The 48,718-nt window shown below is 58.6% G+C and carries 35 protein-coding genes and 6 pseudogenes; 8 read left to right on the plus strand and 33 right to left on the minus strand.

Translation table 11 applies throughout. From position 1 onward, the window contains the following. From AC244_RS35945 to AC244_RS32005, 10 genes are all read right to left on the minus strand, one after another. A partial coding sequence (locus AC244_RS35945; RefSeq protein ID WP_152976122.1) for a transposase occupies positions 1-178 on the minus strand: 178 nt, incomplete at its 3' end. Positions 179-265: 87 nt separating this feature from the next. Continuing rightward, positions 266-442 (minus strand): hypothetical protein, encoded by a 177-nt coding sequence (locus AC244_RS37325; RefSeq protein ID WP_161807927.1) that lies wholly within the window; start codon positions 440-442, stop codon positions 266-268. Positions 443-446: 4 nt separating this feature from the next. Continuing rightward, positions 447-1,172 (minus strand): arsenical resistance protein ArsH, encoded by a 726-nt coding sequence (gene arsH, locus AC244_RS31970; protein ID WP_053252859.1) that lies wholly within the window; start codon positions 1,170-1,172, stop codon positions 447-449. Continuing rightward, the gene (gene arsC / locus AC244_RS31975; protein WP_053252860.1) at positions 1,147-1,572 is read right to left on the minus strand and encodes an arsenate reductase (glutaredoxin); all 426 of its coding nucleotides are present in this window, start codon (positions 1,570-1,572) and stop codon (positions 1,147-1,149) included. The genes arsH and arsC overlap by 26 nt, the downstream gene beginning before the upstream one ends. 1 nt (position 1,573) lies before the next feature. Continuing rightward, positions 1,574-2,272, minus strand: a complete 699-nt coding sequence (locus tag AC244_RS31980) for an aquaporin (protein WP_053252861.1) — start codon at positions 2,270-2,272, stop codon at positions 1,574-1,576. A gap of 3 nt (positions 2,273-2,275) precedes the next feature. Continuing rightward, positions 2,276-2,785, minus strand: coding sequence for an arsenate reductase ArsC (locus AC244_RS31985; RefSeq protein WP_053252862.1), 510 nt, complete (start codon positions 2,783-2,785; stop codon positions 2,276-2,278). 18 nt (positions 2,786-2,803) lie between these two features. Beyond that, positions 2,804-3,163 (minus strand): ArsR/SmtB family transcription factor, encoded by a 360-nt coding sequence (locus AC244_RS31990; RefSeq protein WP_053252863.1) that lies wholly within the window; start codon positions 3,161-3,163, stop codon positions 2,804-2,806. A 114-nt stretch (positions 3,164-3,277) separates the two neighbouring features. Beyond that, positions 3,278-4,318, minus strand: a complete 1,041-nt coding sequence (locus tag AC244_RS31995; RefSeq protein WP_053252864.1) for a TniQ family protein — start codon at positions 4,316-4,318, stop codon at positions 3,278-3,280. After that, complete coding sequence (locus AC244_RS32000; protein WP_053252865.1) at positions 4,315-5,190, minus strand: TniB family NTP-binding protein; 876 nt, start codon at positions 5,188-5,190, stop codon at positions 4,315-4,317. The genes AC244_RS31995 and AC244_RS32000 overlap by 4 nt, the downstream gene beginning before the upstream one ends. A gap of 6 nt (positions 5,191-5,196) precedes the next feature. Beyond that, positions 5,197-6,846, minus strand: coding sequence for a Mu transposase C-terminal domain-containing protein (locus AC244_RS32005; protein ID WP_053252866.1), 1,650 nt, complete (start codon positions 6,844-6,846; stop codon positions 5,197-5,199). 69 nt (positions 6,847-6,915) lie between these two features. Here AC244_RS32005 and AC244_RS32010 point away from each other — a divergent pair, with 69 nt between their 5' ends. Continuing rightward, complete coding sequence (locus tag AC244_RS32010) at positions 6,916-8,046, plus strand: RHE_PE00001 family protein (protein ID WP_053252867.1); 1,131 nt, start codon at positions 6,916-6,918, stop codon at positions 8,044-8,046. 45 nt (positions 8,047-8,091) lie between these two features. On the opposite strand, the gene AC244_RS32015 is transcribed toward AC244_RS32010, so the two are convergent. The 6 genes from AC244_RS32015 to AC244_RS32040 form a co-directional block, all read right to left on the minus strand. Continuing rightward, positions 8,092-14,106 carry a hypothetical protein gene (locus AC244_RS32015; RefSeq protein WP_053252868.1) on the minus strand — a complete coding sequence of 2,005 codons (6,015 nt, stop codon included), beginning with the start codon at positions 14,104-14,106 and terminating at the stop codon, positions 8,092-8,094. Positions 14,107-14,143: 37 nt separating this feature from the next. Then, on the minus strand, positions 14,144-19,081 hold the full coding sequence (locus tag AC244_RS32020; protein WP_053252869.1) for a DEAD/DEAH box helicase: 4,938 nt from the start codon (positions 19,079-19,081) through the stop codon (positions 14,144-14,146). Then, a complete protein-coding gene (locus AC244_RS32025; RefSeq protein ID WP_152976198.1) occupies positions 19,078-22,176 on the minus strand; it encodes a hypothetical protein in 3,099 nt (1,032 codons plus the stop codon). The genes AC244_RS32020 and AC244_RS32025 overlap by 4 nt, the downstream gene beginning before the upstream one ends. A gap of 329 nt (positions 22,177-22,505) precedes the next feature. Next, on the minus strand, positions 22,506-23,291 hold the full coding sequence (locus tag AC244_RS32030; RefSeq protein WP_053252871.1) for a hypothetical protein: 786 nt from the start codon (positions 23,289-23,291) through the stop codon (positions 22,506-22,508). After that, positions 23,288-25,576: a hypothetical protein gene (locus AC244_RS32035; RefSeq protein ID WP_161807928.1), complete on the minus strand. Its 2,289-nt coding sequence runs from the start codon at positions 25,574-25,576 to the stop codon at positions 23,288-23,290. The genes AC244_RS32030 and AC244_RS32035 overlap by 4 nt, the downstream gene beginning before the upstream one ends. 5 nt (positions 25,577-25,581) lie before the next feature. Then, positions 25,582-26,727, minus strand: a complete 1,146-nt coding sequence (locus AC244_RS32040) for a metallohydrolase (protein ID WP_234717093.1) — start codon at positions 26,725-26,727, stop codon at positions 25,582-25,584. A 240-nt stretch (positions 26,728-26,967) separates the two neighbouring features. Here AC244_RS32040 and AC244_RS32045 point away from each other — a divergent pair, with 240 nt between their 5' ends. After that, positions 26,968-27,885 carry a WYL domain-containing protein gene (locus AC244_RS32045; RefSeq protein WP_053252874.1) on the plus strand — a complete coding sequence of 306 codons (918 nt, stop codon included), beginning with the start codon at positions 26,968-26,970 and terminating at the stop codon, positions 27,883-27,885. Between the two features lie 49 nt (positions 27,886-27,934). After that, positions 27,935-28,606 (plus strand): nucleotidyltransferase domain-containing protein, encoded by a 672-nt coding sequence (locus tag AC244_RS32050; RefSeq protein ID WP_268750797.1) that lies wholly within the window; start codon positions 27,935-27,937, stop codon positions 28,604-28,606. A 266-nt stretch (positions 28,607-28,872) separates the two neighbouring features. Here the strand turns inward: AC244_RS32050 and AC244_RS32055 are convergent, their stop codons facing one another. The 4 genes from AC244_RS32055 to AC244_RS32070 form a co-directional block, all read right to left on the minus strand. Then, positions 28,873-29,262, minus strand: a complete 390-nt coding sequence (locus tag AC244_RS32055) for a DUF1330 domain-containing protein (protein WP_053252876.1) — start codon at positions 29,260-29,262, stop codon at positions 28,873-28,875. Between the two features lie 115 nt (positions 29,263-29,377). Next, positions 29,378-30,226 carry an SDR family oxidoreductase gene (locus tag AC244_RS32060; RefSeq protein ID WP_053252877.1) on the minus strand — a complete coding sequence of 283 codons (849 nt, stop codon included), beginning with the start codon at positions 30,224-30,226 and terminating at the stop codon, positions 29,378-29,380. Positions 30,227-30,308: 82 nt separating this feature from the next. Then, a complete protein-coding gene (locus tag AC244_RS32065; RefSeq protein WP_053252878.1) occupies positions 30,309-31,034 on the minus strand; it encodes an SDR family oxidoreductase in 726 nt (241 codons plus the stop codon). A gap of 134 nt (positions 31,035-31,168) precedes the next feature. Then, positions 31,169-32,380 (minus strand): aldo/keto reductase, encoded by a 1,212-nt coding sequence (locus tag AC244_RS32070; protein ID WP_082367299.1) that lies wholly within the window; start codon positions 32,378-32,380, stop codon positions 31,169-31,171. A gap of 145 nt (positions 32,381-32,525) precedes the next feature. Here AC244_RS32070 and AC244_RS32075 point away from each other — a divergent pair, with 145 nt between their 5' ends. Beyond that, positions 32,526-33,428: a LysR family transcriptional regulator gene (locus AC244_RS32075; protein ID WP_053252879.1), complete on the plus strand. Its 903-nt coding sequence runs from the start codon at positions 32,526-32,528 to the stop codon at positions 33,426-33,428. A 72-nt stretch (positions 33,429-33,500) separates the two neighbouring features. Here AC244_RS32075 and AC244_RS32080 read toward each other — a convergent pair whose 3' ends face one another. Next, positions 33,501-34,124: a plasmid pRiA4b ORF-3 family protein gene (locus tag AC244_RS32080; RefSeq protein ID WP_053252880.1), complete on the minus strand. Its 624-nt coding sequence runs from the start codon at positions 34,122-34,124 to the stop codon at positions 33,501-33,503. 313 nt (positions 34,125-34,437) lie between these two features. Between AC244_RS32080 and AC244_RS32085 the strand changes: the two genes are divergently transcribed. Then, positions 34,438-34,764, plus strand: a complete 327-nt coding sequence (locus tag AC244_RS32085) for a hypothetical protein (protein WP_053252881.1) — start codon at positions 34,438-34,440, stop codon at positions 34,762-34,764. Between the two features lie 295 nt (positions 34,765-35,059). Here AC244_RS32085 and AC244_RS32090 read toward each other — a convergent pair whose 3' ends face one another. The 3 genes and pseudogenes from AC244_RS32090 to AC244_RS39000 all read right to left on the minus strand — a co-directional run. Further along, positions 35,060-35,755: an SOS response-associated peptidase family protein gene (locus tag AC244_RS32090; protein WP_234717094.1), complete on the minus strand. Its 696-nt coding sequence runs from the start codon at positions 35,753-35,755 to the stop codon at positions 35,060-35,062. A 138-nt stretch (positions 35,756-35,893) separates the two neighbouring features. Beyond that, a complete protein-coding gene (locus AC244_RS38995; protein ID WP_414735982.1) occupies positions 35,894-36,268 on the minus strand; it encodes a hypothetical protein in 375 nt (124 codons plus the stop codon). Positions 36,269-36,316: 48 nt separating this feature from the next. Continuing rightward, positions 36,317-36,836 (minus strand): annotated as a pseudogene (locus tag AC244_RS39000) (ATP-dependent DNA ligase); the annotation flags it as partial. A 183-nt stretch (positions 36,837-37,019) separates the two neighbouring features. Between AC244_RS39000 and AC244_RS32100 the strand changes: the two are divergent. Further along, positions 37,020-38,645 carry an ISL3 family transposase gene (locus tag AC244_RS32100; RefSeq protein ID WP_152976202.1) on the plus strand — a complete coding sequence of 542 codons (1,626 nt, stop codon included), beginning with the start codon at positions 37,020-37,022 and terminating at the stop codon, positions 38,643-38,645. Between the two features lie 60 nt (positions 38,646-38,705). Here the strand turns inward: AC244_RS32100 and AC244_RS32105 are convergent. The 6 genes and pseudogenes from AC244_RS32105 to AC244_RS32125 form a co-directional block, all read right to left on the minus strand. Beyond that, positions 38,706-40,045, minus strand: a pseudogene (locus AC244_RS32105) (ISKra4 family transposase). Positions 40,046-40,265: 220 nt separating this feature from the next. Then, positions 40,266-41,189, minus strand: a complete 924-nt coding sequence (locus AC244_RS32115; protein ID WP_053252885.1) for an AraC family transcriptional regulator — start codon at positions 41,187-41,189, stop codon at positions 40,266-40,268. 402 nt (positions 41,190-41,591) lie between these two features. Then, positions 41,592-41,732: a hypothetical protein gene (locus AC244_RS39005; RefSeq protein WP_414735983.1), complete on the minus strand. Its 141-nt coding sequence runs from the start codon at positions 41,730-41,732 to the stop codon at positions 41,592-41,594. Positions 41,733-41,887: 155 nt separating this feature from the next. Next, positions 41,888-42,001 (minus strand): annotated as a pseudogene (locus AC244_RS39010) (IS110 family transposase); the annotation flags it as partial. Between the two features lie 24 nt (positions 42,002-42,025). After that, positions 42,026-43,195: pseudogene (locus AC244_RS32120) on the minus strand (IS256 family transposase); the annotation flags it as partial. A gap of 110 nt (positions 43,196-43,305) precedes the next feature. Further along, positions 43,306-44,286, minus strand: a complete 981-nt coding sequence (locus AC244_RS32125; RefSeq protein ID WP_152976200.1) for an oxidoreductase — start codon at positions 44,284-44,286, stop codon at positions 43,306-43,308. Positions 44,287-44,723: 437 nt separating this feature from the next. Between AC244_RS32125 and AC244_RS36955 the strand changes: the two are divergent. Next, positions 44,724-45,351: pseudogene (locus AC244_RS36955) on the plus strand (transposase); the annotation flags it as partial. Between the two features lie 87 nt (positions 45,352-45,438). Here the strand turns inward: AC244_RS36955 and AC244_RS32135 are convergent. From AC244_RS32135 to AC244_RS39015, 3 genes are all read right to left on the minus strand, one after another. Next, on the minus strand, positions 45,439-47,502 hold the full coding sequence (locus tag AC244_RS32135; protein ID WP_053252887.1) for a recombinase family protein: 2,064 nt from the start codon (positions 47,500-47,502) through the stop codon (positions 45,439-45,441). Further along, entirely contained in the window at positions 47,492-47,689 is a 198-nt protein-coding gene (locus AC244_RS32140) for a hypothetical protein (RefSeq protein ID WP_028004722.1), read from the minus strand. The genes AC244_RS32135 and AC244_RS32140 overlap by 11 nt, the downstream gene beginning before the upstream one ends. Positions 47,690-48,000: 311 nt before the next feature. Further along, positions 48,001-48,363, minus strand: a complete 363-nt coding sequence (locus tag AC244_RS39015) for an HNH endonuclease family protein (RefSeq protein ID WP_202596146.1) — start codon at positions 48,361-48,363, stop codon at positions 48,001-48,003. Positions 48,364-48,504: 141 nt separating this feature from the next. On the opposite strand from AC244_RS39015, the pseudogene AC244_RS37770 reads away from it, so the two are divergent. Further along, positions 48,505-48,718: pseudogene (locus tag AC244_RS37770) on the plus strand (IS110 family transposase); the annotation flags it as partial.

A 48,718-nucleotide genomic window follows, 5' to 3' on the forward strand; every position in this document is an offset into this window, starting at 1 on the left:
CGTTCAACTGCCAGCGCGTGATCCCGTGACGTTGCGCCGTGGCCGTGACCTGCCGCGGGCCATTAAAACTCTCCGCCACAATCGCCAGCTTCGCTTCATCCGTGAAACGCCGGCGACGGCCGCTATCTATAATCTCCATCCGGCTGAAACGCCCTGAGAGATCGTTTGTGATGTCCATTGAAGCACCGTCTATATTGCCGTCTATATAGACAGAGAATCCACAGTCTCACTCACATCCGCAATGCGGCCCTGCTCGGATGCGTACTTATCTGTAAGCGAAATACACAACAATGCTGCCGATCACCTGGGCGAGTCCGAGCACGACGCAGGCGCCGATCAGGACCGGCTTCCACCAGGGTTTAGTCCAGTTGGTTTTTGGCTGCTGCATTGGATAGGTCACCTCGCTCACTGCTTGGCAATTGCCGTCCTTGCCGTCAAGCATGCGGTCAGATCGACTTGAGCTTGACCCGCTGTTCCAGCTTCTCTGCGTCTTCCTTGCGTTCGCTGTAGCGGTCGACGAGATAGGAAGATGCGTCGCGGGTCAGCAATGTGAACTTCACCAGTTCCTCGCAGACATCGACGACGCGGTCGTAATAGGACGACGGCTTCATCCGACCGTTTCCGTCGAACTCCTGGTATGCCTTGGCGACCGAGGACTGGTTGGGAATGGTGATCATGCGCATCCAACGGCCGAGCAGACGGAGCGTGTTGACGGCGTTAAAGGACTGCGAGCCGCCCGAGACCTGCATGACGGCAAGTGTCTTTCCCTGGGTTGGACGGATCGATCCGATCGACAGTGGTATCCAGTCGATCTGTGCCTTCATGATCCCGGTGATCGCGCCATGGCGTTCGGGGCTCACCCAGACCTGGCCTTCCGACCATGCAGAAAGGTCCCGCAGTTCCTGAACCTTCGGATGGCTGACGGGCGCATCGTCAGGCAGCGGCAGGCCGGAAGGATCGAAAAAGCGCACCTCTGCGCCGAACCGCTCCAGCAACCGTCCGGCCTCCTGAGCAAGGAGCCGGGAGTAGGAGACCTGGCGGACCGAGCCGTAGAGGATCAGGATGCGCGGCGGGTGGCTCGAATACGGCGGCCGCAGCGCGTCCATGTCCGGCTTGCGGAGATGGCGCGGATCGGCGGCAGGAAGATCAGACAATGCGGCGACCCTCGTCATCGAGAACCTTCTCGCCGTCTTCCTTGACGAACGCGGACGTAAAGGCGTCGGCAGGCAGGATATCGAGCACGGCCTCCGATGGCCGCGCCAGTCGCGTGCCCAGCGGCGTGACGACGAGCGGACGGTTGATGAGGATCGGATGCTCAAGCATCGCCGTCAGGAGCTGGTCGTCCGAGAGCGTCGGGTCATCGAGGCCGAGATCGGCATAGGGCGTCCCCTTTTCGCGGATTGCCTCGCGAACCGAAAGTCCGGCGTCGCGGATCATCTGGGCAAGCTGCTCCCGGCTCGGCGGTGTCTTCAGATATTCGACGACGGTCGGCTCGATGCCGGCGTGGCGGATCAGCGCCAGCGTGTTGCGCGAGGTCCCACAGGCAGGGTTGTGGTAGATGGTGACGTCCATGTTATTCGGTTCCCCTGGCCATGATTGCCGCTGTTGAGGTGTTTCGTTCGGTGAGAATCCAGCCGACGACGACCGTGGCGATCAGTGCGCCGAGCAGCTCGGCGCCGATAAAGGCTGGCACGTCCGCCGGACGGATGCCCGCGAAGGTGTTGGAAAAAGCGCGGGCGATGGCCACCGCGGGGTTCGCGAACGACGTCGAGGCCGTGAACCAATAGGCGGCCGTGATGTAGAGGCCGACGAGCCACGGGATCGCGTCACCACGGAAGCGCAGTCCCGCCAGGATGGTGAGCACGAGCCCGAACGTGGCGACCGTTTCGGCGATCCACTGGCCTGAACCCGTGCGGACGGTTTCCGACAGCTGCAACAGCGGCAGGTCGAACATCGCATGGGCGATCACCGTCGCGGCAATGCCACCGGCGATTTGCGCAAGGATGTAGAGCGCCGCAGCAGGCGCCTCGATCTCTCTCCGTGCCGCAAACACCATAGTGACCGCAGGATTGAAGTGCGCACCGGAGATCGGGCCGAGGATGCTGATCAGCACGACGAGGATCGCACCCGTTGGTATGGTGTTGCCGAGCAGCGAGACGGCGACATCGTCAGAGAGACGATCGGCCATGATTCCGGAGCCGACGACGGTAGCAACCAGAATGGCCGTGCCGAGGACTTCCGCGGCAAGGCGCCGCTTGAGATCGAATGCCATGTGTCAGCCGGCCTTCGGGATGTTGCGGCCGATCTCGTCGAGCCTTTTCTGCAGGGCGAGCTTGTCGAGGCTCGGCATTGGCAGGCTGACGAAGATCGAGATGCGGTTGTTGAGCATGCGGTAGGTTTCGGCGAAAGCGAAGTGCCGCTCGGCTTCGCTGCCCTCGGCAGCGGCCGGATCGGGCACGCCCCAATGCGCCGTCATCGGCTGCCCCGGCCAGACGGGACAGGCTTCGGCCGCGGCGTTGTCGCAGACGGTGAAGACGAAATCCATTTGCGGTGCGCCGGCGGCGGCGAACTCGTCCCAGGCCTTCGAACGGGCGAAGGAGGTGTCGTAGTTCAGTCCCTTGAGGAGCTGCAGCGCAAACGGATGCACCTCACCCTTCGGCTGCGATCCGGCGGAATAGGCCTTGAACTTGCCCACGCCGAGCCTGTTGAGGATGGCCTCGGCGATAATCGAGCGGGCCGAGTTGCCCGTGCACAGAAAAAGGACGTTGTAGACTTTGTCGCTCATGGCGCTCTCCACTTGGGCTCAACAGGCCTGCGTCTCCTCCCCAGGAGGGCAGCAGGGGGTCAGGTCGGAAATCAATGGCGCGCAGAGACTGGGGTTGCCGCCGCAGCAGTCCTGCAGCAGGTAGACCATGACGGCGCGGAACCGATCGAGGTCGACGTGGTAGAAGATCGAGCGGCTTTGCCGCTCGCCACGGACCAACCCTGCCTGCGACAGTGTTGCCAGGTGCGCCGACATGGTGTTCTGCGGCACGTCGACGAGCCTGGCCAGTTCCCCCGCCGGAACGCCTTCAGGTTCGCGTTCGACCAGCAGGCGGAACGTGCGTAGGCGCGTTGGTTGGGCAAGGGCGGCAAGTGCTGCGATTGTCTGATGGTCATCCATATATCCAGAATAATGGATGCATATGACAGTTCCATGACAGTGATTGAATGCTCGCATCAAGCCGGGGCGGCGTCAGCCACAATTCTCGCCATCGCTGGCAGCGGTCTCAGCACTTCATTTATCGCCGACAGGACCGCGGTTTCGACGGGGCGACGCAGGAGCTGCCTCCCTGATGCGTAAGTAGGCGCCCAGAACGGCTGGAAGCTCCGCAGCCGGTGGAGGCCGGCTCGTCGGGAGGTGGCGTTGCGCTCGCCGCTCCAGCGTTGTGACGATATGGGCGATCAAGGGGGCATGCCCACCTGCCGCCAGAATCAAACGCCGCCGATGGGCGACGACAGCGTCGTCTTCAGTCGTCAGCCAATTGACCGGCTGCTCGGCCAGGCGTTCCATGCACCGAATACGCGCCGCTGTGGACAGGCCGACCAGGTTCAATGTGGGATAGACGCCGGCGCTGGCCGGCATGTCCAGCAAGCGCTGAACGAGGCTACTTGTGGTCAAAGATCCGGTAATCGCTTCCAGGCGGCAGATATCATTGATGCAACGGTCGAGCCGCCTTGCCGGAGCACGGACAGCGACATTCGATGCACGCCGCAAATCGAAGCCACAGATATCGCAGAAATGTTGCGGGACGAGCTCGTCCTGATCGAAGGCCGCGATGCGATTGGCGCACGAAGGGCATCGGTCACGCAGTCCGCACCCGTGGATCAGACATGAAACCTGGGTCGCAAACCGCCAGCGCCGCCGAAAATACGGCTGAGCGTCATCGGCAAGGCATCGCGGGCAGAACTGCAGCCAGGTCGAACTGCCTCGGCGTCCGTCGCTGCGAAGCGGAAGCAAGAGCGGCTTCAGCGGCGACGATGTCATTGGCATCGCCGAGAGCTTTCGCAGAGAAAGGCCCGTATGTGCGTGGAGCAGGCGGGCGACGTCGGCGGGAAGTCTAAGGTCCACGGATGCCGCCCGCATCCCCGGGTCTAAACCGAGCACACGGGCGAACGCACGCGGCGCAACACCGTTGGCATAGGCAAGCCGGCGCAGCCAGCTCGACAGCAATTCGTCATGCTGCGGGGCGACGATGGCGGGCCACCTGTCCGAGACAACGTCGCGGTATCGCACGCCGATCCCGATTGCTATGCCTGGCCCGTCGACTATCGTCATAGCAGGCTCTCGCGCAGCGCCGAATTGCGCCGGTGCGAGATCGGAACATGGTGCAACTCGTCAATGCCCGCCTTCGTGATCCGCTCCGCACCGGATCCGATCGCGGCGACTGCCGCCTTGGTGACGATGGTGATGATCTCGCCGATCAATCCCTCCGAAAGGTTGAATATCTGCCGCGCCAGCCGTTCGTCCGACAGATCCGAGACGCGAGCCAGCGGCAAAGCTGCCTCGAGGCTGTCGAGAAGCGTGAGATAATCCTCGTCATAGTGCCACCGCGGGACTGAGAGCAGATCGAGCCGGCTTGCCATCTCGCTGGTGGCGTTGACGAAGTCGTAGACGGCCACCTCCCCGATCAGCACCGGTGCCACATCGTACTGGCGGCCGATCCGTCGCAGAAACGCAAAGATCGCCTCGATGTCACGCGTCCGGCCGCGTAGCGTATTGTGGAACTCGTCGAAGATCAGCACCCTCGGCTTGAGACTGGCCAACAAGTGATCGACTTGCTCAGCCTTTCGACCCACGCTGCGGTCGCCGATCGGCGCCCGCAATGCCTGAAGAATGCTTGCATAGAAATGACCGAGGCCAGCGCCTTCGCGGGTCTGGACGATCCACACCTTCTGTTTCGATGCGGTTCGCAGATGTTCAACGGCAAAGCGTTCGGCGATCATCGTCTTGCCGTTGGCATAGGGCCCAACCAGCATCAGGCCCTGCGTCCGCAACGACGCTGGTCGCGACAGCAAATCCGCCAGCCGTCGATGGGTGTCCTTGGCAACCTGGTGCCCGATCCATCGCGGGGCGCGGACATAGGCAACGCGCTCGTCGGGATCACGGTCGAGATACGACCGGACATGATCAAGCAAATGATCGGACATGCGGGGCTACCAATCCTCTACCGGCAACCGGCGCTTCTGGCGCACCGGGTGTTGCGCGGGATCAGACACTGGGGGCCGCATGGCCTGATAGGGTTTTGCAGCGGCGGTGGCGTGCGCGCTACGCACGGCATCGCGCAACTGGCGCTTGGACGGTTTCGCCGCTTCGACAATGGCGGCGATTTCACGGCGGATCGCCACTTTCTCGTTGCTTGAGCGGTGGTTTGCGGCACGCTGGCCGGCCCGCTCAGCCTCGTGCTCCCACAGCGTCAGTGACGTCAACTGGCCATCGCGCCGCTCGACGGGACGAAACTGCCGGGTTTCCGGGTCGCGGACGTAGACATGGCTGATGTCCCGCGGGTCGTATCGCACTTCCAGCTTTCCGAGCCGGTCGCGCTGCGGAATGAGGCTACCAAGCCAAGGCGCGTAATAGTGCAAGGCGAACATGTTGATCCCTTGCGGCGACAAATGCCGTTCCGTTCCCGGCAGAAACGATAGCAGTACCTGTTGCGGATCATCGTCGAAGCGGGGCAGAGCCGCGCTGTTGCGCTGCCATTCCGTGATCGGCACCTTCAGCGTCCTGGCGTTTTCCTGAAGATTGTGATCGATGACCGCAAGCGCGATGCATCGCTCCAGCTCCGCGAAGCTCAGACGGGCACGCCGCTCGGACGGATATTCGTCACGGTCTGCCACCGAGCGCCCCGAAGAACCGGGGTATGCGGCGAGTATAGCATTGAGCTTGCCCAGCAGGCGCTCGACCACGCCGCCTTGATGCACGCGGCCGCGATCGCGATAGCGGATACGAATGCCATAGTCATCGCAACCGCGTTGGAACGCATGCCCCTTGAATTCCTTCGCCGAGTCCGTGACGAGCAGCTTTGGCCGGCCGAACATCGACCAGGCATGATCGAGGTTGCGGGCCGCAAGCCATGCCTGTTTCGGGCACAGGGCCTGGGCAAGACAAAGTGCAACAGACAGGACCGAAGGCTTTTCCAGTGCGAGGCAGAACCCGAGAATGCACCGGGTCGCAACGTCGGTGACGATCGTCAGGTAAGGACGGCCAACGAACAGTCCGCCTCCGTCGACCACCTCCACGAAATTGATATCGGTCGGCGTATGGTCGATTTGACAGACGTCGAGCGGGTGCGCTGCGTGGATATAGCCTGGACGCGCTTTCAACCGCAGCAGGTGCTTTGGATTGGCCGAGCGCTTTCTGGCGATCTCTTCGGGCGAAAACAGCGCCGGGATGCGCCGGGCAACGGTGACATAGGACGGCAGGGCAAGGCCGGCCTCTTCACAGCGCGCACGGATTTCGGCGACGACGGGCGCGAGCGGAGGCGCCTCCAGCGTCAGCCATTGCTCGCGTAGTGTCGTGCCGATGATTGCCTCGATCCCTTCCGGCAGCCGCTTGCGCCGGGTTTCGGCGGCCCGCGGCAGCAAAGCCGTGACCGTCCGGTCGCTGCGGTATCGGGCAAGCAGATTGTAAACTTGCCGCACGGACAGGCGTAGCTCGGCCGCAGCCCGCTCAACGGCGGCGTGTGTTGGACCGGAACCATCGACAATCTTGTCCAGCTCACGGGCCACACGACGCGCTGTCGACCATTGCTCGTCCAAAATCGCGCGAGGCGTCAAGGTTCGGTTGTGCAATCGCTTTGGCAAAGTCAGAGTTTCACTGAAATCGTTAGCGGAAAATGAGACCGCAATTTACCGGCTAAAGCTAACGGACATATGACATTTCACCGTTTGAAATCGCAAACTAAAATCCACACGGGCACCGCGCTGGCGCGTCTCGACGAGCGCATTGCCCGTTCGCCGGTCGGGCCGGGCTGGATTGAACGCGCGCATTTCGCCGACGCCTGCGCTTCGCTGTGGATCGACGGCGAACTCGTGCATCTCGAGGACCTGATTTTACACGACGCCGGCGCCGATGTTCGCGCGCCGACCCATGAGCTGACCATCGCCCGCGACGTCCTGCGTACGCGTCGGCGGATCGCATCGCAGCCGCCGGGTTGGGCGCTCAGCGCCGATGGTCTGCGCAGCCTGCGCGGCCAGGCTCTCATCGTCGCCGACGGCGGCGCCAGGGAAGCAATCGCTATCGGAGGCGCTGTGGAAGCCAGTGGCGAGCTGAGACCTTCTGACGAGGCGGAAAACGCAGAAGGGGAGGGGACTGATGTTCCTGATCCACTCGCGGCAGAGCTTGCAGCGATCGACGCCGTGCTCGCTCGCTCCGAGGTCGCGCTCGCAGAGGCGCGGGCGCCCGGCCGCGCCGGCGGCCGCGAAAAGGATCCGTTCGTCTATGATCTCGATTGGGACGAGGACGAACGGCTCGGCGAATGGCGGGCGGTCCTGCGCGAGTTGGACAGTTTTCCACCCGTGCTGCAGGCGATTGTCGCCCTCGATGCCTGGAATACGCTAGAAGTTTTGCAGCATGCGCCCTGGCTCGGCCGGCTTCTGGCGGCGTCCATGCTGCGCCAGGCGGGCCTCACCACCGCGGCGCATCTGGCGGCCGTCAATCTTGGGCTCAAATCCGTACCGGTCGATCGGCGTCGGCATCGCGATCGCGAAGCCCGGTTGCAGGCAATTCTCTCCGGCATCATCGCCGCCGCCGAGATTGGCCTCAAGGAGCACGACCGGCTGACCCTTGCCCGCCAGGCGATGGAGCGGAGGCTCATCGGCCGGCGCACATCATCAAAACTGCCGGAGCTGATCGAACTGGTGATGTTGCGGCCGCTTGTTTCCACCGGCATGGTGGCCAAGGCGATCGACGCCACGCCGCAGGCGGCGGTGCGGATCGTCGGCGAGCTGGGCTTGAGGGAGATGACGGGGAGGGGGAGGTTTCGGGCGTGGGGAGTCCTTTGACTCTAACATCAGCGTCGTCCACCTCTACTATCATCGTCGACGCACCTACGATCTAGGCGCTCTTGCGACGAGTTCGCCGAGGGCAGAGCGCCGTATGCTGCGCGCCTTGTGGTTCCATCCGGCGATGAGCCCAGTCGCAAGCAGGTCAGGGCCAATCGATACTATGTCGGCGCCTGTCATGTCGCGAATGAGGTCATTGATTGCATCGTAGTCACCAGGATTGGTCACTTCTTCAATGGCTGATAGGGCGCGCCCAAGCGTCCCGGAAGTCAAGCGATCCGCGAATCGGGACGAAGGAGTCCATTTTCGAACTACTGCGTCGGGATCGTCAGAGAATTCCATCTGATTCACGAGCTTTATTGTGTCAGTAGGAATTCCGCCTGTCGCAGAAAGGATAGCGGCGCGCTGAGCTGGTGTGTCGAACGAGGTAAGGTCGAAGTTGTGCAGATGAATGCGAAGCATCTCGGCTCCCCAAGCTTGGAGGAACTCAGTAGTCTCGGGTCGTCCAGTCGCGATGCCACGCATCTTCTCGTTCGAGGCGTCGAGAAGAATGATCGGGCGGACGTCTCCGTCGATTACCTTGGACTGACGTTCGATCCAGCCAATCTCAGTTTCGGCGTCGCGCGAATTGTCTGGCATGCGTATCACGACGGTGAGGCGCGACATGTTGCCTTTGTTCTTTTCAACAGCGTTTCGTAGCTCGCCTATCGTATTGGCAATGGTGACCACTATGTCTGGGCGCAAAGCTCCCGGCAACTGCGCTGTTTCGGACATACGTTTGAGCGCTGTTCCAACCTTGCCTAGTCCGAGGGTGTCGAGTCCGCAGACGATACGCAGTCCACCCTCTTTGCTGAGTAGACGCTCGATCTGCAGATCGGTTAGCGGCGAGTAGGGCCAATCACGCTGGTTGCTCGTCACTGCTTGTGGATCATAGGGACGCCGGTGAATACTCCGGTCGTAAGAGATGCTCGGATCCTTCTCGCCAAGCTCAAGGAGCGATTGTTCGATGTCTTCCGTAGACCCTAGCATCGCTGCGACTTGGCGTGTTCGAAGGCAGTAAGCGAACCGCTGAGTACCAGGGACGACCACCTTGCCCAGAACGCCGAGATCGAACATCTCGTCGAGCAGAGCCTCGAACGCGGCTTGGGACGGTTGCTCGGCCGTTCGCGGCCAGAAGCTCATAGCTTGTTCCAGCAACTCGGCTGGTCGGAAACCGGTGACCAGCGCCTGATGTTCGTTCCCATTCGTATTTAGCCATGCGAGCGTGTACGCGACTAGCGCGTAACGCGGGTCCAGCTCCAGAGTGAGATGGAACTTCTCACGGATACGCGCCTCTATCTGTCCGAACCCCTGGTGTTCGAAGATATCGGCATGGTGGATCGTCCAGAGCGGCCCCCCCGCGGCCAAGCGGTAGTCTTTTCCACTTCCTGCGCCGTGCAGCGTGGAAAGGAGACCCTTGGCATATTCCTGCACGAGGCTCGGGTAATAGTTCGCCCAAGCGAGGATTTCCTCGACCGCCTCGCTCGATTCAAAGCGGAAGCCTGCCGCGCGCATCGGTGCGACCACGAGATCATGGGCTGCACGCTTGTCGTCCTGGGTCCGGTTTAGTGGCCCAATGCAGATTGGTCGCCCGAGATGAGCGAGGGGCGAGTTCGGTTGCCTGTAGATGCGCTGGACGTTGTGAAGGCCAGCGAAAACAACTTTGAAGGCTCGACCGGTGTCCTCCATTAGTTCCTTGAGACGACTGAGCTCGGGATAGTCAGCTTTGGTTTCTGCCGCCATGAAATGATCAGTCTCGTCGAAGAGGCAGACAATCTGTCCCGACGGCCGGGTCATGAGCCAAGCTCGGATGTCCCGGCTAACGTTCTCGGAATCGCGGCTGTTCTCGCGAACAGCGCCGAATTGCGAGAGCATCGAGTTCAAATGCTGCCAAATCGTTTTTGCTGGTTCGGAATTGCCGAGCGGCTTGACTTCGCGGCGGACAACAATGCGATCCTCTTGGGGCGCGTGGTAAATTCGAGACACGTGGTTCAGCAATGCGGACTTGCCGAGTTGGCGTCCACCATAAACCAGGCACCCATCAGCGGTCTTCGACATAATCTCGCGGATTTCCGCCGCGCGACCGAAGAACATTTCGGGTGGGATTTGTCCTGCATCGGTGGTGTAGGGCTCGACGCGGCCATAAGGTAAACCGCATTCAAATATTGTCCGCGCACGCGTCTCACGGCGAGTAGCAACAAAGGCGACAAGGGCCTCGTCGATCAGGATGGCGGGGATGGAGCTAGCGCGGAGCCGTTCCGCGAACTCCTGGCGGCGTGCCAGATCTGCGGTCCCAGCGATGAACAAAATTGTTGGGACCTTTGGGTCAAGGGCGGTCTGAATAGTCTCGGGCAAGGTGTCGGTGCCGAGCAGGAAAAGCGCGTAGTTTCCATTGGATTTAGAGCCAAAGATCGGCGGAAGGAACCAACCATCTGACTGGATTTGTGCGGAAAGGTTCATCTGCCAGCTATTCATCCGAGCGATGCGCCGCTGGTTGCTGACATGAACGTTCTTGAAGCCGATTTCCTCGAAGAAGGCTTTGAGAGTCGATCCTAAGGGCTTTGGGGTAGATATGGAAGCCGCTGCTTCTCGGTAGAGGCTGACGAGTTCGAGTGCGGCTCGGCGACGGTCTTCCTCTGTCAAGAGAAGACCAGAGGTAGCGAATGCCCGCTCGTAGCCGCTGAGACGGCGTGGCCAACTCTCTGTCGCGGCCGCGGAAACGAACTCGGGCAGAAAGCATGCAACGAGGGACTCATTGTCACTGTCAAAGTTAGCCGCTGAGCGGCCGTCGCGCAGCTGGGCGATGCGATCCTCTACTGCCTCCGGCGTCAGGGTATTCAGGCCGACGAGGATTGCGTCGGCCTCGTCAGCGTTCTTCTCAGTTCGGTGTGAACGAATTCGAGTAGCTTGATCCTGGCGGATATTGCTCTCAATCATCTCGGCGATTTCGTCGAGCTCGTCTAGATAGGCCGGGATGTCTGAAAGGTCGTCGATCTCGCTACCGTCGCTGATGGAACGAAGGCGGGATCGAGCAATTTCGCACCAGTTAAGGCCTCGGCCGATTTCACCCTGGTGTTTATAATCTACCTTGAAGAGCATCTTCAATCGCCGATCACGTCGTTGGATTTCCTTGATCCAGACACTGGCGTAAGCTGCCATAGCGGCGGCGAGCGTTTCGTTCGAATCCATCTGGAACCGAGTGGCAATACGGGATGCTGTTTCGAACGCGCCCTCACGGATTGCATTGTCAAAGGCGGCTAAGGGCTGTGGCACGCCCGGTCCGTTGAGCAGCTCCATCATTGGGGCGAGGCGCATCGCGGGCTCTTCCGCAAATTGCCGCACGATGCTTGGCAATAGGTCGCGCTCTGCAGTTAGTGCCTCGTCTATGCTGGCGAAACTCTCAGTGTCGGCACCCTCAAGCGCGGAAATCGCATCGTCACAGCGACGCGCAATCCAGTCGGCAACGGCAGCCTTCAGGCCCTCTCCTATTTCACGCTGCGCGTCAGCCTCCTGGCGCAACTGACGACTGGCTTTCTCAAGGCGGGAATGGAGGTTCCCGAGTGTCGTGCGCATCTGGTTTTCGCCGTGTTGTGAGCCACCGCGTTCGCGTTCGACTACCTTTACCCAGTCCTCGATATGGCCCAACGCCTCGGCGAACTGTCGGTCGAGATATTCGACGCCGCGAGCATGCAGATGGACACTCGTCCGTCCGAGCGAGGCACTATACTCCTCAGAGTGCGCCTCAATCGCGGAGGTGCCACGCAGGAGCTGTATCGCCTTCCGGCAGATGGCTACAGCTTTCGAGTCACCAGCATCGATTGCTGCGCGTGCCTTGCCGATCGGGCCTTCCTCGGAGGCTACGTGGCGCATAAACCCGGTGGCGAAGCGCCAGCGGGAATTTTTCTGAGAGATTGTATCGCACCAGACCCCAAGCCTTTCGGCGATGCGGGTTTTTTGCGGCACACGAGTGGCGCCAGAGAGGCGCGCAAGCTCATCCGCGCTCGGTGGGAAATGAAATTCTAAGTTGGAGACTGCTTCAGAAACCTCCCGCAGATACTGACCGAGCAAGCCGCGGGCCAGTTCAGGAAGCCCTGCACGAAAAGTGGTCGACTTGTGAAGTAGGGCGGGACGCAACAAAGCACCCAGCAGTAGCACAGCGTTGAGATCGCTGGTTTCCGCGGAACGAGCCTGCTCTGCGATTGCGGTGAGGCGATCCGTGTCATGACCGTAATCGCGCAGAGGGCCGCGGGCGGCGGCGGCGGCGCGCAGGACGGAGGAGTCCAGCGGCCAGGGAGCGTGCGCGGCCTCGATCGACTCCGCGGCATCTGCCGCGACACCAATGAGATCGCGGTCGATCAGAATCGCCAGGATCGAACTATCAATCGCTTCGCTCTCAGGATCGTGATCTTGATCGATTGATGTTTCGTCCAACGTGCACAGATCTAGCGCTAAATTTTCTTGGTGAGAGGATTCAATCAGATTGGGACCGGTTGGGACCTCATTCGACCCGGAGATCACCGCTGGCGGATCCATATGCGTCTCGTCCGCATCAGCGACACTTGCGAGCAGGTTCCCGGGCTCAATGACGTCTTCATCACGAGCTGGGGAGGCCTCGGGCAGAGGTGTCGGACTACCGCCGAACTCGTGGGCTGTTATCTCATTGGATTGGGCTTCGGAGGGAGCGCCGGAACTCGAAAGAGTTTGCTGGTCCACAGTAAGCACAGCGTCGGTGGCTTCGTCGCGACCAATCACGTCCCCTGTTGTCACGTCCGCCGCAAAAGAAGCTGTTTGATCGAGAAGCTGTGTAAGCTCTCCGATGAGGAGGTTTCGGCGCGCCGAAAGCCTTTGCTGATGCTCGTGCATCTCTTCTGCCTTGGCGGCGAGGGCGGGCACATCGGCGAAGCGGCGCTCAGCACTCGCCGTGGTGAGTGCGCTGGCAGCAGCTTCGGCATTCGCTTCGGCGTCGGGAAGATCGGCCAGAATATTCTCGACCTCAACAAGTTTGTCGAGCGTCGCCTGGCTCGCAATCTTTAGGACGACTTCAGCCGAAAGCTTATCGTCGGAAGGAGGTTTGATGCCAAGTACGGCGAGTCGGTGAAGTGCATCCGAGGCTTCGGGTGCAGGCGGTAGGTTCGCGAAGCGCGCGGCTAGATGGCAAAGCCGAGCGAGAATCTCGAAGGCTGATTGGTTGCTAAGCTCGTCGAGTTCGGACGCCAACTGCGTGATCGTTTTGACTAAGTCGTAGCGCTGCTTGGTGGTTGGGCGATCGATCTCGGAGAGTGCCTGAAGTATATTGTGTCCGAGAGTGCCGTGTTCGTCGGGAAGGACTTCCAACTTGGCGGCTTCATCTAAGGCATTCGGGGCCTCCTCGCAGGCAGTCTTGGTAGTGTTGTCCCTGTAGTCGTCTAACGTTTTACTTACCAGATCGCCAAAGCCATCGCCATCTTGTTCCTCGTAAAGACGGCGGTAGTGATGGATCGCATATTCGCAGAAGGAAGCGACGGCGAGATCTGGCGCAACGGCACCGGGAATGACGATTTCACGGATACGGTCCGCAATATCCTCGTTGCTGTCAAGGCAGAGCTGGGCAAGGGGAAGTTTGCTGATGATCCGCGCCAGCTTGTCCGGGTGACTCCCGGAGACCTTACCGCTCTTGATGCCGAGCCGGGCGTTTGCAACGAGGACTTCGAGGTGCGGGGCCAGCCAGGGGTGATCTTCGAGGATTCCGAGATAGGCGTCGTAAAAGCCGGCTGTGTCGCGGGCATCGATGTCAAGTTCGAGGAAATTGCACAGATGTTTAATGTCCCGAACGCTCATGCGATTCACTTGAACAAGATAATCGACAGCACCGGGGGAAATTTCACGTAGCGGAAAGCGTGTGCAATCGGACGGGTCAGCCCATTCGTCTTTGTTCCATCCAGCCATCTTCGCACGGCAGTAGGCTGCGTTGTTGCTTTCCGCGAGCGTTTCCGTCGCAGAGGGCTTTTCGACGAGATACTTGAATTCGTTGTCGTCTGACATGCGCTTTGCGTCCCCCCAAAAGCTGCAAAAGTGTGCTCTACTTCGGATCTATTTGAGCACCCGCAGCGAGCAGAATAGCCTCAATCCAAGCAAGGGCGGGACGACGATCGAAATCGTGCCAGAACCGCTGATTGGAATAATCATTTAGACATGATGTACAGCTCGTCAGGCAATCCGGGTTTGAACAGGTTAGAATTTCCCGAGCAGCAAGGAAGAGGTCTGCAACCATGTAGCCATCCTCCCTCGTGAGGCGTGTTGCATAGCCCGCGCCCCCGGACACCGAATCATAGAGAACAACCACTAGATAGCCATTTAGTCTCTGAACTAGTCCTCGTATGTCGCGCGAGTCAGTTTCGAGCAGGTCGGCCGCACCGAGCCGGAGAGCCTCTTGAAGAGTGCGGTCGAGTCGGCGGTCATGGGTGATAGGGCCCCCGTTCTGATCAATTGGAACTCCGTCAAAGAGGAACGCGCGGACATCGGTCTCGAAAACGTGAGCGAGGTCAATCGGATACACCGGTTGCGTGGAGTCAGAGCGGCAATCAAGCCCACTGCGTGGATTAGTGTGAGGTTCTAGAAATGAGGGGCGCTGCCATGCCATGTCCGGACCATGGCCGCGCACCGGAACTGCGTGCTCGCATGTTCTGCACCAAGCGAAGCCGCCACGTCGCTTCCCGCGGTTGACAGCGATGATCCGTCCTAGCTCCGGCTCTGGCCGGTTCGATCCTGGCGCTGTGAAAGTTAAAATGCCGGTGACGTCCGTGGCTGTATACTTCTGCCAAGGTGCCTCAGTAAGAAGAAGTGCTTCATCTGAGACGGTCGGTCGTAGGCGGCTTGCACCGGGATCCCGGCCCAAGCCGTCATTAACCGAGGTCAGGAATCCGTGCGGGCGTATGAAGTCGCGAGTGATTGCTGATTTTGGGAAGGTGTGGCCGCATTGGTGGCAATCTAGCTCCGGTTCGGCGCCTTGGGTGGTAATCTGGGGCGAGTGGCAGGCTTCGCAGATGCGGTATTTGGACCGGTCGATGAAGGCGTCGTCGCCCGTGAATTTCGACCGTTTGGATATGCCGGCGCTGGTCCAAACGCGTCCCCCGGCGACCACCTCAGCGCCGGGCGCATATTCGGAGATACCAATTGCACCATCGCGGTCGAGTTCGAGGATTGCTGTGTCGGCTGACTGGCCGGCAGAGTTGACCACCTCGAGAGACACAGAATGCACAGGGAAGGAATAGGTTGGGATGATAGCTCGCTTGGATAGCTGGTCGACTAGAAACTGATCCAGAAAGAGACGCTGTTGCGTGCGGAGCACGCTAAGTGAGCGGTCGATCTTCTGGAATCTGTCGGTGGCGGTCCTATCGATTGCAGCACGTTCCTTCTCAAGATCGTCGATCGCATTCTGCATTAGCTGCCAACGGCCCCAGACGGCGTCGGCGAGCGCATTTAGGCGCTCGCGCATGACCTCAGAAAGTGCTGTGGCGTCGAGGGCGATGCCAGCAAGTTCCGCAGGCAGACGATTTCCAAGCCGTGCCGCGACGGCGAAGGCGCTTGTTGCGTCCGCGCCGGCCCGCCAGTTTGAAAAGTCGCTATCAAAAATCTGGCGCGCTTCGTTGGTTAGAGCGAGGGCGAAGACATCCTTGAGTCTGGGCGAACCCATCCGAGTATAGCCCGCCAGACGGTGTTCGAGGTAGCGTGCCAGAACGACGGAGATCTGGTGGCGTCGGAAAATTCCGGCGTTGTCCAGGGTAAGGTATGGGACCTTCGGCTTGGTGGCTAAGTAATCGTCAAAAATTTCGAATACCGCCCGGTCAAAACGCCCTGAGCGGGCGGTTGTCAGCACGATCGGTGCCACTTGCGCACGGCGTCCGGCACGGCCGGCGCGCTGTTGGTAGTTCGCGATCGAAGGCGGCACGTTCTTGCATAGGACAGCCTCAAGATCGCCAAGATCGACACCCATCTCCATTGTGGTCGTGCAGGAAAGCAGGTTGATCTCACCTTTCTTGAATTCTTCTTCAATGTCGGCACGAACGTGGTTTGCGATAGCGGCTGTATGTTCCCGGGCGATGGCCATGCGCGGATGCTCTCGATAGCGGGCCACATAGTGGTTGCGCGCCGCCATTTGTGCCCGCGCGTCCGACGTAATTTCGCTAAGGGTGCCTGCGCAGCCCATGGATTGGCAAACGTCGGCGGTGTCGAATTGCGTGCGTCCGCCGCAGTGACTGCATTGGTAGAGGTGCACCGCATTTCCAGGTAACACGATAAACGACGAATCAAGCTTGAGTGCTCGACCGACGCCGTGCTTCGCGGTCATGGAGCGTGGATGTTCGATCGCCTTCCAGAAACTTACCAGCACATCTCGGGCGTCGAGATCGTCCATCTTTGTACCCGCGGCTCGGGCCATTTTCTTAAGGAGTGCAGTGAAGCGGTTGTCGCGGCCCGAGGACGGGATTAAGGCGAGCGCGAGATCAGTATGCGGATTGCGTTCGCGAGTCACACAGCGATTTCGTTGGCGAGCGATGCGAGTCCAGATCGATTCATCGGTAAGATCTATCATGCCCGATTCTTGTTCCGCAATTGCTCGGTGCTCACGTATGATTTTGAGAAGGTAGCGCACAAAGGCCCCAGCGAAGGGCTTGAGGGAGGTCGGCAAAGCCAACTCGACGGCGCCGACCGGTCGCTCTATCTGGCTGTAGTCAATGCCGATGAGGCCGAAACCTTCAAGACTGAGACGGCCACGACCAAAAACGGTCAATTCCGCGGCGATAAGGGCCTTCAGGCGTAGCCGCTGGTTGACGCTGGTTTCGAGGATCGGAACAACCCCCGGGACGTAGAGTCGAAGCCCATCCTTCCTTAGTTCTCGCTCAACGGCCCCAACGAGATTGTCTATGTCAATCGCGCCGCTGGCTTCGACTACCCGGAGGATTGCACCGCGGATCGCTTGCTCCCGCGAAGTTCGTTCGAAAAAGGGGGCAAAGAAGGCTGCGTCCTGGCGGTTGTCGGAAAACACGAGGAGGTTTCGTCCACCCATTGGAGGTTGGGTGCCGAGATCCTTTTCAGGCAACGCCTCCAAGAGTGTCTGCGCGGCGACCGCCGCGATTGCCTCGTCGCCCGGGCGCACGGTCGTAATCGGCTCGAGATATCGGGACGAACGGTGCCGGCACGCAACGCAGGTCTCGAGATACCGCCCACTCTCGTCTGGGTCTTCTTTGAGTGGGATATCCTCTAGGGCAACGGCTCCAATGTCGTCGACATCCAACGGCCTGCCGGTTAGAGGATCTATATGAAGGAGCTGTGGAGCCGGGTCGTGCTCGTCATCGTGATCCTCTTCGATTGCGAGGCCGCCGGGCACGAGTCGAAGGATGTGCCGCCCGCCAGAACTCGGCACGGGTTCAAACCCAAGCGGGCCTTCCCAAGCCTCGATATAGGGTTCGCCGCAATTCCGACAAACGTAGAGTTCGAAAGCCGGCCGGTCGTCGCTGGAAAATTCGGCACCAATAACGACTTCGCCAAGGCCCTCTGGAGCATCGGATTTTAGGGCGACACCAACTCGATCCGGGGAACGAGATATGAGATGATAACGCGCCGGGAGTAGCGGGAAGACGGTCGCATCGTCGCTAATGGCGAGCACGCCAACAGCGATGAGCCCGGTAAGTGCAGGGACCGCCATGTCGCCACCGTGCTGGAATACCTGATGGGCCAAATGCTCGATTGGCATGGCGCCGCTGTCAAGCCGGCGCGCGATAGCAGCTATCTCGGAGAAGCTGGCAAGGCGTTCAATCAGAGCATCTCCCAACGGGGCAGCCAAGGAAAGCTTTAATTCTGGTAGCTCCAGCAAGTCCGCTTCGTAATTCCAGTCCTCGACGCTCATCGGAGTAGCATTCTGGGTCGCTTGCCGGGCAAGAGCCGCAAGTTCGCCCGCTATCACCCAACGCTCGGGACTGAGGCCGCTCGCGCTCGGGCTGGCCGAGAGGCTAGGATGCAATTTTTTTTTGGAGGTAATGACGGCGTGTTCGCCGTTGAAAGGTTCTCCGAAGAGACGACCAGCAAAATCCGCGAGTTCGGCCTTGCGTGTTGGATCAAGTGATGCAGAGGTGCCGACACAGCGGACTTGGCCGTCAGGCACGTCAAGATGGGCCTTCAAACGTCGCAGGAGGAAGGAAACCTCAATTGCCTGTGCCCCGGCATAAGTGTGGATCTCATCGAGAATTAGCCAGCGAAGATCTGCAAGGCTAAGAAGCGGCCGGTTCGTTGGAAGTAGGAGGATATGTTCCAGCATCGCGTAGTTCGTGATTAGGATATGTGGCGGGTTCTCGCGCATTTCCTGCCGTGACAAGAGCCAGTTTCCCGACACATCAGCGTCTTCTCCGAAGATATTTACGAAGCTTGGAGTGGAGCGCAGACGCGTTGCCTCTTCCTCGCGCGTGGCGCGCGATCTAACTTGGCCCGTGTACCGGCCGATGGTGATCCCTGGATCGCCGAGGTCGCGAAAGAGGAGAGCGGCAATCCGGTTCAATTGGTCGTTTGCTAGCGCGTTCAGCGGATAGACAATGATCGCCCGCACGCCGGGTCGGCTGAGGTCGCCTTGAGCCAGAATGTCGTTAACCAGTGGGTATAGAAAACCTTCGGTCTTGCCCGATCCGGTTCCGGTTGCGACCAGATAGTTCTCGTTGCGCAGCAGAGCTTCTTCTTGATGGGCATGCAAGGGCCGAGACCAAACAGACGGCGCGTTCTGGCCGAAGACACTCCAGCTCGGAGCGAGAAGACCCGCTGCGGCTAGTGCTTTTAGACTCCTCCCCTTGACGTAATCCGGCAAAGTTTCGACGTAAGGGCCTTTTACGAAATCCAGTTGGCCAATTCGCTGTCGAAGTTCGGCGGCGAGGTGAGGAGCTCGAATTTCATTGATAGGCGACGACGCGGCGACGAAACGTGCCAAGGTCGTGTTCAAATGTTCGCGGAAATGGTTCGGGTCAAGATCTGTCACGAGGTCTTCTCATTCTGGAGGATGGCATGGTGCCAGAGAGCCCGGAAATAGCTGAAGATTTCGGCCCCCGCGCGAATCATCATGGTCAATGTTTGTCCCGCGTGCGAGCGGTCCAAGCCCGTGCGGAACGACACTCTGGAGAGGAAATCTTCAGCCTCGTGGCAGGCACATGCTCGGGCCAAGCGCTCAAGTGTGGCGGCGATCCGGGCGACTCGTGGATCGCCGCCACCGGCGTCGTCGAAGGAACGGAGTGCCTCGAGCATGTCGACATAGGTGTCGCAGATGAGCAATGTCGAGATAGCAAGCGGACCAGGCGTAACCAGATCGCGCAAGTCGGTGTCGCGCAGGCGATACCGCAAGGCTCGGAAGCCGTGTTGGAGCGCACTCGCCCCTGCGGCAGGCGGGAGGGTTGGATCCTCTGACATACGCCTTACCCACGCGGCCAGGGGTAGCTCACCACGGGGGTCCGGGAGGTCCGGCAATTCTGGGAACTGGGTCATGCGTGAAAGTGACCAAAGACCGGAACCTTCCGAGAGGTTACGGAATGCATACAATGGGCACTCGAAAATCCAGGGGGCAACACCGAAAAGATCGTGTCGGGGCGGCTGATGGTGCGTGCGAGAGACATTGAGAATGGGAAGTATTCGCCCGACGATTTTGGACGGCCCAGCGACCTCCGCTAGACAACGCTTATAGATTGGCCCAAGAACAGACAGCATATGACCGTCGAGCGCTATGGGCGCCGGTTCGGCGAGGAACTTGGCGAGCCGAACACCAGCGAGAGCATCCGGCGCGGCTATCGGGCCGGATGTAGCAATTGCTATCGATGCGCCTGCGGCGTCTTCAAGCGGTGCGAACTCGCGGGTTTCGGGAGATCGCAACCAGAAAAGCGCACGGGATGGTGGGGTGCCATCGCGTTTGGCAAGCCTGATAGTGATCGCGCCCGTATCGACATCGGCAAGAACCCGGACGCCATGTGGAAGGGGGGCATCGACCGGAACGTATCCGAAGGCGACCGCCCCTTCGCGGCTCCCACCAAGAGCGTCATCGATCCGGATCATCAGCGCGTCGAAGCGAGACTGCGGAATGAGACGAAGCACGACCTCTCCCGGTTGATCATCCACCGAAATAGAGGTGGGATCATTAACACGCTGGAGTCGCGCCAGAACGTCAATTTTCCCGTCCCTGCGACGTAGCGCGATTCTATCGTCGTTGTTGTCGTTGGCCTCAAGCTTCTCCGCGCCGATTTCTAGTTGCTGCCGACCCAAGAAGGGACGCTGTAGGACATTTCCGAGCACAAAGAGATCGGCATCCTTGTCGCTCGATCTTAGGAGAAGTGTGTCGTGGCGGCCGTTGTGGCCTAACAAGATGCGTCCATTCATCGGGACAAAGACTCGATCACCAATGCCCACTCGGTAATGCCAGAGCTTCTCGCCACGGGCTGTGAGGCGGAATTCCCGCGTTGTGCCGCCGTCACGGATGCCGAGGATTGCCGTTTCCGCTTCCGAACGCGGATCGATTGAGATTTTTCCATCGAGGATTTTTAGGCCCGCACTTCGGGCTCGATCGATGTTGCCGGGGACCGGCACGTCGCAAAGTTCGGTTGACGGCGCGGACACGCCTTGCCATATCCACCCCGTGACAAAAATTTCGGAGCGGGCCTGCAGGTCTCCGGCTGCGCCAGGAGCAAGCGCCTCGAAGGTCACGCGAACAGGGTCGCCGGGCACGTGAAGCCCGAAGGCGGATAGTGGGGTGCAGACGATACCGCTTAGGCCCGCATCAGCGCTGACATAACGAACCGCGTCACCGAATCGTGCGCGGAGAATTCTAATTGGGCCTCCGACATCTGGATCGATTTTGAGGATCAACTCTCCATCCGACGCCAAAAGAATACGCGCGCCGTCTCGGCCGATCGTGTCTGCATTGATCCAGAGCGCCGTCTCTACTGGTGATGTGATCCCAAGGGGGAGGCGCCCGGGAAAGTTAAGTTCATCGCCAGTGAGTGTCCACGCAATAAACCGGCCAGGGTCTGCGCTCTGGATGCTCGGCCCAAAGGAAGTTACCCCGAATTGTTCCGACGCAATCACCACCTGCCGTTCGGACGCAACAGCGATTACCTTCGTCTCGAGTGCGGTACGCGTTAGTAGGACGCCACTATCCGCATCGAACACCAATATTTCGCCCAACGCAGGGGCTACCTCTATGTCCTGAGCAATTGAGCCTGCCGTCCAAGTGATTCTCTCAGGCCAAGGTGTTCTAATAGCCACTTGGCTGCCACCAGGGAGTTGGGTCGGAAAAGGGCCGAGTTTGATACTCTGCGCGCTTTGCGAGGGTTCCGCCTCGAGCGCGAGTGTAAATCCGTTCCAGAAAAGACGTGGAGGCGCCACCAGATCTGATCGATGACGCCCAAACCCGCTAACTGCTTGGTCATAGGCAGCGAAGAGGAGAGCCTCCGCCTCAGTTAGCGGTTCATTGCCGCGACGCCAGGCTTCGAAGCGCCGAGCGCAATAAGCGGATCGGTCAAAGGAAATCGTAGCATTGAGACGAGTGAGGTTCGGGCAACGAGTGGCGACCGCACGCCTTTGCCAGTCACGTGCGGACGGTGTGTCTTCTACTGCTGGTGGTCCCAGATGGAGTGCCGCCCCGACGAAGGCCCGCGCCATGTCTGGCAACTGAGATCTGGCTGGCCCAAGTGGGGCGAAGAATAGCTCGGTGGGCTGATTGCCGGTTACTGGTAGACCGATGCGGCGAGCGGCGAAACGAAAGCGCTCTTTTAGTTTCTCTCGTGCTTGGGCATCGTCAAAGCTTTTGTTGGTGAAGACGCTGATATGGCTGTAGACGTCATTACTACTGGCGCCGTAGTCTATGGCAAGTGGAGTAAGAACTGCCCAGGTCGCGAGCGTGGGACATAATTGAAACAACGTATATAAGTTAGTCTGACGAACAATCGCTGTCCCGCGAGTCCTGAGAGAAGCAGAAATTGGTGCATCTACGATAAACGGGGTAGAATTGTCGCCTGTCCACGCCGCGAGAAAATTTGCCTCGATGCGATCGAGCTCGACCTTTGTTAACGATATTCCCTTGTCGATTTGCAAATGCTTTCCGCCAGTATCCATTATTGCGACCGGAGGGTATGTCTTCGCCAGTCATTGCTCTACTTTGCGTAGAAGAGCCGAGGAGCAGTTTCGATACAAGTGGCCGCGAATAATTTTCTGCTTTGGTGACTTGGTTTGTGTACTTAATCTTAGGCGACCTTATCGGCAGCGTGCATTCAAGACACTTCACTTGGCCGAGGGGTGGAGAAATTGGGTGCCCACGGCGGGCGTTGTGGGCGGCCCAGGTAGCGCAAGTCGGCTTCTGCGAAAGCGTGCTGGTTTAGGTGATCGGCAGACTTTGTGTGCAAATCAATGCGGGAGTGGTCGTTTTAAGATGCCGTCGGGCGCCTCGCTGATCGAGAAGGCTGTTTTCCATTTGGCGCGCCGGCTTCGCCGAGGCTGATACACGACAGGAATAACTGTCGGGCATATGTTTTTGACGCTTCAGCGACCGACGCTTCAGTAACGCCCAACAGAAGATAGACCGAATGCAGGCCAGCGATAGCCGCAACACCCAACATTTTGCTGTTGAGGTCCTCTGCAAATCCATCTTCCCATCTTAGCCACAGAATTATGGCTACTGTCGTCAAAACGAGCGTATTCAAGGTAAGTGCAATTGATTTCAAGCCGAGGAGATTTCTACGATATCCGTAGGTGACGTTGTCATTGAAAAGAATGGCAAAGCGCTTCTGGTCTCGGGTGTTCTCCCGTAACCAGGTTCCACACCGCTCATAGAAGGCATCAGCCTTTTCCGGGTGCGCTAACTCCTCGTCGGCTGAAGGCGGTTTTTCACCAAGTTTGCCGGCAAGAAACGATACGATTTTTAATTTCGTAATGTCGTCAAGTATCCGGTCTCGATGACGCAGCATGGTCACCGTCGGTTTGCCTCCCGATCTGGCATAGAGCTTTGGTTCAATCCGTTTCCCGTGCCGTCTGGCAAAATCCGATAAAGCGAAGAGCAAGATCGCAACCGATAGAGACGACAGAGCCTGCGAGAGACTGAATCTGTTCCATGGCACAAGCAAAGTGGCAAGCACGAAGACAGGAATGGCAGCGATCAAGGCCGGGATAATACGCGCTCTTAGCGTATAGGTGTCAGGCAAACCAGGTATCATGAATTTACCTCCAAGATCGAAATTACGCGGGCAACAGCGCCTCCCGCCCCGGGCTCGGTGGAGCCTACCGCATCGACGACCAGACCATGGAATCTTTCCGGAGTCCGTATGATGATGAGAGCGGGAAACGTTTGCGCAAAAGCCATTTGCACACCGGTGGTGAGGTCCGTTCGAGATGCTGAACTTTCCGCGAGATGATTGTGCCAAGTCCCAACGGGAAAAAGTGTACCGTTCGCCCGGTCTATGTAAGACTGTAGTACCTCAGCAAGCCCTTCGATTCCGAGCAGAAACAGACTAGCCGAAAACTCGCTGTCGGCGGGCGGTGGTATCGCATCAACGATGTGAAAGCTGTTGGTAGTCTCGTTGAAACGGCCCATCAGAACACCGCCTGTCTCAACATTCGGCTGGGCACAAATAGCTCTTTCGATAATATTGGCGACGTGCGCGGAAATTCGAACTGAGGGCGCGCTTGCGCCTGCGCCTGCTACGATCGTGAAGGGCGGCACGGCGTGTCGGTTCCATTGCTGACCGAGCAGATCTTCATCGATCTCGCCTAACATGATTTCACCGTCATTGTTGAAATCACCATTCAGCATTCGAGACACGGCCATTGCCATTGCTGGAACTGGTGCCGAAAGAGTCGCATCGGACATTCGCGCTGTGAGCGTTGAACATCCTTGACCGACTTGGATCAGATCGCCCGAATTGGCGAAGACCGTCTCCTTAAGTGCGGGGCTTGCGCTGATCAAACGATAGGTCTCAGCAGCAAGGTCCTGTACGTTTGGGTTCGAGCGTGCGCCTTCCAACGCAAGGTAAGCCACCCTTCCGGCGCCCATCAAGCTCGTCTCGATCGCTCTCGGCCTGGAGAGAAGCACCATCGGAAGGCAAAGAGCATCGGTCACTGCCGGCGACCCGGTCGAATCCACGATAAACTGAGTTTCGTTCGGCCATGCGGCCATGCGCTCGTCGTCACTACCCAGCGCGCAGAGTGCGACTACGTCACGATGAAAGCCGGAGGAAGCCTGCCCGAGTAAGCCAATCGCATCGATGAGCGCCTGTGTCTTTCCGTCGTTTAATGCCTCGATTCTGTGACGTGGAAGAAGCCCGTGGCGCGCAAAGTTGTGGGGCCGCAGATTGCCGTTATCGACTACTATTCGCGGCGCCGATCCCTCTCTCGCCAAGTGGAGAGCCAGTTTCGAGCCGATGCTCCCTGCGCCGAGCAGCGTCCATCGGGGATTGTGGCTTACTGGCTTACCCGACATTCGCCGCATCAGCTTGTCGCTTATCACATCTCGCTGGGCTGCAAGTCGAACGCGACACAGGCTTGTCTCGTCCAGATCGCTCGTGCGTTGGATTTCGACAACGTATGGCAGTAGTTCTATTGGGGAATCCTGGCCTATGACATCTATTGGCCGACGTGCCATCAGGATGATGGAAATAAGGACAGGGGAAGAACCCGTAAGAAATTTCAGTCTCCGTTGTAGCAAACCTATTTGAGCTTTGAGATGATCCGCTACGCCGAGGCTCTTGGCGTGGTCAAAAAGCTCAGCCACGCTGGAAACAGATTCTGGTAGGTAGCGCCCAGCGAGGAATGGGCCGCCCGATGCAGCACGTCCAGGCCAAACCACGATCCCAAGCCCGACCTGACCGAAGCGCTGGCTCCATTCTTGGAGGCTGTTATCCCGCAACGTTGTGGGGCCGATGAAGTGGGCGCAATAGCAGCGCCAATCACCATCGGTGACCATTGTGAAGGGCGCTAGATAGAAAGTGCCGCCGCCCTTTGCATCCACGCGGCTGCGAAGAGCGATGGCATCGACTTCGACGAAATCGTCCAAGTGGTCACGGCGGACAGGTTCCCACCCTTGAGTGGGATTGATTAACTCCGCTCTCGCCGCTTTTTCCAGCCAGTCAGCAAGTTGCGTAACAAGACCCTGTGGGCCTCTCAGCCTTATTAAATCACGCGGACTGCCATCAATATAGCAAGGTTTGGGGGGCTCTGATGATGAAGCGGGCAGCAGGTGAGGATGAGACCTGTCAAAATCGGCCCGAAGGGTCACATCGGGAACGTCGATAGGGTACAAATTGGAAAATCGGAACGTAAGGGGCTCAATCGCGAGAACGCCGTTGTCGCTGAAACCACGCGCGCGCCATCTGTTGCCCAACCCCGTGTCGATATGCACGACGATCGAAAGATCGACTCCTAAGTGGTCTTCAACACCCATTACGCGCGGATGTGCTCGAATGAGCCGCACCGCGCGCTGGATTGCCGGGTTGGGGATCTCCACAGCCGTCATCCGTGTTTAAACGGCTGAGCGCCAAGTGCGCTGGAGCTTCCCGCCGCCGCCCCTGCAAGCCCAAGAATTGCAGGAGCTGTGAGGTTTGACGTTGCCTTTCTGTCCTTTTGTTTCGGCCCGCCGGAGGACGTGATCTCGAATTCGAGAGGCTCGTTGCCTTTGAGCTCGCCTAAGCAAGTAAATGTGCCGGTTACAGGTTTCAGGATCGATTTGTATTCGCGCTCGGCCCGGATGCACGGAGGGTCTGCCTCGTCGTCGTGAATCTCTTTGCTGCTTGCAACGATCGTTGCACCCGACAACGGCTGTCCCAGAGCATTCCGAGCGTCCTCCGAAACCTCGGCATCTTCACCGCATTCGGACCAGCTGTCCCACGAGAGGCTGTGCCAGGAGCAATGATGGGGAGCAACAAGGATGTCGTATTGGAAAACAGAAGGATCCTCTCCGTACTTGTTCCACATCCGCTCCCAGATGCCGACTTCAGCATCTCCACCGAGGAGATAGTACGTCGGATTGGAAAGGCCTGTTTTTCCGAGGGAGAGGTTGATCACGACACTCGAATTATTTTTGCTAAGAAACTCGGCCTCTTCGTCATCACTGGCCAGTAACGGTGCCAGAAGATGAGCACCGAAAGTGGCATCTGTTACGCCACAGATCGTGTGGAATACATCGCCGCCCTTCACAAGGATCTCCGTTAGGTCGTCGGTTTTGCCGTCGACGTCCTCGCCGAGAATTTTGATCTTGTCACCTTCATACGCGTAACCGTTGGCTCGAAAGTGACGTACCCTGCGACGTGCCTCCGCAGCCCAGGCTTTTGCATCATCGCAGAGCGAGTGTTGGCTAGATGCTCGCCGAAAAACGATTGGCGACGACCACATCTCTCTGATGACGATTTTGTCGTCTTTTTCGTTCCAGTCGTCCAAAGGACCGAGATGAAAGTGCTTCTGTAGCCCGCGGCAGTGGTCGTTATCAGGATGCGTAAGCAAAAACGCATCCACATAGCGGCGGCCGTGTTCATCGCGTTTGAGCCGCCCCTTAAGTTGTGCGGCGACGTCAGGGGCATCACCTTTAGGGTCATCGGCTGCGGCTCGTATGTTGATGTCAACAAGGACAAAGTGTCCGTCACCGGTTTCGATGAGGGTCATGTCCCCATTCCCCACTTTGAAATGCGTCGTCTGTGCAGTCATTGCTTAAACTTTCTTGGGTTGATGAATTCAGGAATGATGCGTGACAGACGAGCAACTCTTTCCAATCGTTGTCTCGATGCTATCCCCGGTACATTGACGCGAGACTCGTGTGCCTCCATAAAAGGTAGGCACGAAGCGATAACGAATCAAGTAATGCGATGCGTTTTTTATGAACGAATCGGGAAATGGGAGGCGTCAATGTCGGAAGATGGTGATCGCGAGCTACGCTGGGGTGTAGTTAAAAGGCTGGAATTTATTGATTTTCGTTTGTTTTGGGATGGGTTTTTTAACCGCAAGGACCTTGTGGATTTCTTTCGAATTTCTGCGCAACAGGCGTCATCCGACATCTCTCACTATCAAGAGCGGGCGGCCAAAAATCTCGAATACGATAAAACCAGGAAAACCTACGTTAGAACGGCGGAGTACGAACCAGTTTTCATTGGCCAATTTTCAGATCGCTTTTTGCTCCAGCTGATGGCGATGGAGCGTGGTTGGATGAGTAAGGACGACACATGGTTTGATGAGACGCCGCCGGTCGAAGTTGTTGGCTCGCTGCGACGTCGCGCAACTAGGCCAGACCATCTGCTTCGAGTGCTCGATGCGATAAAGCAGAATGCCGAGATAGAAATTGAATATGAGTCTTTGACTGGGACGGCTGGCGGCGCGCGGATAATAGCGCCGCATTCGTTCCTATATGCCGGCGGAAGTTGGTACGTGCGTGCGTGGTCCAAAGACCACAACGATTTTCGAGACTACAGTCTGAACCGCATCAAGCGCACGGGACTGCCTCTGTCCTGCACGGTCGACCCAAAGCTCGATCTCGAATGGCACCACACAATCGATCTAATTCTCATTCCAAATCCAGCACTCGACCAAGCAAAGCAGGACGCGGTAGCGGCTGAATACGAGATGACAGAAGGTCAACTTGTCCTAACAAGCCGGCTCAGCGCCGCATTTTACCTTATCAACGAACATAACCTCGACGTGCCAGTAGGCGCCCTAAAACCGGAAAAGCAGCAGCTCATTCTTCAAAACGTCGATGACGTTTTGCAGGCCAGAGATGTCGCGCGCAAAATGTCTGTCGAAGCACTGAGAAAAGTGAACCCCTCCAAATGAATTTGGATTTCTTCCGTACCGGTCAACGACCATCATGACGGCCACAGCAATGCTTCTGTTTGGTAGTCATGCAAGAGGCGACCAAGATTCGCGTTCAGACACGGACCTACTTCTCATCACGCAAGAAGACGCTCCAAGACATGTGATGAACGGACATCTCTCGACTTCATTTTACTCGTTTGAAGACCTTCGAAGTCGCGCTCAAAACGGGGACCTTTTCGTCTGCCATATTGTCCGGGAGTCGATTCCAATTTACGATCCCGTTGGCCAGCTCAACATACTCAGATCAGAGTTCAGTTTTCGGCAGTCCTATGGGGACGAGATTCAGCGTGCTACCGACCTCGGCTGGTTTCTTGTTGAGCACGGCATGAGTATAGGCAGCGGTGCTCTGGTCAATAAGCGCATCGCCTGGTGCGTTCGCACCATATTGATCTCGAGATCGGCTGAGACGGGCATCCCCGTCTTCTCTGCTTTGAGTTTGGCTGAATTCGCCAAATCAAACGCTGTTTTGACACTCGTTAAGAACAAGGACGAGACTATCATAGATGCTGAGATACTGCGGGATCTTGAAGTTCTTTTAGCGAGCTTTGGCGGGGACCGGATATTTCGACCGAGGGGTTCTTATTCGGACTACCGCCGGCGGTTTGACAGCACTATGAACAAAGTTGGTCTCGGGACCCTTAGGGCCGATGCAGTTGCGTCCTTAGGGTATCACGAGTGAATGCCTATCTCGCAGAAAAGGGCAGATTCGAGTGTGGATGGTTACGATCCCGTTCCCGCGTTCTCCTCAGATGCTGAGGCCTCATTTGAAAACAATACATTTTTCAATGAAATTAGGATATGGCCGACCGTTCGATTCCGTTCAAGGCGTGAGAGAAAGAGGCCTACTAACGGGGGCGAACGATCGGCAGACCCATGGTAATTCCGACAGCACCGTGGTTCCGAAGCGTCGCAGAGCAGATGCTCTACGACGTCGCAATGGCGGTGTCATTGCTGTGGAAGATCAGCGCCTTCGGTGATGATGCGCCAACCCTCGGTCGAATCCGTGAAGAATTTCCGGGCGGCGATGTATTCCGGCGAATTGTAGTAGCGTTCGGCCTCAGCGAGGCTGGGGAATTCGGCGATTGCAATCACCGACCTGGGTTCGCCTTCGACAATAGGCTTGGCCCCCGGATTATAAACAATCACGCGACCGCCGTACTGACGGACAAGCGGTGCGGCAGCCTCGATATATTTCTGAAAGCCCGCCTCGTCGCGGATGTCATAGTTGCCGATCATGTAGGCGCGGGTCGGGGCTTTGGCGGTATCCTGAGCAAAGGCGACCGAGCTCACGGTCAGCGTGAGGGCGGTAATGGCAGTGATAAGAAACTTGTTCATTCTGGTCTCCTTCGGTTGAGAGAATGGGACGATGGAAAATGCTTGCTGGGTTGGTCCGGCTGCCGAGATCCCAGCAGCACCGAACGTGTCGGCACTGCTCCGGGCCTAAACGAGTTCACGAGTTGCCGTTCTCATCGATTGCCAGGGAGTCCGACAATTCGCGGTAAGCTTCGATCTGCTGCTGCAGGAGTGCGATCTTCTGCTCGGCCACCTGGATGGCGTCACTACCAGCCAGGAACCGTCGTGGAAGTTTGTCCTGGTCGGCTAGTGTGATGAGGGCACGTGCAAGCTTGGCGGGGTCGCCGCCCTGCTTGCCGTTCTGGGACCTCCAGAACACGATCTGCGCCGCCCGCCGCTCGTGATAGTCCTCGATGGAGTTTTCCGCGTAGTTGGTCGACTGCTCGGTGAGGAGCTCCGTGCGGAAAAAGCCCGGATTGACGATCATCGTCTCGATGCCGAACGGACCGACTTCGGTCTGCAGCGCTTCCATCCAGCCGTCGAGGCCAAACTTGGAAGCCGAGTAGGCCGTGCAGAACTCGAAACCCATCAGGCCCGCCGTCGAGGAGATCGAGACGATGCGGCCGGAACGCTGCTTGCGCATGGCTGGAAGGAAGGCCCGAGTCACGTTCATCGGACCAGCAAGGCTGGTGCTGAGCTGCAGCTGCATTTGTTCGGGAGACAGCTCTTCGAAGTACCCCGCGTAGAAGCTCGCCGCGTTATTGACCAGAACGTCGATGCGTCCGAACCGCCCAAGCGTCGCCTGTGCGGCAGCTTCGGCGTCCGCTGCACTGGTAACGTCGAGCTTCACGACAGCCAGGTTGTCGGAGACGCCGACTGCATTCGCCACCTTTTCCGGGTTGCGGCCTGTGGCGACCACTTTATGACCTGCTGCCAGTGCCGCCTTGGCGATGTTCAGCCCCAGGCCACGTCCTGCGCCGGTGATAAACCACACATTGTCAGTCATCTCGTATTTCCTTTTGATTATTGTCATCTCGTCAGCGGCTGCTTGTGCGGCTGACGGGGGGCGGAAGTCTGCTGAGGTGCCCTCACATCGCCTGAACGGTCGGACGCACCAGGATCTCATTGAGGGTGATCCGCTTGGGGCGGCTGAGCGCGAAGGCAATCACCTCGGCAATGTCCTTCGCCGGCATCGCCACGTTGTCGCGATAGTCCTGAGCGGCCCTCTTGCTCTCATCGTGGGTGATGTGGTCGGACAGTTCCGTTGCCACCGCGCCAGGCTCGATGACCATCACGCGGATGTGGGGCTGGAGCTCGACGCGAAGCGCCTCCGACCAGCCGTTGATCCCCCACTTGGTTGCCGAATAGGCAGCAAACCCGACCGGGGCGACACGTCCTGCGACGGAAGAAATGTTCACCAGGTCGCCCCTCTTGGCGCGGAGCTGATCGAGGAACACCTCGGTCACGGTCATGGCGCCCAGAAGGTTGGTTTCGACCATCTGGCGGTGCTCGGATCGTGCTTCGGATGCGAACGGCGCCGTCAGCATGACGCCTGCGTTGTTGACCAGGACATCGGCGCCGCCAAGTTCGTGTTGGACGCGCGCGGCCGCTGCAACGATGGACTCCCGGTCCGTCACGTCAGCCCTAATCGCAAGGGCCGCGTTGCCGAATTCATCTGCAAGGTCTGCGATGCGCTCAAGGCGGCGCGCCAGAAGCGCAACGCGGTATCCCTCTGCGACGAGCTCGCGTGCGAGTGCCTCTCCGATCCCGGAGGATGCACCGGTGATCACCGCAACTCGGTTGGTGCTAGTCATGACAGTTTCCTTTTGGTTGTTGCTCTGTCTGGCGAGTTCTGATCCGGGGCCGGGTCCGACAGGTCGCGGCTTCCGGTACAGGAGCCGCCACGGGAACCGGTGGGACATGTAGCCCGCCGGCTCCCAGGGGCTTGCTACCGAACGGGCGACATGCCGCTCCCGCCCTTGGAGCTCGTTCCAAGCTTGGCGCCGATATCGATCATTGCGAGCATCGGCGGGCTCAACCCCGCGCCCCGCCCCCTGATCTGGGCAAAGCCGTCCCCGATTTGCATCATGTCGTCGGCGGTCAGTTGGGCCTGCAGCGCGTCCATGTTCTGATCCATCTGGTCCTGCGTCGTGGGACCCGGGATCGGCACGATCCATGGCTTGCGGGCGAGCAGCCACGCCAGGGCTACCTGCCCGGACGTCGCTTGATGACGGGCGCCTATGCGCTGCAGCAGTTCGACCACTGGCCAGTTGGAGCGGCGGGCCTCGGTGGTGAAACGCGGCAGGTTTGCCCTCAGATCGGCAGGACCATGCACCGTCAACGGCGTAACGGTTCCGGTCAGATAGCCCATGCCGAGCGGGCTCCATGGGACGAACCCGATGCCCAGATCCTCGCAGGTCGCAAGAACTTCCAGCTCCGGATCACGGGTCCAGACGGAGTATTCATTCTGCACCGCCGTGACCGGCTGCACTTTGTGGGCCCGGCGAATGGTCGCTTCCCCTGCAGCGGAGAGACCGAGATGGCGAACTTTGCCTTCGCGGATCAACTGCTGCACCGCCCCGGCTACGTCCTCGATGGGCACGGTGGGATCGACGCGATGCTGGTACTGAAGATCGATGTAGTCGGTCTTCAAGCGGCGAAGCTGTTGCTCGGTCACCCGCTTGATATTGTCCGGGCGGCTGTTGACGCCCCGGACCTGGCCGTCGGGCGTAATCTCGAATCCGAACTTGGTTGCGATAATTACTCGGTCGCGGATCGGCGAAAGCGCTTCACCAACGATCTCCTCGCCCAGGAAGGGTCCATAGACTTCAGCGACGTCGAAGAAGGTTACGCCGCGGTCATGAGCTGCCCGGATAATTCGGACCGCCTCCTGCCTGTTGGTCGGAGGACCATACATCCCGGCGAAGTTCTGGCAGCCCATCCCGAGAGCCGAAACCTCCAGCGAGCCGAGCATGCGCCGTTGCGCACTGCTCGTGCTTGAACCCGTGGTCGCAGTTCCCGGTGTTGCCGTCTGAGCTCTCGAGGCGGAAAGGGGCAGCAGTGATGCTGCAGCGATGCCCAGCCCCGCGGCGAATAGTTTACGACGGCCCGGCATCTCGGGGCCGCCGCTTTCGATCTCATCGTCTCTATTATTTGTCATGATGCTGCGTCTCCAATCGGTTGGAACAAGTCTGCGAAACACAGTGGCCTGTGCCGCTGGACTTGCTGACTGGGTGGAGATTACAGTGGCCCACACTTTCAAAAAATGGCATTCCGGTTGATGCGACATTAACCAGGGGTTCATAATGGACAAGGACCAGCTCGATGGGCTCGTGGCGTTCGCGCTCGTCGCCGAGAAGCGCAATTTCACGGCGGCCGCCGAAGCGCTCAGGATCTCGCCACCTGCAATCAGCAAGATGATCCGGCAGTTGGAGAGGCGCCTGGGCGTCACCCTGCTCACCAGAACGACGCGAGCGACAAGCCTTACCGAGGCGGGCGAGAAGTTTCTTCAACAGGCAGGACCGGCGCTTGACGCGATCCTGTCTGCGATGAATGACGCGGGAAGCGCGGCCGACAAGCCAGCAGGGCGCCTCCGTTTAAATGTTCCGCAGACCGTCTATCCGAATTTTCTCAAGCCCGTCGTCGCGAGCTTCTTGGAGCAATATCCCGACGTGACGGTGGAGATCTTCTTCGAAAACGCTGCGACCAACATTTTCGAGCGCGGGTTCGATGCGGGGATCCGGGTGTCGGACATTCTTGCGAAAGACGTCGTGGCGCTCAAGCTCTTCGGCCCGGTTCGCTGGGTTGTTGCAGGTGCGCCATCATACTTTGCACAGCATGGGCGCCCCAAGCATCCCAAGGACCTTTTGGCGCATCCGTGCGTTTGCGCCGGAGCTGGCAGCCGCGTTTATGACCGTTGGGAATTCGAGAGCAACGGGAAAGAGTTCGAGGTCCAGGTGAAAGGCCCGCTGATCCTGAATGACGTGCTCTTGGCCATCGAGGCGGCTGTTGACGGAATGGGATTGGTCTACAGCCCTGAAGAGGCGGTTCGCGACAAGCTGAAGAGCGGCAAGCTCGAAATCGTCCTCGACCGGTATACTGGAACCAGCTCTGGGGTTTATCTCTACTATCCGCAGCGTTCTCAGGTTCATCCGAAGCTGCGGGCATTCATTGAGCACGTCAAAAGTTTCAGCTTTTCCACCATATAGGATGGGCGCTTGACGGCAATGGTCGCAGGTTGGCGTCCCATCAAGGCGTTCCACCCGGAACCCTCGCCCAACTCATTTTTTCGGGACGGCTTTCGGCTTGGGTTGATACAAGCGGCGTTTGACGTTCGAACGCAGAGCATTGCGGAGATCCTTGTCCACGATCGACAGATCGAACCATTCCGGATCAAAGTGTCCACCGCACCACCGAATGGTTTCGGGATACTCGGGATCGTCCCGAGCGGCGATGATCTCCAGGAACCGCTCATAACCGGACACGCCACCAACGTCTTCGGGAGGTCGCGCCCTTTCCCCGGCGATGCAGCTTCCTTGTTTGGGCGTAGAAGCGAGCGTCAGGAACTCCTCAACCGCGACGGTGTGTCGCCAGCCATCCCCGAAATCATAGTGGTAGCTGAAGACAGCACCTTGCTCGAAGTCCAACAAGCGAACCTCTCTCTGATCGAAGACCCGAGGATCCTCATCGGTCGCATCCTCCATCAGGGTCTCGACGTCGCCATACCGCAGACCACCGATGCGGAATTCATAGAGATGATAGTTCCACCAGTTGAATGCGGCCTGAACTCCGAGATGCAGGTGCTCCAGGTTCCAATGGGCAGGCAGGACCAAACGGCGCCAGACGTCCGGCTCGATCTCGTCGATGGAAACTCTGATCTGCACAGCGTTTGCGGCTTTGAACATTGGAAAAATGAACAAGGTTGGGCGACGATCGTCAAGAAGGCCGCTTGATCGTGGCACTTTATTGGAATTGGATCGTCCTGACGGTGATCTGACGGCTTGTGCAGCCTTCGAAGCGTACCATCTCTGTATAAACCCCGAACTGGAGCATCGCCATGGATCGAAGGGCGGCCGATACGCTGTCGGAATTCTCCATTGAAATTCTTCCGCCGGACCGCGAAGAGACGTGTGCGTCGGGTGCAACGACCTGTCCGTGTTGTCGAAAGTTACGTCCGGCGTCGAGCATGGATGACGATGGTTGCGGGATCTGCGACGAATGCCTGGCCCCATGAGGGCGGACGGCAAAGTACCTCCACCTGTTCTAGTGACGTTCGAGGACGCGCTCGCCAGATTGCCGGATGGCTATGTTGACGGAAATTTTGGTGGTCGATCATGGGGCGTGACCGTCAAGCGGTCGCAGGATGGCAAACGGATCTGGCTCTATGGCGAGGAGCTTAGCGGAACAGATATCGTCAGCTTCAACCTCTATCGATTGGCCGGATCGAGGTTGATACTGAAGCCGTGCGAAATGTCCTCCGCCAAGGTGATCGAATTCGTTCTCGGTTTCGAGCCCGGCACGGAGAAAGCAGCGTCTCGACGATAATGGCCGAAAAATAAGCACAGGATTCATATTGCATTGCAACAAGTGCATGGCTGCACTGCGATCTGAACGCTGGCGATCGGGTCAGCCTCTGGTATCTTGAAGTCATCGAAGCGATGCACCTCCTCCCGCAGAGCTTCGTGTTTCAGGCGACCCAATCCTCCTCCCAAGGGAAGCCTGACGGAACAGCGGCACTCCTCCTCTTGAGCCGTTGTTCAATTCTTTCGAAAAGCCTGCCGCACCTCCTCCCGCGGCAGGCTTTTTCGTTTTCCGATACAATCAAGCTTGAGTTTAGGCGTCAAAGCAGACGGGCTTGTTCCACCGGCTCTCCGGATGTCGATACGATCGTGGATCCGTACGGTTCGCGCGACGAAATGATCAGCGCATCATCCGGTAACGGGCGGGCGAGATCCTTGGCCTCATCCCAAGGCGCCCGCATCCACTTATCGGTCTCTTCCTTGGTCAACAACAGAACTGGCATCGCCTTCTCATGGATCGGCTTCACGAGATCGTTGGGATCCGTGGTCAGAAAGCCATAGAGATCATCGGTCGTGAGACCGTCCCTGACCTTCCGGACACTCTGCCATTGCGGCACATGGATGCCGGCGAAGAACATCAGCGACTTTGCCTCATCGCGGGCAAACCAGGCATTTGGTACGTTGCCACCTTCCTGTTTGCTCGCCGGATCCGGTTCGGCGAAGCTGGTGACCGGGACAAGGCATCTATGTTCGACGCCGAACCACCGTGTCCAGTGCGGGAAATTCAGCTTACGCACATTGGTCGTGCCGCGGTCGGCCTCCATGCGGATCAGTTCTTCGAGATCGAATGGCTTGCCTTTGGCTGCCAGTTTCTCGGCCTTGGCTTTTGCCGCCTTTTCGAGCGTAAAGCGCGGGGAGGGCAGTCCCCAGCGCGCATGGACCAGCTGCTTCTTCCCGTCGGCGGTGTTGCGGACGATCGGCCCCATCTGATCGGGGTTCATCTGGTAGGCCGGCATCAGGTTGATCAGGCTTTCAGCGTCCTGAGCTCACTTCGCGACCCAGTCCTTGTCTTCCATGCGATAAAGGTTGCACATGCCAGATATCTACTCCGCCGAGATCGAATGACGGCAATCTAGCGTATGGGGGTGATTTCGCTAGTCGAGCCGGAAGACGTCGGCATTGTCCTGGCGTTCTCGCAATCCCTTATAGGATGGATGGCGAAGTTTGCCGTCCGTCGTCCAGGCGCGAAACTCGATCTCGGCGATCAGGGTCGGCTCGACCCAGACAATATCGGCGCTTCCGGAGTAGGGCAGGGGCGGCCGTTTTCGCTTCCAGCGCAGCTTCTCCAGCATCTTGCGTAACCTGATGGCCCCGGCTTGCCTGAAGCCCGTGCCGACGCTTCCGACGTGGACGAGATCGGCTCCGCGATAGGCAGCCAGCACCAACGACCCGAAGCCGCCGGGGGACACCGATGACCTCTCATAGCCGACGACGAAGAAAGCCTCGCTCTGGACGCATTTGACTTTCACCCAATCCCCGGTTCGGCCGGAACGATAGGGACGATCGAGGTGTTTGCCGACGATGCCTTCCAGGCCGAGGCGGCAGACATGCTCAAGCAGGACGGCTGGTTCAGTGTCGAATGTTTCCGACAGCCGAATGGCACCGTCTTTTCCGTTCAACGTGTCATCGAGGAGATGCCGGCGCGATCGGTATTCGACACCGCGCAGATCGTGTCCGTCGAAATAGATGAGATCGAAGGCGTAGAAGATGGCGTCGGATGCGCGGTTGCCGGCTTGTTTGCCGGATGCGCCGAGCGATTGCTGCAACAGCCCGAAATCCGGCCGCCCCCTCTTCGTCGAGCACAACGGCCTCGCCATCGATGATCATCGTCGCCGGCCCGAGCGCTCGGGCGGCCTCTACGATCGCCGGAAACCGGTGCGTCCAGTCATGGCCGCCGCGGGTGAGAATCCGGATACCTTGCGGCTCGATGTGTATAGCGAGGCGATAGCCATCCCATTTCAGCTCCCAGCTCCACTCGTCTCCCTTTGGCGGATAGGCCTTCAATTGCGCCAGCGCGGGCTCGACGCGGTCAGGCATCGGATCGAAAGGGAGCTGCGGCTGGGCCGGATTGCGCTTCTTGCGCGGCCGAGAACGGATCGGAGCCTCGGTATCACGAAGGAGGGGTTTTGATCTCGGAGGCTGTCGTTTGGCACTTAAACGGGTTCTTCCTCAATTTCTGTGGTTAACAGAGTGTTAGCGCCACGACTGCTATCTGCGGGGATGCGAGCGCAATTGAAATGGTCACCCGGTCCAGGGGTCAAAGTTCTGGGTATCACCCTTCTAGATGAAGAAAACTGGGTTGTTTCGGCCGCTGCGAAACCTGTCGGTATCTGCCCGGATTGCGGATCGCGAAGCCGGCATCGGCACGGCTGGCACAGCCGCCGCCTCCAGGACTTGCCTGTTCAGGGTCAAGTTGTGAAAATCAAACTCGCGCTGAACCGGTGGCAGTGTAGACACCGGAAATGCGGGCGACGAACCTTCACCGACAGGTTGCCCGAGATTGCTTCACCCTACATGCGACGAACTGAACGGATGGCTGAGATTGTAGGCTTGATTGGCCACAGGATGGGCGGTCGCCCGGGAGAGCACTTGATGCATCGGCTCGGCATGCCGGTCAGCGACGACACGATCTTGCGGCAATTGAAGCGCAATAATCCGGCGTCCATGCAAAAAGACAATATTCGTGTTGTGGGCATTGATGATTGGAGCTGGCGGCATTCCTCACGGTACGGCACGATCATGGTCGATCTTGAGCGCCAATCGGTCGTCGATGTTTTGGACGACCGCAGCGTTGAGAGCGCAAGAGCATGGTTGCAAGAACGTCCGACTATCGAGGTTGTTAGCCGAGACCGCTGTGGCCTGTATGCCCAGGCAGCCCGGGAGGGCGCACCGCAGGCCCGCCAGGTGGCTGACCGTTTTCATCTGGTCCAAAATCTCAGGGCGGCGATCAAGGAACAGATGAGCGTTTATGGCCACGCCCATGTGAGACCCATTCTCTCCGAAGATGCTATCGCCAGCGCTACGGCACGACACCGCCGCGCCCGCTTGGCGCACAGACAATCCCGTCAGGAAATATTTGAGACGCTTCAAGCTTTGCGCCAGCAGGGCCTCACCTACAGCGAGATTGCAAGGCGGACCGGATACGAGCGCCGCAGCATCGCGAATTGGCTTACTTCTAACGCACCTCGAGACAGAAACCGGGCAGCATTGAATCCGACATCGCCATTGTATTTTGAAACTTTTCTGGCTGAATGCTGGAAGAATGGAAACCGCATTGGGCGCCATCTGTTTTACGATATCAAGAACCGCGGCTACACGGGCAGCCGTTCCAATCTGGAGCGCCTGTTGAAGGTGTGGCGTGAAGTCGAAAACATCCAACCCGGCGAACCGCCTCCAAATGTGGATGTTTCAGAACCCGTCCGCGATCCTGACACCGGCCATGTGATCTCGTCTGTGGTGGCCGCAGCTTTGTGCATAAAACCGCGCGGTCTGCTGACAGATCGTCAGGCCAGAAAGGTCAATGCATTGAAGCAGGGCTCGACAGCGTTCGCCATAATGCGTGGCTTGGCCATGCGCTTCAACGGCATCTTGCGCAGCAGGAATTCGGAGGCACTGGATGAATGGATCGACGATGCCATTGATACCGAACTCACGGCAATCATGCGTTTCGCCAGCGTTTTGCGCCGGGATATTGATGCCGTCAAAAATGCGATCGAACTCCCTTGGAGCAACGGTCAAGCCGAAGGGCAGATCAACCGCCTCAAGATGCTGAAGCGAGCAATGTACGGTCGCGCCGGCCCAGAACTGATGAGGGCGAGAATGCTGCCGCTGAATCACAGAAATTGAGGATGAACCCTTAAACGTAAGAATGCGGCCGTTTCTTTGGGAGCGGGAAAAAGGTGGGGGTCAAGCCGCAAGGGCAAGCTTGGCTTGTTTGAGGCGGCCGTCGGCAACCGCGGCTCGGACCTGAAGGACCCGGTGGGCGCCAATCGGAGACCAGCGCATCTGACGCTTCTTGTTCATGCGGGCATTGACGAGGCTGTTGGCGGCACTTTCGGCCGGAGAACTCGAGATCGGCTGACCTGACCAATATCGTCGGCAGTAGTCGACAATCGAAGCCTTGTTCTGGACCAGATAGGTGCGAAGATTTCTGACCAGTTCGTGCAGGCGCTTGAGCTTGTTGCTGGTGTGTCGCAGCCAGCCGTGCTGGTCCAACTGGGAGAGCATATGCTTCACGGCTCTGGTTGCCTCCCTGACGTATCCGCTCCAAAGGAGATGCCGAAGCCTCGGCACATGAACCGCGACGTCCCGAAGATAGATGTTCAGATCGTGGACATGTCTGAGTCCTTCCCAGGCCTGTTCGATGTGCCGGAGCCGCATCGACAGATGGAACCAGTCAAGAATATGCGTTACGGGCTGGCGTGTTGCGCTGAGCACGATGCTTTGCAGCCCAATTTCGCCGTCGCTGAAGACAGTAACGTCGCGGCCAGGCAGCCATCCTTGCGTTCGCATCGCCGCACGAACGACATCGTGCTTGCCGGTGGCCACATTCGGCGCAGCCGCGAACTGACGCGGTGGCCGCCCCTGTGAAACAACGCGTCCCATCGCGATCTCGAAATGCCGGCTTTGGTATCCGGGAACTGCGCGAATGTAAGCGCCATCAATGAAAACGGAAACGGGGGATTCGCTGGCTCGGCTGATGCGATAGGGGCTTGCGACGTCCCATTTTTCGATCTGATCGGCGACCTTGGCGAGCCGGTTGCTGACGCTCCGATGATTATGTGGTCGCGCGGCCGACACGAAGAGATCAAGTACACGGGCAGCTTCTCGAAACGACAGCCGGGAGCCAAGTTCGGCCTGAATTCGCTCCAATTCCGGCGTTGCTCTGCCATGCAACAGGGTCTCGATGCTTCCGATGCCGATCTTTTCGTCTTTCCGCACGCGCAGCTGCGCAACCGAGGCACGCGCACACGACAAAGGCCGAAGAGTGAATGGATCGTACGTGATCTATAGTCATGAACCCCGCGAAGGCGATTGCAGTCGTGACATTTCCGATCCTGCTGGCCGGCTTGATCCGTCTGAAACTGTGTCAGCTCCTCCTGCAGACGGCGCTGTATCGCCTTTCCTTCCCCCAAGGAGAGGCCGAGGTCGTCGAGACGCGCTCCATCGACAATCCGTTCGACGACTGCGATTTCCCGACGTTGCGAAACGCCATCGACCCCGACAAGCTCGACCCAGACGTTCATCCTCAATTGCGCTGTCAAACGAGTGCCCCTTCCGAAAAGGCCTCGATTACCCGAAGATTCTTACCCCCACCTTTTTCCCGCTCCCCTGTCGTTTTACGCTTGCGCCTACGACAAGCGAGTCATTGGCAGGAGCCTGCCTCAAAGAGGTCGGTTAAATACGCTGAGGTTTTCCTCGCTGCCATCCGTGCTTCCCTGCGAGTAGCAGCGCTGGGCGAAGGCGTCATGATGCAATGACCGTCCGGCTGGCATACTGGCTGTACAGGCGCTGCTGGTTCAGGGCATCCTGCTTTGGAGCTATCCCGAAGGTTCTGGAATACTCTCGGCTAAACTGAGACGGACTTTCGTAGCCAACCTTGTAAGCCGCTTCGGCAACATTTGCCGATTGCGTCACCATGAGCCTTCGCGCTTCAAGCAGGCGCAATTGCTTCTGGAACTGCAGCGGCGTCATCAGGGTCAGTGCCTTAAAATGCTGATGAAACGATGACGGGCTCATGTGCGCGAGATCCGCCAACTGCTCGATACGCAGTGTTTCAGCAAAATTGCTATGCAGCATAGAGACGGCCCGCACAACTCGTTCAATGTTCGAGTCTGGCACAGCCAGCTTGCAAATTTGCGCGCCATAGGGCCCGCTGATCAGCCAGTAGCAGATTTCTCGCACAATAAAGGGCGCCAGGACAGGGATTGCCTTCGGAGTTCCGAGCAACCTCACCATCCGAAGAATGCAGTCGGCTAGAGGAGTGTCTACCTTGGCAACGAATGCACAAGGGCTTGAGTGTTCCGCCGGTGTAGGGCGGGTGTCCACCTGGCTGAGGACCTCTCGCAGTGTGGCAACGTCGAAATCGATCGTCACACCGACATAGGGGTTTAACTCGTCGGCCTCTACTATCTGCCCAGTCGCGGGAAACCCAACGCTGACAACAAGACATTCCATTTCGCGATAGCTTAGTCTGTTCCCTCCAAGATAAAGTTCCTTCCCTCCCTGCAGAACGACGCACAATGACGGTCTGTAGATGTCCCTCATTGGCATCATCGACTGGAAGGAGCGAACAATGTTCAAGCCTTCGACCGCTGTAGGAAAGAGCCCTTCACCGCCCCCTTGTTCTTCGATGTAAGCCAACACGGCATTGAGTAAGGCTCTGTCCAAATTGGCACTCCAGCAGTTTACACGCACAGCAAGGATTCAACGACCGCTCAACCCTTGCATCATCTGCAGGATTAGGCAAGTTTTCTTGAGCCCTCCAACCTTGCGTTCCATGAAAGGTTGGTTTTTGCGCGAACAGCAACGCGGCTACGTGTCACAGATAGCGGCAGCTCAGACCCGCCTGCCCGCGAAGATGGCAGGTATGATTCCGCCCAGATGGCGTCGGCCACCGGCCTGCATTGGACAGAGGCGAGTTTGCCTACCGACTTGAACTTACCTTGCTCTTCCAGGCGTCGCCACACGGCTCATACCGACGTCGATAATCTTGGCGCCGCTCGACTGTTCGAAAAAAACCCGAATTCTTCATTCAGATAAGGTTGGGGTTATTCGATCGAAGACAGCCACCTAGATAGGCGATGGCAAAGCCGGACATGCGCCCTTCACCGTTGTCGTCACGCCGTTCCGCACGACGATCTCGTGGCTCCAGCCGAACTGGTAGGCTTCGCCCGGTGCATAATAGAGCGGGACATAGGCTTCCGCCGTCACGGAGTCTCATCGCCTGCGCAGAACCTTCCGCACCACTTTCCGCAATGTGCCAAGCTCCCGGCAGTCCGCCTCGATCGACTTGCCCTGCACAGGGGAAAGCCGACGTATCTTCAGAATTGTCTCCACAACAAGCATCCAAAGAAAAAGCAACGGTGTTAGCGGTCAATGATGATCGCGTTATGATCGCGCATTCTTGCGTTGAGTATGATGATCATCCTGCGCATGATTGCGACGAGGGCGACCTTTCCTGGCTTTCCCTTTGCCTTCAGCTTTTCGAAGGCGGCCTTCATTATGGGATCATCGCTCATCGTGGCGATTGTCTCAAGTGTCATGTAGCGGGACCGTTGGACGGCCCACTCGTCGTTCTGTTCGAGGAGCAGCGTGCCGACGAGCCTGACGATGGCGTCGTCGTTGGGGAAGATGCCGACGACCTCTGTGCGGCGCTTGATCTCGCCGTTGAGGCGTTCGATCGGGGTTGGTCGAATGAAGCTTGGCCCAGTGCTGCCTGGGAAAGGTCATGTAGGCGAGCACGTCCTGCTCTGCGCTGTTCATAAGGGTGACGAGCTTCGGCACCTTCGGCCTGATCTGGTCGGCGGCATTGCGCCACTGTGCGCTTGCGGCCTCCGGTGTATCCTGGGCAAGGGCCGTGGCGATGAAGGCGAACACGACACGCCGCCCGCTCTTTCAGCATGGCCAAGGCATTGTGCATGAAGTGGATACGACGGCACCTCTGCCAGGTGGCCGAGAGAACCTTCGACACGGCGGCCTTGATCCCCTCGTGCGCATCGGAGACGACGAGCTTGACGCCGCGCAGGCCCCGTCTGGTCAGCTTTCGAAAAACTCGGTCCAGATCGCCTCCGCCTCGGATGTGCCGATCTCCATGCCGAGCAGCTCGTGCCGGCCATCGGTGTTGACGCCCACCGCGATGATGACGGCGACAGAAACGGTGCGACCGCCGCGACGCACTTTGAGATAGGTGACATCGATCCCCAGATGGGCCATTCTCCTTCGATGGGTCTGTCGAGGAAGGCCTTCACCTTCTCGTCGATCTCCTCGCAGAGCCGGGACACCGGGCTCTTGGAGATGCCCGACATACCCATGGCCTTGACGAGGTCATCGACGGACCCGGTCGAGACACCCTGAATGTAGGCTCCCTGGATCACCGCCGTCAGAGCCTTCTCCGCCATGCGGCGCGGTTCGAGAAAGCTCGGGAAATAGCTGCCCGTGAGCAACTTCGGAATACGCAGCTCGACGGTGCCCGCCCACGTCTCCCAGTCCCTGTCGCGATAGCCGTTACGCTGGGCCAGTCGAAAGCCATTCTTTTCGCCATAGCCCGCGCCGGTCTTCGTGCCGACCTCCAGCGCCATCAACTTCTCGGCGGCAAAGCCGATCATCTCCCGAAGCAAATCGGCGTCGGCGCTCTTCTCAACAAGTGAGCGCAGGTTCATCATCTCGTCGGTCATCGGTGGTCTTTCCATCAGGTTGGTCTTGAACAACCCGACCTACAGGAAAACACTGGTGACCACCGCAACCCTGCTACACCACCTTCTGGGACACGATCAGACTTTGCTTTTCAGATCTCTGTGGAGTGAATCAATTGTCCTTCCTCGAGAATCCGATCCTGTTTCTCCATGGCCGGGAAACGCACATCGGTGATCTCCTCAGAGACATCCCAGAGGCGCCGAGCGACCTCGAGACGCAGAGCTTCGTCGGGCACGGCGGCTCGATGCGGAGCGCCCCGCAATTCTTGAAACCCGCGCGGGCCATAATACCCGCCGGGAGTGGCATCCGGCATAGTCGCGGCATACAGTGTAGGCAGCGCGCCTTGTGCCGCTGGCTGAAAAAGAAACCACAAGAAGGAACGCAGGAATCCTTGCACACTGTGGCGACCCGGTTCGTTGTGCAAGAGGTTTGTTCGCGAAACTCCAGGGTGTGCGGCGATGCTTCGAAGCGCCCAACCCGCTGCGTCACTGCGGCGCTGAAGTTCGAAGGCAAACATGAGACATGCGAGCTTTGACTGTGCGTAAACCGGCATCGGCTTGTAGTCATGCTCTGCCTGCAGATCATCGAAGTTGATCCGGGCACCAATACGCGCGGCAATGCTCGACAGCGTGACCACGCGAGGCGATGGTCCTTTAACCAGCATTGGCAGAAGATGGGCCGTTAAGGCGAAGTGACCGAGGAAATTCGTTCCGAACTGAAGTTCAAAACCATCCTTCGTCGTCTTTCGCCTCGGCGGCGTCATGACACCCGCATTGTTAATCAGTGTATCGATCCGCTCGTATCGCTGGTGCAATCGCTCTGCACAAGCCTTGATCGAGGCTAGGTTGGCGAGGTCGGCCTGTTCGAAGCGTACCGAAGCACGCGGTGTCGCCGCGCGGATGCGCTGAACTGCTTCCATACCTTTCTCCGGGTTGCGTCCAAGAAGGATGACTTCGCCGTCTGCTCCTGCGAGGGCCAATCCGGTTTCGAACCCTAGTCCCCCCGTCCCAGTCACGAGAATAGTTCGGCCTCGCTGCGAAGGCATGTCTTTCACGGTCCAATCATTTTTCACGGCAAGTCCTTTCCAGAGTGTAGAATTGGGGAAGATCGAAGTGACGACTAATCCTTGGGCTGAGATCGCAGGCGACAATCACGCGTCAGAAGACGGATACGTGACGCTTCAACTGCTCTCACCCCGGCAAGCTATCCGGAGGAGACAGCGATCAGAATGCCTAAGCTGTCAAGAAACTTGCCTAATCCTGCAAAACGTGCGCGAGCGTATTGGGAAATCGCTTCCACAATCCAGATTTAAATTCATCGGATGAGTGCCCGCAGCAGCCTGAGCGAATCAGCTTCTCACAGAGACGATTTGTTCAGCAACCTTCAAAGGGGAAGCCAGTCTGGTTGATCAAACATTGTATCCAGTTGGGAGACGCATGAACTGCCCCCCATTTCGACCGGACAGTCGGCATAAGCAGAAAGGTCAAGCACGGGCTTGAGGATAGGCTTATGTCTAACGCGCATCGACACGTTGAATTGCTGACGGGCGATGTTCGCCGCAGGCGGTGGACAACCGAGCAGAAGCTGACAATCATTGAGCAGTTTCGAACCAGGCGAGACGGTGTCGTCCACCACTCGCCGCCATGGCGTCGCGCCCAATCTGCTCTACCGGCGGCGCAGGCTCTTGAGCGAGGGAGGTACTGCAGCCGTGGATTCTGACGAGCCGGTTGTCGGCAATTCGGAAGTGAAGAAGCTGGAAGAGCGCGACCGTGAGCTGGAGCGCACGCTCGGCCGCAAGACGATGGAGGTGGAAATCCTCCGCGAAGCCCTTTCCAAAGCAAACTCAAAAAAGACGGATATCGCGGCCGATCTTGTTGCCGAAGGACGGTTCCCGATGAAGACCGTGGCAGACACGCTGGGCGTTTCCCGCTCGAACCTCGTTGAGCGGTTGAAAAGGTAGATCAAGGACGCGCGGGCCCTATCGCAAGGCCAAGGATGCAGAGCTTCTGCCGATCATCCGCAGGCTGGTGGATCAAAGGCCAACCTATGGCTATCGGCGATCGCCGCGCTCCTCAATCGCGAAAGGCGAGCCGCCGATAAGCCTGTCGTCAACGCCAAACGGGTTCACCGCATCATGGGCAACCACGCGATGTTGCGAAACAGCGCGCCGGCTCATCGACGGATGGATCGAAGACTACAATCCCGTTTCATAACGCCCATCTTTCTATGTTGTTGAAGGGAATAGGTTTTTCTGATTTTGATGCGATCCCGCGGGGTATCTGGGGTTCTGTCGGGCGCGATCAGCGATCTGCTGGGCTTGCTGGGTGGTGAGTTTTGACCGCCTGAAGATCCACGGACCTTCAGGCAAGGGATGAACGCCCTCGATCTCGCCGGCCTCAGCGGCAAGCCTCAACGTCTTGGGGGCGATACCGAGGAATCGTGCCGCATTTCCCAGATTAAGCCAAGGCTCGATCCCATCTGGCTGCGGGCGGAAGACCGGAATCTTGCGGTATGATCTAAGTGCCGTGATGCGTTCACGGGTCCAGCGATTGCCGTTGCCTGTTAACAGTCCATTGCGATTGAGTATGCCGGCAATCACATCATCATTGGCAATGAGGGCAAGCTGCCTTACCGCCTCGATGAGGTCGTCGGGCGTAGCGTTTCTTTGGCCGCGATGCCTCCTCGGCAGGCGCAGTTGCGTATGGACACCGCCAACCCAGTGGATTGCGAGGACGATCTCGGAGGTTACGTCGTCGAGGTCGGCGATCACTTCATGAATGACCGTGCGCACGATGCGTTTCTTGAGCCTGGCATCGGTCGATGGCGCTGCCCAGACGGCACGAAGGTTCCCCGCAAGGGCTGCCATCTCTGATGTCGACATCGGCGATGGTTGAGGCGTCGCAGCGTCATGGCCGGCAATCTTAATCTCGATCTCGCCGACGCGAGCGAGCGTCTTGTTCCACCGCGCCTCAAGTTCCGACGTCACCAGCCGGTTCTCAGGATCAGCCGCGTCATATTGCCGGAATGCCCGGTCGGCGGCATAGCGTGCCGCCTGAAGATCGCGCTGGAGGGCGTCGCGGACCTGGTCACGTTGGCTGGTCATATTGCGTTCCGCCTCGGCGGCGGCGGCAATGGCTCCCGGTTCGACCACCCCGAGTAGCGCCTCTTCGATCGCGTCATCGACCCGCAGGCCGCCGAAGGCGATGCAGCGTGGTTCGCCATTGTCGAGTAGACCACGCCAGCAGGAATACCGCGGAATGTTATGGTTGGTCCCTGTGTAACGAACCGTCAGCTTCCGGCCGCACCTTTTGCAGCGGAAAAGGCCGGCAAGCAGTGCGTCCCCATGCTTCGGCGCTCCATGATGGCGGCTCGCGGGTACATTGTCGCTGACCATCTTGCGGATCTCCTCCGCCCGTTCCCAACTGACATAGCCTTCGTGCGCATCCGGGATCAACGCAAGCCATTCATCACGCGACTTGCGGCGAATTCCAGATCGGCCACCGTATCCTGGCACAGAACGACTCTTACCATAAGCATAAGCGCCGCCGTAGATCGGGTTCTCGATCATCCGGTGGACGGTCGCATAGTTTGGCCTGCGCCAGGCGACATCGCCATTGGCACGCCTGACAGGCAGGTCCAACCCATGTTCGAGGAACCATAGCAGGGCCTGCCTTGCACTTCCGAGTTCGGCGACCTTGTTGAAGACCAGTGTAATGGCTTCCTGAACACGTCGATCGGGATCTTTCTCGATCCTGTCACCGGCCTTTACGAAGCCGACCGGGGTAGCGACGACAAGCTCGCCACGGCGGGCCTTCTCGTAGCGTGCGGAAAGGGAACGCTGACGCAGAAGATCGAGTTCATATTCGTTGAGGCTGCCCTTCAGTCCCAGCAGTAGGCGGTCATTACCCTGGCGCGGCGCATAGACCGCTTCCTGGTCGATTAGAACGGTATCAACGACACGGCACATCTCGATGAGTTGTTGCCAGTCTCGGCTGTTGCGGGCAAAGCGCGATACTTCTCGTGCCGCAACCGCCCCCACCTTGCCAAGGCAGACCTCGGCGACCATCCGGTCGAAACCGGCGCGGGTTACACCGCCTGCCGCTGAGCGACCAAGATCGTCATCCACCGTCTCAATGCATGACCAGCCAAGTGCGGTCAGGCGGTCGCGCATGGCGTATTGAAGAGCACTGCTTTCGCGATTGTGCAGAACCTGATGGGCCGAGGACTGCCGGACATACAGGATCGCCTTGCGTTCCAGATGGTGCGGTCCGATTTTCTCATGAATCATCACCGGCTTCCTTCTGCTGCGAGGAGCTCTCGCCGTTTGCGTGGTCGACGAGCAGTCGCACTATGAGCGCCGTCAGTGTCTGGCGCGCCTCCTCCGGCAACGCCTGCCATTGCGGTATAGCCGGCCTCTTCCTGCTGTGTAGGCCCGAGAACAGATCGAACTGATATGTCGTGAACTGACGTGGCATGGACATCTCCCCGACTCGCTTCCTGAGAGTCCAATGCTGCGCCTATCTCCTCTCGTTGTGATGGGGTGCCAGCCTCTTCGAGTATCCTGGCCAAAGCACGCAGGCTGGCGAATTCAACATGCGGAACCGGCATGGTGCGCCAATGCGCACTGGCAATTCGGTCGAACATCCAGACCGGGATCTCCAGCCATCGGCCAGCGGCATCACTGGTAAGGCTGCAGCGGAAGACGGCAATTCCCTTGTCGAGTACTTGATGGATATGGATCAGCCGACCCGACCAGGGGTGCCACGGATATAAGAGCTCGCGAACTTCAGTCCCGTGGGTGTTCTGTTGCTCTGTTGTACAACGAGATCCATCCCCACTCGCGCTCAGGATGGCTTCCCCACGGCAGTTCAAGCTCTTTTGTGAGCAATATCGAAGATGCCTTGTACCCTTCCTTTTTCATGCCAAACCCATTGTTCGATGCGACAATGTTCAAGGTCCCCGCAAAGAGTGTGAGATTTCCAATCCGGTGCACCAGCTTTGGATGTTGCGTTCTCGCTTTCTCCCCGAGATAGATCGACCATGCACCAAATTCCTCTCTGCTTTTCTTTGTATTGATCCGCCTTGGAATTATATGTTCGTACGCGATGTGCTGACCGCACCTTCGCTGGAAAACTTCGAATTCCGTCACAAAAGCCAACCGCTGTGCAGCACTAGATGCCGTAATGGGCCGGCACTCCTCGCATAGCCAAGAAGGTGGCTGTCCCTCAGAGTGATGATGTTGAAACGGGGTCCGATGATCTCGGCCCCAAGCATCAAGCGAGGGACAACCATGGACTATTATGCAGGAATTGATGTGTCGCTGGAACAGAGCAGCATCTGCGTCGTGGATGGGTCGGGCAAGATCGTGCGTGAGGCTAATGTGGCGAGCGAGCCTGAAGCGCTGTTGCAGCTTTTTGCCGATCTGGAGCTGCCGATCGTCACGATCGGCCTGGAAGCAGGACCATTATCGCAGTGGCTGCGCGCTGCACTTGTCGAGGCGGGCC

The organism is Ensifer adhaerens (assembly GCF_001270265.1).
GTDB lineage: Bacteria > Pseudomonadota > Alphaproteobacteria > Rhizobiales > Rhizobiaceae > Ensifer > Ensifer adhaerens_B.

What these genes read in the sequence shown, in the direction of transcription:
- AC244_RS32085 (WP_053252881.1), top strand. Translation starts at nt 34,438, where the DNA reads ATGCCTGGCCCCATGAGGGCGGACGGCAAAGTACCTCCACCTGTTCTA.
- AC244_RS32015 (WP_053252868.1), bottom strand. Translation starts at nt 14,106, where the DNA reads ATGTCAGACGACAACGAATTCAAGTATCTCGTCGAAAAGCCCTCTGCG.
- arsC (WP_053252860.1), bottom strand. Translation starts at nt 1,572, where the DNA reads ATGGACGTCACCATCTACCACAACCCTGCCTGTGGGACCTCGCGCAAC.
- AC244_RS32090 (WP_234717094.1), bottom strand. Translation starts at nt 35,755, where the DNA reads ATGCCGGCCTACCAGATGAACCCCGATCAGATGGGGCCGATCGTCCGC.
- AC244_RS37325 (WP_161807927.1), bottom strand. Translation starts at nt 442, where the DNA reads ATGCTTGACGGCAAGGACGGCAATTGCCAAGCAGTGAGCGAGGTGACC.
- AC244_RS32070 (WP_082367299.1), bottom strand. Translation starts at nt 32,380, where the DNA reads ATGACAAATAATAGAGACGATGAGATCGAAAGCGGCGGCCCCGAGATG.
- AC244_RS32140 (WP_028004722.1), bottom strand. Translation starts at nt 47,689, where the DNA reads ATGCCACGTCAGTTCACGACATATCAGTTCGATCTGTTCTCGGGCCTA.
- AC244_RS32010 (WP_053252867.1), top strand. Translation starts at nt 6,916, where the DNA reads ATGACATTTCACCGTTTGAAATCGCAAACTAAAATCCACACGGGCACC.
- AC244_RS32055 (WP_053252876.1), bottom strand. Translation starts at nt 29,262, where the DNA reads ATGAACAAGTTTCTTATCACTGCCATTACCGCCCTCACGCTGACCGTG.
- AC244_RS32040 (WP_234717093.1), bottom strand. Translation starts at nt 26,727, where the DNA reads ATGACCCTCATCGAAACCGGTGACGGACACTTTGTCCTTGTTGACATC.
- AC244_RS32065 (WP_053252878.1), bottom strand. Translation starts at nt 31,034, where the DNA reads ATGACTAGCACCAACCGAGTTGCGGTGATCACCGGTGCATCCTCCGGG.
- AC244_RS32050 (WP_268750797.1), top strand. Translation starts at nt 27,935, where the DNA reads ATGCTTCTGTTTGGTAGTCATGCAAGAGGCGACCAAGATTCGCGTTCA.
- AC244_RS31985 (WP_053252862.1), bottom strand. Translation starts at nt 2,785, where the DNA reads ATGAGCGACAAAGTCTACAACGTCCTTTTTCTGTGCACGGGCAACTCG.
- AC244_RS31980 (WP_053252861.1), bottom strand. Translation starts at nt 2,272, where the DNA reads ATGGCATTCGATCTCAAGCGGCGCCTTGCCGCGGAAGTCCTCGGCACG.
- AC244_RS31995 (WP_053252864.1), bottom strand. Translation starts at nt 4,318, where the DNA reads ATGACGATAGTCGACGGGCCAGGCATAGCAATCGGGATCGGCGTGCGA.
- AC244_RS32030 (WP_053252871.1), bottom strand. Translation starts at nt 23,291, where the DNA reads ATGATACCTGGTTTGCCTGACACCTATACGCTAAGAGCGCGTATTATC.
- AC244_RS32000 (WP_053252865.1), bottom strand. Translation starts at nt 5,190, where the DNA reads ATGTCCGATCATTTGCTTGATCATGTCCGGTCGTATCTCGACCGTGAT.
- AC244_RS32075 (WP_053252879.1), top strand. Translation starts at nt 32,526, where the DNA reads ATGGACAAGGACCAGCTCGATGGGCTCGTGGCGTTCGCGCTCGTCGCC.
- AC244_RS32080 (WP_053252880.1), bottom strand. Translation starts at nt 34,124, where the DNA reads ATGTTCAAAGCCGCAAACGCTGTGCAGATCAGAGTTTCCATCGACGAG.
- AC244_RS32045 (WP_053252874.1), top strand. Translation starts at nt 26,968, where the DNA reads ATGTCGGAAGATGGTGATCGCGAGCTACGCTGGGGTGTAGTTAAAAGG.
- AC244_RS32060 (WP_053252877.1), bottom strand. Translation starts at nt 30,226, where the DNA reads ATGACTGACAATGTGTGGTTTATCACCGGCGCAGGACGTGGCCTGGGG.
- arsH (WP_053252859.1), bottom strand. Translation starts at nt 1,172, where the DNA reads ATGACGAGGGTCGCCGCATTGTCTGATCTTCCTGCCGCCGATCCGCGC.
- AC244_RS32100 (WP_152976202.1), top strand. Translation starts at nt 37,020, where the DNA reads ATGCGAGCGCAATTGAAATGGTCACCCGGTCCAGGGGTCAAAGTTCTG.
- AC244_RS31990 (WP_053252863.1), bottom strand. Translation starts at nt 3,163, where the DNA reads ATGGATGACCATCAGACAATCGCAGCACTTGCCGCCCTTGCCCAACCA.
- AC244_RS32135 (WP_053252887.1), bottom strand. Translation starts at nt 47,502, where the DNA reads ATGATTCATGAGAAAATCGGACCGCACCATCTGGAACGCAAGGCGATC.